This is a genomic window from Methylorubrum suomiense (assembly GCF_022179765.1).
Lineage (GTDB): Bacteria > Pseudomonadota > Alphaproteobacteria > Rhizobiales > Beijerinckiaceae > Methylobacterium > Methylobacterium suomiense.
Map to the genome: position 1 here is coordinate 113,120 of NZ_BPRE01000011.1, position 57,671 is coordinate 170,790.

Here is a 57,671-nt window from a genome sequence, read left to right on the forward strand (position 1 = left end):
ATCGGCCGCGGGGTGCGGCCGGGCGCTTACCAGATCCGCATCGACTCGGTCGATCCGGCGGGCGGCAAGGTGCAGCGGCGCGCCGAGGTCTCCTTCACCTATCCCGAGAGTGCGGCGACCCGAATCGCCACCGCGGAGAAGACGGTGGGCGGCGTCCCCGCCCTGCCCGCACCGAAAACCGCCGCAACTCCGCCTGCCACGCCTCCGGCCGCGGCGACCCAACCGATGACGGGACAATCGGCGGCGAAGCCGGGCGCGAGACCGAATGCGCCTGGGAGCGAGCACGCGATCCCGGCAGGCCGCACGAGTGGTCATGAGCCGGTCGAGGGACAGGCGGGCCCATCGCGGACGTCGTCCGGCCAAGCCTCGCGACAGGATCCCCGCACGCCTGAATCGGCGCCCGAAGCCCGGGCCGCGCCGAGCCTCGCCGGCAATCCGGCTTCGCCCATGGCGCCGCCTACCTCGGCCGGGCCCAACCCTGGTGTGCCCGCATCCGTTGTGCCCTCACCCGGCACGCCCGTGCCGAGGATGCCTACGCCCGGTACGCCTTCGGTGGCGGCCGCCGGCGGTCCGGGCAGCCCGAGCGTCACCGGAGACGGTGCCACCGCCGCCGCTCTGTCGCCGAAGCTGCCCGAGAGCGCGGCACCCGGGGAGGCCCGGCGAACGGCCGATGAGCCCGGCGCCGGCACCGTGTTCGTGCCCGAGATCAGCACCGCACGGATCACCCGCGGCGACAGCCTGTGGCAGATCAGCCGGCGCACCTACGGCAAGGGCAATCGCTACACGGTCATCTACGACGCCAACCAGGAGCAGATCCGCGATCCGGACCTGATCTATCCCGGACAGATCTTCGTTCTGCCGAAGGATGCGCCCGCCGCGGCGGACAACCCCGCACCCAAACGCACCTGAGGGAGCGCATCTGGCCCGGCAGGGCTGCGCAGGGCATCGCCGTTCCCACGGGATGCACGGCGGCGGCGTAAGCCCTATATGCGGACGACGGACGACGCGGGCTGCCTTTCCAGGCTCGGGCCGTCATCATTCCCGCATCCATTCCCGATCCGATCATGGCAACCGCATCCGAGCCGGCGGCGCCGAGCGCGTCCGCGCCGCTCGAACGACCCGGCCTTCTCGAAACATACCGGCGCCTCTGGCCCTATCTCTGGCCGCAGGCCCGTGGCGATCTCCAGCGCCGCATCTTCCTCGCCTTCGGCCTGCTCATGCTGGCCAAGGCCGCCACCATGGTGATGCCCTTCACCTTCAAATGGGCGACCGATGCCCTGGTGGCGGCCACCGGCAAGGATGCGAGCGCCGTCCCCGCCGGGCTCATCTCGGCGCCCTTCCTGTTGATCGGCCTCTACGGCCTGTCCCGGGTCGCCATGGCGGCCATGACGCAGGTGCGCGACGGCTTGTTCGCGAAGGTGGCAATGCATGCGGTGCGGCGGCTCGCCCTGCTCACCTTCGAGCACATGCACCGCCTGTCCCTGCGCTTCCACCTCGAGCGCAAGACCGGCGGTCTCACCCGCGTGCTGGAGCGCGGCCGCAACGGCATCGAGGAATTGTCGCGCCTGATGGTGTTGACGCTGGTGCCGACCATCGTCGAACTCGCCCTCGTGCTCGGGATCCTGGCCTGGGAATTCGACTGGCTCTACTCGGTCGTCGTGGCGACCATGATCGCCGCCTATCTCGGCTTCACCTGGAAGGCGACCGAGTGGCGCATCGGCATCCGCCGCCGGATGAACAACTCCGACACCGACGCCACGACGAAGGCGGTCGATTCGCTCCTCAACTACGAGACCGTGAAGTATTTCGGCGCGGAGGGCCGCGAGACCGCCCGCTACGACGCCTCGATGGCGACGTACGAGAAGGCTTCGACCCAGACCTACGTCTCGCTCGCGGTGCTCAACGCGGGCCAAGCCGTCATCTTCACCATCGGCATGACGGCGGTGATGATCCTGGCCGCGCGCGACATCATGGCCGGTCGCACCACCATCGGCGGCTTCGTGCTGGTCAACACGATGCTGGTGCAGCTCTCCATGCCCCTGAACTTCATGGGCATGATCTATCGGGAGATCAAACAGGCCCTCGTCGATATCGACGACATGTTCCGCATCATCGATCGCAATCCCGAGATCGCCGACCGCCCCGGTGCGCCGGCGCTCGCGGTGCCCGCGGGAATCGTGCGGTTCGAGGACGTGCGCTTCGCCTACAACCCGGAGCGACCGATCCTGCGGGGGGTCTCGTTCGAGGTGCCGGCCGGACGCACGGTCGCCATCGTCGGCCCCTCGGGGGCCGGCAAATCGACGCTGTCGCGGTTGCTGTTCCGCTTCTACGAGCCCCAGAGCGGGCGCATCACCATCGACGGGCAGGACATCGCGACGGTCCGTCAGGATTCGCTGCGGGCGGCCATCGGCATGGTGCCGCAGGACACGGTCCTGTTCAACGACACGATCGGCTACAACATCCGCTACGGTCGTTGGGACGCCAGTGAAACGGAACTGCGCGAGGCGGCGCGCCTCGCTCAGATCGATCGCTTCATCGAGAGCCTGCCGGAGGGCTACGAAACGCCGGTGGGCGAGCGCGGCCTGAAACTATCGGGCGGCGAGAAGCAGCGGGTCGCGATTGCCCGAACCATCCTGAAGGCGCCGCCGATCCTCGTTCTCGACGAGGCGACCTCGGCCCTCGATTCCTTCACCGAACGCGAGATCCAGGCGGCGCTCGACCGCGTCAGCCGCGGCCGCACCACCCTGGTCATCGCCCACCGCCTGTCGACGGTGGTGAATGCCGACGAGATCCTCGTGCTCGACCAGGGCCGGGTCGTCGAGCGGGGCGACCATGCGGGCCTGCTGGCACGGGGGGGCGTCTACGCCGCTCTTTGGGATCGCCAGCGGCAGGCGGATGCGGCGCGCGAGGCGCTGAAGCGTGCCGAGGACGAGCGGGCGCTGTCGGATGCGGCAGCCTCGGAGCCCGCGCCTGTCGGTTGAGACACCCCTGACGAAAAGCCCCGCATCACCCGCGGTTGACGTTCGCCCGGCCCCCTGCCATCGGGCAGGGTGAATTGGCCTCGCCGGAGCCCCATCGGAGCCCATGACCGACCTCATTGAGACCATCCGCCGGACGCTCGTGCCGATCCACAAGGAGGGGTATCCCTTCATCCTGATCGGCATCGTGCTCACCGTCGGCGCCGGCCTCTTCTCGCAGTTCTTCGCCTGGGTGTTCCTGATCCTCACCCTGTGGGTCTGCTACTTCTTCCGCGATCCCGAACGCGTCGTGCCGGTCGGCGAAGGCCTCGTCATCTCGCCGGCCGATGGGCGGGTGAACCTGATCTCGACGGTGCTGCCGCCGCCGGAGCTCGACCTCTCGCACGAGCCGATGCTGCGGATCTCCGTGTTCATGAACGTGTTCGACTGCCACGTGAACCGGGTGCCGGTCAGCGGCAAGATCGGCCAGATCCACTACACGCCGGGCCTGTTCCTCAACGCCGAACTCGACAAGGCGAGCGAGGACAACGAGCGCAACGGCATCGTCATGGAAACGACGCATCGCGGCCAGCCTTTGCGCATCGGCGTGGTGCAGATCGCCGGTCTCGTGGCCCGGCGCATCGTCGGCTTCGTCTCGGCGGGCGAGTCCAAGCAGGTCGGCGAGCGCTTCGGCCTGATCCGCTTCGGATCGCGGGTCGATGTCTATCTCCCGGTCGGCACCAGGGTTCTGGTCGGGCTCGGCCAGAAGGCGGTGGCGGGCGAGACGGTGCTGGCCGATCTCGGCGGCGGCCCGGAGCGCAGCTTCCGTCGGATCTGAGCGCGGTCGAGCCAGCAGAGTCAGAGGCGATATGGACGATCTCTTCCCGCCCTTCGCGCCCGATCCGAACGACCGCCCGAGGCGTTTTCGCCCGGTGCCGTTCCGGATGATCGCGCCGAACATGATCACCCTGCTGGCACTCTGCCTAGGGCTGACCGCCATCCGTCTCGCCTTCGAGGGGCGGTTCGAGCCTGCGGTGCTCGCCGTCGTCGTCGCCGCAGGGCTGGACGGGATCGATGGACGCGTGGCGCGCCTGCTCAAGGGCACGTCCCGCTTCGGGGCGGAGCTCGATTCGCTCGCCGATTTCGTGAATTTCGGCTGCGCCCCGGCACTGATCCTCTACAGCTTCGCCCTGCACAACCTGAAGTCGGTCGGCTGGATCGTGTCGCTGGTCTTCGCCATCGCGATGTGCCTGCGGCTCGCCCGCTTCAACGCGATGCTCGACGATCCCAATCGACCCGAGTGGAAGAAGGACTATTTCGTCGGCATGCCTGCGCCGGCGGGGGCGCTGACCGGCATGCTGCCGCTCTACCTGCATTTCCTCGACGTACCGTTCCCGCAATGGAGCACGGGCCTGATCCTGGCCTACGAGCTCGTCATCGCGCTGCTCGTCGTCTCCACCGTGCCGACCTTCTCGGGCAAGACCTGGGGCAAGCGCGTCCCGCGCGACCTCGTTCTGCCGATCTTCCTCGTGGTCGTGGTGGCGTTCGGCCTCGTCATCTCGTTCCCGTTCGAGGCGCTCGCCGCGGTGAGCCTCGGCTATCTCTGCGTCATCCCCTTCGGCGCCGTGCAGTACCGCAAGCGCCTGCGGCGCGAGGGCGAGGAGACGTTGCCGGCCGAGACGACGTAACGAGCCACCCTCTGCCTCCCAACCAAACTCCTCATCCTGAGGTGGCGGCGCGAAGCGTCGCCCTCGGAGAAGGGCTCCAGAGGCCTCCGCGGGACCTGGGTCCCTCCTTCGAGGCTGCTGCGCAGCACCTCAGGATGAGGACGATGGATTGGATCGGAGCGTCGCCCTACCCTCAGCCCGCCACCGTCCAAGTGGTGGTGCCGTCCTTGTTGTCCTTCACGCTCACACCCATCGCGACCAGGGCATCGCGCACGCGGTCGGAGGCGGCCCAGTCCTTGGCGGCCCGCGCCGCCTTGCGCTCGGCGATCAGCGCCTCGACCGTGGCGACATCGACACCCGCTGCGCTTACCCGGGCCGCCTCGCGCTGAGCCTTGGTTTCCCCCAGAAATCCCATCAGCCCGGCCGCCGCCTTGAGCGCGGAAGCGTCCGTGCCCGCGAGCCGGTGCAGCTCGCCGATCGCGGCCGGAGTGTTGAGGTCGTCGCAGAGCGCGTCGATCACGCCGTCGGAGATCGAATCCGCCGGCGCCGCCTCGCCCGCCGCGTCGTACCAGCGCTCCAGCATGCGGTTGGATTCCTCCAATCCCCGCAGGGTCCAATCGATCGGCTGGCGATAGTGGGTCTTGAGCATGTTGAGGCGCACGACCTCGCCCGGCCAATCGGCGAGCACCTGACCGATGGTGATGAAGTTGCCGAGCGATTTCGACATCTTCTCCCCCTCGACCTGGAGGAAGCCGTTATGAAGCCAGACATTGGCCATCACGCTCGTGCCGAAGCAGCAGCGGGACTGTGCGACCTCGTTCTCATGGTGCGGGAAGATCAGGTCGATGCCGCCCGCATGGATGTCGAAGGTCTCGCCGAGATGCTTCCACGACATCGCCGAGCACTCGATGTGCCAGCCAGGACGGCCGCCCGCCTCGATGCCGCAGGGTGACGGCCAGGACGGCTCGCCCTCCTTCGACGGCTTCCACAGCACGAAATCGAGCGGCGAGCGCTTGTAGGGCGCGACCTCGACCCGGGCGCCGGCCTCCATCTCGTCGAGGGGGCGCTTCGACAGGGCGCCGTAATCGGGCATGGACGGCACGTCGAACAGCACGTGCCCTTCGGCCACGTAGGCGTGACCCGAGCCCACCAAGCCCTCGATCAGGCGGTGCATCTCGCCGATATGGTCGGTCGCCCGCGGCTCGACGAAGCGGAGGCGCTCGCCCGCGACGTTCACATCGTCGGCCATCAGGACGCCAAGGGCGCGGATGTCGGCGTGGAACTGCGCCAGCGTACCGTCGGTGAGTTCCCGGATGGTGATGCCGCGCTCCCGCGCGCGCGCGTTGATCTTGTCGTCTACGTCGGTGACGTTGCGGGCATAGGTGACGTGCGCCGGGCCGTAGAGATGGCGCAGCAGCCGGAACAGCAGGTCGAAGACGATGATCGGCCGGGCGTTACCGATATGGGCCGCGTCGTAGACCGTCGGGCCGCAGGCATACATCCGCACATGCGCCGGATCGATCGGCGTGAAGGCCGCCTTCTCGCGGGTCAGCGTGTTGTAGAGCCGCAACATCGGGGTCATCGAAATGGTCCCGCCGGAACCGTCCGGCCTTCGCGACGGCCACGAGCCGTCCTCGGTTTCTCTTTGCGCTGCAGCGCGTTCGACCGTCCGGCGCGGGTGGCGTCTCAACCGAACGCCGCATTGCCGCCCGAGCCGCTCCAGCTCGCTGTTGCACCGCCGCGACGGTCGCCGGTCGTGCCTTCAGCTAACCCAGAACCGTGAGGAATTCGAGAACGACGGCGCCCCGGCCACGGCTCAACCGACCGTGACCGTGACACGCAAGAGTTTGTTTACCGAGCCGTCCGAACACTCCGCAATCGAGCGAACCCGTCAACAAGGTCTTCACCATGCGCCGTCCGGTCGTCGCCCTCCTCGCCCTCGTCCTGACCACGGCTGCGCATCAGGCCCATGCCGGCGAGGCGGCCCCGGCCCGCGCGCATGTCGAGAAGACTTTCCTGATTCCGGCGGAAGAAGGCTACGGCGTCGGCGAGTGCCTCAGCGGGGGCCCGAGCGAGTGCGGTCAGGTGGTCGCCAATGCGTGGTGCGAGTCGCAGGGCTATGCCAGCGCCGTCAATTACGGTGTCGCCGCCCAGGACGAGTATACCGGAGCGATCCCAGCCGCCCCGATGCCGGCGCCGAACGCGGCCCGTCCGCTGCGCATCACCTGCCAGGACTGATTTGCTCACGCTCTCTCTTCTGTGTCGTCATTCCGGATATGCCTGCAGCGCTCCGGAATAACGACGGATAGGGGTGCTCGGGCTCCTACTTCACGAAGTCCCCGCATTTCGGCGGCGCCTCTGTTCCCCAAGGGGCCAAGGGCACGCTGGAGGTTGAATTCTTCGGCGAGCCCTGCACCACCTTGTCGGAATAGACCATGTAGATCAGCGTGTTGCGCTTGGCGTCGCAGCCCCGCACGATCTGCATCGATTTGAAGATCAGCGACCGCCGTTCGCTGAACACCACCTCGCCCTGCTTGAACTTGTCCTTGAACTGCACTGGCCCGATCTGGCGGCAGGCCAGCGAGATGTCCGAGACGTCCTCGGCGAGGCCCAGCGTCCCCTTGATGCCGCCCTTCTCGGGCTGGGTGTACCAGCAGGCCACACCCGCCACCGTCGGATCGTCGATGCCGTACACGACGAGCTTGTCGTTCGGGGTGAGCGGGCGCCACACCGTCGACTTGTCGAAGATCCGGTCCGGATCGTCCGCCGCCCCGGCGACGCCCGGCAGCGCTGCGGCGGCGAGGCCGGCCGCCACCATCACACGACGGGCATTCCCCATGGTGCCCCTGAGCCACATCATCGACGCAATCCCCTCAAAGCCTGGCCGTAAACACATGGTGTCCCTGTCCCCCGACGGCGAGGGGTATTAACATGTGCGTGAGGCGGTCGGCCGCTTCACGCCGGCCTGGCCGTTTCCGCGACCTCCTGCCCGAGATCCCAGCATCCCCCCATGCCGCTGATCGGAATGCAGCTTCGCCGTGCCCTCTCCGCGCTTGCCGCGGCAACGGCCCTCGTCCTCGCGCAGGCGGCGCCCGCCGCCGCAGGCGACGTCTGGGCGTGCCAGCGCTACAAGACGGAGCTGGCCAATCTCAATGCCAGCGCCTCCACGGCCGCCGCGCTCCAGAGCGAGGTGGCACGGCTTCAGACCTACTACCGCAGCCTGAACTGCGAGGGCGGCCGGTTCCTGTTCTTCGATACCCGACCCCCGCAATGCGGAGCGGTCGAGGCCCGCATCCGCTCGCTCAACGCCACCTATGGCGGCGGCGACGGCGAGGTGGTCGCGGCACGCCGCCGTCAGCTCGTGGCATCCGTATCAAGCGCTTGCAGCGGCGTGATGCCGGAACCTGGTCAGGAAGCGCGCGTCGGCGGCGCTCAGACCGCGCGCGGCGGCGCTCAGGTGATCTGCGTGAAGACCTGCGACGGGTCCTACTTCCCGATGGCCAACCTGCCCGATGGGCGGGAGGGTGCGGACGAGATGTGCCAGGCGTTGTGCCCCGGCACGGAGGCTCTGGCCTACTCGATGCCGCACGGCGACGACGCGCTGAAATACGCCGCGACCCTCAAGGGCAGCCGCGCCTACACGGCGACGCCCACGGCGTTCAAGTTCCGCACCAGCTTCACGCCGAATTGCTCGTGCAAGAAGGAAGGTCAGAGCTGGGCGCAGTCTCTCGCCAAAGCCGAGAGCATGCTGGTCCGGCACAAGGGCGATATCTTCGTCACACCGATGACCGCGGAGCGGCTCTCGCGGGCGCCGAAGGTGCGTCTGACCCTGGTCGGTCGCGCCGACCGGACGGCGGCGACATTGGCCGCCGATGCCGCGAGCCGCGAAGGTGTGGTGGTCCAGCCCGAGGCTGCGGAAGCGACCGGCTCCACCGCTGCCGCCGCAGAGGCTCGCAGCGGCGCGATCCGCGTCATCGTCCCGGGCCTCGTCCCGGTTCCGGTCAACGCCGCAACACCCTGACGAAGGGCGCGTCAAGAGGCGCGCTTGTCTCGCCGAAGGACCCGTCACCGCCCGCCCGACCCGGCGGCCGACGCCAATTCCGACCGATGATTTGACGCTTCGCGACCGGGAACCATATCGGCCCGACAGTGTTCGGAACCGCCGATCGCGTTTCACGAGGCCGTCCTACATGCGGATCACCCGCTCCCTGCTCCTCACCGGCACCATGCTGCCGGCTCTCCTCCTGTCAGACCTGACCTTTGCACGTTCGCTCGGCGAAGCGGCGACGGGACGGATCGAACTCGCGCAGCGGGGCGATCCGGAAGGACCGGGTGGTGGTGGCCGTGGCGGTCCCGGTGGACCCGGCGGTCCGGGTGGCCCAGGGGGGGCGGAGCGCGGTGGGCCGGGCGGACCCGGCGGTCCCGGTGGCGGCCGTGAGCGTCCTGAGCCGCGTGAACGTCCCGAGCCTCGGCAGGCCCAGCCGGAGCGTGCAGCCCCACCGGCCGCCCGCGAACGGCCGGATCGACCTGACCGTCCCGAGCGGCCCGACCGCCCAGAGCGGCCTGACCGCCCCGAACGTCCCACGCCCGCCGAACGTCCGGCGCCTCCGGCTGCGCGGGAGCGGCCGGATCGCCCTGAGCGTCCGGAGCGGCCCGATCGCCCTGCGGCTCCTGCTCGTCCTGATCGTGACACCCCGGATCGTCCCGAACGGCCGACGCCGCCGACGGCGCGTGAGCGTGCACCGACGCCGGACCGCGAGACGCCCGCTCGTCCCGGCCGTGATGCGACCCCGGATACGCCCGCCCGCCCCGGCCGCGACGCGGCGCCGGATCGTCCCGGCCGCGATGCGCCCGCTCGTCCTGATCGCGAAGCACCGGCTCGTGGTGGTCGCGACGCCGATCGCCCCGATGCTCCCGGCCGTCCGGATCGCGACGGCCCGAACCGTCCGGGCCGTGATGCGACCCCGGATACGCCCGCCCGCCCCGGCCGCGATGCCACTCCGGATCGTCCGGGTCCGGGCCGCGACACGCCCGATCGCGACCAGCCGGCTCGCGGTGGGCGCGACGCCGATCGTCCCGAGACGCCACCGAATCAGCGCCCCGGCGTTCCGGGGCGCCCGGTTCAGCCACCCGGCACCCCGCCGAGCGCCGAGCGCCCGGACCAACCCGGAACCAATCCGGCGACGCCGCCGAACCAGCAGCCGGGCGTGCCCGGCCGGCCGGTGGCACCGAACCAGCAGCCCGGCGTTCCGGGTCGCCCGGTTCAGCCGCCCGGTACCCCGCCGAATGCGCAACAACCCGGCCAGCCGCTCCAGCCCGGCGTCGGTACGCCGCCGCCGCCTCCGCCCGGCGCGCCCGGCGCGGTGCAACCCGGTGGGCGCGACGGGCGCCTCGATGATGACCGCCGCGACGGCCGCGATCGTGACGACCGCTTCGGCCGGGACGGGCGCGACCGTGACGACCGGTTCGGTCGCGATGGACGTGACCGGGACGACCGCCTCGGCCGGGATGGACGCGACCGCGATGATCGCTATGGCCGTGACCGCTTCAACGTGCCCGGCACGCCGGCCTACATCCCCGGCGGCTTCCGCGACGACGATTATCGGATCCGCGATTACGAGACGATCCGGCGCGACCGCCGCGAATACGACGTGGACGGTCGGACGTACTATCGTGAGCCGGGCCGCATCATCGTCCGCGACCGCGACGGCTACTTCATCCGTCACGACGAGAACGAGCGGTTCCGGACGATCTACGGTGATCGCGGTTATCGCAGCGAACGCCGGGGCGGCGAGATCTACAGCTACGTCGACAGCCCGGCGGGCGGCCAGATCATCACGGTGGTGGACGATGACGGACGCTTGCTGCGCCGTTCGCGACGCTACGCGGATGGGCGCGAAGTCTTCCTCATCAACAACGCCTATGGCGGCGCCCCGCGTCCGATCTACGAGGATGTCGTCGACCTGCCGCCGCCGGATATCCGTATCCCGCGCGACCGCTACATCGTCGACTACGAGCGGGCCGACGAGCGCACCGTCTATCAGGCACTCTCCGCCCCGCCGGTGGTGCCCGTCGACCGGCGCTACACTCTGGATCAGGTGCGCTACTCGCCGCAGCTGCGCGCCCGGATGCCGAGCGTGGACATCAACACCATCACGTTCGACACCGGCTCGTTCACCGTGACCCCCGATCAGGCTCAGCGCCTGTCGACCATCGCGGCGGCGATCAACCAGGCGGTCAAGGCCAATCCGCAGGAGGTCTTCCTGATCGAGGGCTATACCGATGCGGTCGGCGCGGAAGTCGACAACCTGTCGCTGTCCGATCGTCGCGCCCAATCGGTCGCCGCGGTGCTGACGCAGAACTTTCAGGTGCCGCCGGAGAACCTGACCACCCAGGGCTATGGCGAGCAATATCTGAAGGTGAACACGCAGGAAGCGAACCGCGAGAACCGCCGCGTCACGGTCCGCCGCATCACCCCGCTGCTGCAGCAGCAGGCGGAGGGTCAGCCGCAATCGGCGCCTCCGCAGTGATCGACGGCGGTTGAACCTCTCCCGCCTGCGGGAGAGGTTGACCGGCCACACGGAACGAAGAACGAGCGCTGGTCCCCAAACCAGCGCTCGTTTTTTTTGCCTGCCTTTCGAGGGCCGTCCCCTATACCCTTGTCGGGCCCCCGAATGGGCACAACAACTTGAGGGTATCGGCCGGGCCCTCATCCCTCGGGGCCGATTCCGGACGCTGAGGATCACGTGGAATGTCGAATGCCAGCGACCGGTTGATCGAGGCCGGGACGCCGGCCTTCCGCCGGGCGACGCTCGCTCTGTTCGCCGCCGGATTCTCGACCTTCGCCGTACTCTACGGCGTGCAGCCGCTTCTTCCGGTCTTCGCCGATCAGTTCTCCGTCTCGCCCGCGGAGAGCAGCCTCGCCCTGTCGTTGCCCTGCGCGACACTGGCCATCGCGCTTCTCATCGTCAGTCCCCTGTCCGAGGTGTTCGGCCGCAAGCCGGTGATGACGACCTCGCTGTTCGCCTCCGCACTCCTCACCATCGGCGCGGTGCTGATGCCCGATTGGCACGGTTTCCTGGCGCTGCGCGCACTCACCGGCCTCGCGGCGAGCGGCCTGCCCGCCGTGGCGATGGCCTATCTGAGCGAGGAGATGCACGGGCGCGCCATCGGCCTGTCGATGGGTCTCCTCATCGGCGGCAATGCGCTCGGCGGAATGGTCGGGCGGCTGCTGGCGGGCGTGATCGCGGATCACGCGTCCTGGCGCTGGGGGCTGGGCACCATCGGCGTGCTGGCCCTCTTGGCCGCCGTCGCCTTCCAATTCGGCCTCCCGGCCTCTCAGCGGTTCCAGGCCCACCGGATGCGCTGGCGCGAGGTGCCCGGCACCTTCACCCATCACTTCCGCGATGCCGGGCTCCCCTGGCTGTTTCTGGCGCCGTTCCTGCTCATGGGCGGCTTCGTCTGCGTCTACAACTACATCGGCTTCCGCCTGCTCGATCCGCCCTACTCGCTCAGCCAGACGGCGATCGGCCTGATCTTCATCGTCTATCTCGCCGGAACCGCGAGCTCGACCGTCACCGGGCACGTGGCCGGGATGCTCGGACGCCGCAAGGTGTTGTGGCTGGCGATCCTGCTCGGGCTCGGCGGCATTGCCCTGACGATGGCCGAGAACCTGATCCTCATCATTCTCGGCATCGTCATCGTGACGGTCAGCTTCTTCGGGGCGCATTCGGTGGCGTCGAGCTGGGTCGGGCGACGCGCCTCGAGCGACCGGGCTCAGGCCTCGGCGATCTATCTCTGCATGTATTATCTGGGCTCTTCGCTGCTCGGTACGGCCGGCGGCTGGTTCTTCCTGCATTACGGCTGGGGGGGCGTGGCCGGCTTCTTCGCCAGCCTCTACGTCGCCGCCCTCCTCGTCGCCCTGCGGCTGACCCGTCTGCCGCCACTGCCCCTCTCGTGAGGCCATCATGAGCGCGTCCGACAGCCATGAAACGCAGGTCGACCGCCAGTTTGGAGCGCGGGCCGCCGACTACGTCGCCAGCGCCGTCCACGCTGCGGGGGCCGATCTCGAAGCCCTCGCCGCCCTCTGCCGCGATACTCCGTACGCGACGGTTCTCGATCTCGGCTGCGGCGGCGGCCATGTCGGCTACGCCGTCGCGCCGCATGTCCGTTCGGTGACCGCCCTCGATCTGTCGCAGGCGATGCTCGACGCGGTCGGATCGGAAGCTGCCCGGCGCGGCCTGACCAATCTCGTGACCCGCCGGGCCGCGGCGGAGTCCCTCCCCTTCGCGGATGCGAGCTTCGACTGGGTGCTGACACGCTACAGCGCCCACCACTGGGCCGATGTGCCGGCGGCGCTTCGCGAGGCCCACCGCGTACTCAAGCCCGGCGGACGCCTCGGGATCGTCGATGTGATCCATCCTGGCTCGCCGCTGCTCGACACCCACCTTCAGTCCTGGGAGTTGCTGCGCGACCCATCGCATGTCCGCGATTACGGTCAGGGGGAATGGCGCGTGATGCTGGCAGAGGCCGGCTTCGTGCCGGGCTCGGCCCAAAGCTGGCGCAACCGCATGGAGTTCTCCTCATGGATCGCCCGAATGGGTACGCCGGCCACCAAGGCCGCGATGATCCGAACCCTGCAGGAGGAAGCGCCGGAAGCGGTGCGGGCGCATTACGCGGTCGAGGGGGACGGGAGCTTCACGCTGGACGTGATGATGGTAGTGGCGGAGGTCGATGGAGTTGCTTGAAATTCTCTTTGAGTCACTCCGCACCCGAAGACTTCGATTCGAAGATTGAATGCGTTTTTTGCAATTAAGAGGCCGTCGTCCGGTTATCGCTCATCTCGAAAGGTATATTTTATTGCATCGAAGCTATCGCTGGCGAATGTATAAAACAATCGCAGAGAGGCAGATGTGGTCGGGATGCCATGAAAGACGTTTCCGGGTATATAAATTAAAGTTTCTGGCTTGAGTCGGTATATTTTGCCGTCTACCTCGACATCGGCTTCGCCGGTCAGGCCAAAGTACAATTCGGCTTCCGCATGGCGATGTACAGCCCAGTGTTCCCCGGCCTCGAGCGACATGATGCCGGCGGTGAAAGTGTCGCTGGCCGTCACATCGGAAGACAACAGGGTGCGCCAACGAAAACGTCCTCTGACTGGATCGGCCCATACTTCGTCGGGTCGATCGTTCGGGTCGATGAGGAGTGGTGTAGTCATGGAGGTAGTCTATCGGTCCGAGAGCGACCTTTTATACTGCATATGACGCGTGGTTGGCCAGTTCCAGTCTTCAAGCTCCACGCAGTCGTTCCAGCGCGCGCTCCCGCCCGATCAACGGCAGCAGCGCGGACAGATCGGGCCCATGATCCATGCCCGTCAGCGCCTGTCGCAGCGGCATGAACAGCGCCTTGCCCTTGGCCCCGGTGGCGGCCTTCACGGCGTCGGTCCAGGCTTTCCACGTGGTCGGGCCGAACGGATCGTCCGGCAGCAGGCGGGCCGCCTCGGCGATAAAGGCGGGATCGTGGATCACCGGCGTCACCGGCCCGGTCACCACCTGCCACCATTCGGCCGCGTCGGTCACGCGGGTCAGGTTGGCCCGCACCGCCAGCCAGAACTGTTCCGCACGATCGTCCGGCACCCCCATGGCGGTGAGGCGCTCGCCAGCCTCGGCGACGGGCATATCGTGGACGAGGCGGGCATTGAGGCTGTCCAGTTCGCTCGGGTCGAACCGGGCCGGGGCGCGGGAGAGATGGGCGAGGTCGGTGAGCGTCGCCAGTTCGTCCAGGGAGTCGACCGCCCGCACGGCCTCCGCCGAACCCGTCAGCACCGCGAGCGAGCGCACGGAAGCGGGCTCGTAGCCGGCCTCGCGCAGGCTTCGGAGCGACAGATGGCCGAGGCGCTTCGAGAGCCCCTCCCCCTCGGCGGTGGTGAGGAGATTGTGGTGGCCGAAGACCGGCACGGGCGCACCGAGCGCCTCGAACAGCTGCACCTGCACGCCGGTATTGGTGACATGGTCCTCACCACGGATCACGTGGGTCACGCTGACGTCCGCATCGTCCACGACGGAGGGCAGAGTGTAGAGGTAGCTGCCATCGGCCCGCACGAGGACGGGGTCGGACAGCGAGGCGCAATCAACGTGGCTCTCGCCGCGCACGAGGTCGGTCCAGGCGACCACGCGGTGGTCGAGTAGGAAGCGCCAATGCGGGCGCCGGCCCTCGGCCTCCAGGGCAGCGCGGTCGGCCTCGGTGAGGTTCAGAGCGGCGCGATCGTAGACCGGCGGCTGGCCACGGCCGAGCTGGCGCTTGCGGCGGCGCTCCAACTCCTCGGGCGTCTCGTAGCAGGCATAGAGCCGGCCCGCCTGCTTCAGGCGCTCGGCGGCCGCGTCGTAGAGAGCGGTGCGGTCGCTCTGACGGAAGAACAGGTCCGGCTCGATCCCGAGCCAGGCGAGATCCGTCTCGACGGCCTCCGCGAACTCCTGCTTCGAGCGCTCCCGGTCGGTGTCGTCGAGCCGCAGCAGGAACTTGCCGCCGTGGCGCCGGGCGTAAAGAGCGTTCAGAAGCGCCGGACGGGCATTGCCGATATGCAGGAAGCCCGTCGGCGAGGGGGCGAAGCGGACGAGGGGAGCGGTGGCCATGCCGTCCGTCTACCCAAGTTTTTCGGGCGCTGCACCCGCCCTGCATCGGGAAGACGGTCGCTTCGCGTGAATGGGCGTCGCAAACGATCCTGCTGCCTCAGCATCCCCGACCCGGCACACCACCGATTGGCGCGTCGAGATCGCGGGCGCACCGAACGGCTCTCGTCGGGGCCGCGCCGCATTGTCGGAGGCCTCGTAATGCGGTGACGCATCTCCCCTACGCCGCCTGCCGGGTCGCCTGTCCGACAATCGGGAGCGGATCACGGCCGATCTCGGCGCGGTAGGTCGCGATCAGCTCTGCGGCACCGCGCAGGTGGCCGGGTTCGTCGCGGTAGCTGCCCGTGCCGGTCACCGGAGCGCCCTGCCAGCGGCGTTCGATGGCGGCCCGCTCCGGGGTCGCCCCGAAGCCGTCGAGAAACGCATCGACTGCCATCAGCAGACGGCATGAGGACGGGTGGTCGGCGACGGCGGCGGCATAGGACCAGGGGGCCGGGGCGATGTTGCCGGGCACGATCTCGATCCGTCCGCGCCAGGGACTGTCCGGATGGGTCGACGCCCAGTGCATGATCGGGGCATCGACCGCGAAGGCATCGACGATGCCGTCGGCCAGCGCGTCGTGAATCCGTCCCTGATCGGTCATCGGCACGAGGCTCGCGAGCGTCGCCACCCGGCGCCCCTTGGCGGCGCATGTATCGCCCCAGCGGATGCCGGCGGCGGTAAGCGTGGCGTAGGCGCTCGGATCGTTGATGACGCCGAGCGTCCGACCTTCAAGATCGGACAGGCTGCGGATGCGGGTATCGCCCGCCCGTCGCGCCAGGACGTAGTGCAGGTAGGTGTAGGCCTTCGAATAGGCGACGCCTGGGAAGGCTTCGCTCGGCGGCAGGGCCGACCAGACGATGTCGGCCGGCGCCTCGTTCGGGCTCATCCCGGCTTCCAGCAACTCCGTGCACTGGTCCCACGGGCATTCGACGAAATCGACGGCGACGCCGAGATGGCGGGCAAAGGCCTGAACGTACTCGACATCGAGGCCGAGGAGCGGGCCGCCCTCGCGCTGGCGGAAGGACAGACCCTTGAAGGCCGGTTCGATGGCGACCCGCAGGCGCCCGCGGGCCCGCACCGCGTCGAGCCGGTCAAAGCCGGGCGTCAGGCGGGCCAGGCCGTGGCGTGTCACGTCCGGCGCCGATCCGCTGCCAGCGGCCTCCAACCCCTCGACCGAGAGGTCCAGAGCCCGCCGGACCTTGGTCTCCGTCCGCTCGATGGAGGTCTGCATCGCGCCGAGCGCCTCGCCGATCGAGGCGTTGCTGGCGCTGATCGCGGCGAGTTCGCCCCCGACCCCCCCGAGCAGGGTTTCGATCCGGTCGGCCGTGGCGCGCACGGCCGAGCCGAGGCCGTCGAGCGCCCGGTCGGTCGAGATGCGAAGCGCCTGCAACTCGGCGCGGACATCGGTGAAATCGATGGTGGCGGCGACCTGACGCGCGCTCTCGCGCGTCTGATCGGCGAGTTCGCGCACCTCCGCCGCGACCACGGCGAAGCCGCGCCCGTGCTCACCGGCACGCGCCGCTTCGATGGTGGCGTTGAGCGAGAGCATGCGGATCGTCGCGCCGATGCGGTCGATGGCAGCCGCCGCGCGGGCCGCCTCCGCCGCCTTGGCGTCGATCCGCTCACCGATCCGCCCAATCTCGGCGGTGACGGTGTGCATCGCTTCGGCCACCGCCCCGGTCAACTCCTGGCGCAGCCGCTCGGCGGTGACGGCGGCGGTGTCGCGTCCGACATTGTCGCGCGTGGCGGCCAGCGACCGGTCGACGCCGTGGGTCTGGCGGCGAATCTCACGGGTGAAGTCTCCGGCCTGTCCGCTCGCCCGCAGGGCGTGGCGCAGCAAGAGGCCGACCCCCTCGAACGCTTCGGCGTCCGCCCCGGTCTCCACACTCCGCATCGTCGGCCGACCTCGTCGGGGCGATGGCTGCCCCGACAGCTATGGAAGCGCAGGCAAGGTTAAATTTCTGGAACCGACAGTAAGATTGTTCGGGTATCTTCTGAAAATCCAGTCGAACACCGGAATTTTGCAGATAAATAGAGCATCATGCTGAAAAGCGAGGCAGCGGCGTCCGGTTGCCGCCGTCAGGGTTTCGGCACGGTCTCCGAATGCCCGTAGGCCAGCCCCAGAATCCGTTGACGCAGGGCTTCAGCCCAGACCGGGCGGCTGCCGGCCCCGTCCTCGATCACCACCGTCGCGGTCATACCGGCCACCAGCGTGACCTCCGGCGGCACGCGGTCGATGCGGATGCGCACGGGCACGCGCTGCGCCAGCCGCACCCAGGTATAGACCGGATCGACATTCGGCAGTCCCTGCGTGCTCGGCGCGGCATTGGCCGTGGAGATGCCGAGGGTGAGGCTTTCCACGGTGCCGTGGAGGGGCGTCGCATAGCCCATCAGAGCCATTTCGGCGGCGGCGCCGACGCGGATATGGGCCATCTTCGTCTCCTCGAAGTAGCCGTCGATCCAGAAGGAATCGGTGTCGATCACCCGGGCGTTGGCGGTCCCTGTCGAGGCGAAGTCGCCGACCCGCAGGAGGAGGTTGGTGACGCGTCCGTTCACCGTCGAGCGAACCTGCGTGCGCTCGAGGTTCTTCTTGGCCTGGGCGAGCTGCGATTGCGCGGTCTCCAGGGCAGCCTCGGCGATCTTGGCGGTGCCGGCATATTGCTGCTTCTCCTCCACCGAGGTGGACACGGTGGAGAGCGCGGCCCGGCGGGCGGCCTGTGCCTGCTTGACCTGAAGATCGGCCTCCCGATTCTTGACCTCGGCTTCCGCCGAGGTGACCGAGACTTCGAAATCGAACGGATCGATGACGTAGAGCACGTCGCCGACCTTGACCTCCTGGTTGTCGACGACTTCCAAAGCGACGATCGACCCCGAAACCTGGGGCGCGATATTGGCCACCTGCACCCGCACCCGGCCGTCCCGTGTCCAGGGCGCGGTCACGTAGAACTGCCAGACCAGCCCGGCGGCGATCACGGCGAGGACGAGGATCGCGGCGGTGGCGGCGAGGCGCAGGACTTTGCCGAAGCGCCGACGCCGCCCGGCCCGCGGTTTCTCGGCCGAGCGCGCGGCCTCACGCGCGGCGCGGGGCTCGTCTTCGGGCGCCGCCTCCTCGACATCGGTCCGAGTCTGGTCATCGCTCTTCATAGCAGCACCACGACGAGGGCGAGGACGCAGACATAGATTCCAGCCTCCGCCAGCGGGGGATTGGCCACGAAACGCGCGAAGCGGATGCGGCGGAACAGGACGCGAAGCGCCACGAGAATCGCGAAGGCGACCAACGCGTCGAGGACGAAGGGCGAGACCAGAATGCCGCCGATGGTCAGGTCGTGATGCATGCCACCAAACTAGTTGCCCCACCGGTGAAATGAAGCGAGCAACGAGAGGCAGGCAGCATCACACGTGCTCGGACGATCTCGGCCCCGTCCGGATGCTGTCACCCGATTGAGCGGAAGCATCGATCCGCAAATTACACCTCTGACGATCCGGCCACCCTCGCGCCAGAGCCGGTAATGGCGAGAAGATCACGATTTAGCGCATCGCCCGCCAACGCGGACGATCGGGGCGCCATCCCATGACACAGTCACATCAGATCTGGCATGACGTCCATCCTGGCTGGTTCTCCAAGCCGTCGCCTGTCTGCGCAATGCGCTGACAGGCGTCCGCGCTCTTACATCCGGTATTTGCGGGGTGCCCTGCCTCTTGGCGCGAACTGCGCGGCGGTTTGACTGGCTTATCTCACCCACGCTCTTCATCCTGAGGCGCCGCGTGAGCGGCTCGAAGGCGGGGTCCAGAACGCTGAGCGATCTCTGGAACCCTTCTTCGAGACTTCGCTTTGCTCCGCACCGTGGGATGAAGGTGAGGATCAAAAAAAACAGCATCGCAATGGCTCGGTCTCGTTGAGCCGAGTCAAACAGCCGCTGAATTATCCCATCAGAAGCGCGTCGTGCCGCGGATGCCGATGGCTCGGCCCTCACCGATCGTCGCGCCCGTCAGAGTCTGGTCGATGCCGGTCAGGTACCGCCTGTCCAGCAAATTACGGGCGAAGAGGGTTATGGTACCCCGCTTCGTTTCATAGCCAATTTGTGCATTGAGCAAGAAAAACGAGTTGATGAATCGACTGCGCGTATTCATGAGATCTCCTGCGCTGTAGAATCCATCGGTGTATGAAGCATCGGTACTGACAAAGATGCCGGAATGATGCCGCCATGTCGCACCTGCGGCGAGAGTGACGGCGGGTGCTTCCGGAAACTGCTTACCCTGGAGATTTCCTACGGTCGTCAGAGCTTTTTCAAACTTGGTTCGAAGGAGGCCGATCGAGGAGAACAGCGTCAGCTCCTCGATCGGGCGAAAGCGCGTCTCAATCTCCGCACCGTACGCGTGGGATTGGCCCCCGTTCTGGGTGATGGTTTGTCCAGGGAAGCTTGGATTGTATGTCAAGATCTGCTGATTTGTGTAATCATAATAAAAGGCGTTAGCGTTCACATTCAGACGGTTGTCGAGCCAATTCGAGCGATAGGCGAGCTCGTAGGACCAAAGTGTCTCAGGCGCGATTTTGTTAATGACGGTGCTGCCGGCAACGGCTTCGGAGAACCCGGAACGAAAGCCCTCGGTTGCCGTGGCCGCTATGGTCTGCTGAGGTGACAGATCATAGGCGACGCCAAATTTCGGGAGGAAGACAGAGTTTTTAACAGATGACGATTCGTCCAAAGAGCCATAAGCTGCGCGCGGTATGCAATTAAGCATCATGCATGTTCCAATATTGATCATCGTCTCCGCTTCGTTGATCGCTTTCCCACGATATGTGCCCGAAACTTCCTCTTGGAGGATCCGCCCTCCGCCGATCAGCGTCCATTGATCGAGGAAACGATATCGAAGATCAGCATAGGCGGCGATCGATGTGGTCATGTTTTTCGCTGCCAGTTCCTGCACACTGGCGTTCGGTATGCCGTAGGGTGCCAGCGAGCTGGTCGTGAAAAGAGATGTAATGTCGTTGGTATAGCGTCCGGCGAAGACACCAACGACACCGGAGATCGCAGATCCGGGAGGATCGAAATTCAGCCGCAGATCTTGAGCAATGTCCTGACCCTCACGGGTATCCCTGCGCTCGAAGACAGATTTAGGGGGCGACGCAATGTCCAGGTGAGTGTGGGATAGCGTCGATAAGGATGTCACAATCCATCCTGGAGCTAAATCATAGGATATTTCTGCTGTGAAATTGTCGACGCGTGTATCCCGATACTCGGCGGAATAACCGATAGTCGGATTGAACCGGCGGGCGAAGAAATTCGGCCCGGTTACGAAGTTCCATCCGGGCTTGTCATGGGTATGACTAACACTGAACAGGGCAGTCAATCCGGGCAGTGCTTCTGGCTTGACTAGGAGTTTTCCTCTGATCTGTTCAAGTTCATCCCTGGCAAGATCGGCTACGGACGGCTCCGTATAGTGGATATTCTTTGTCTCACGCAAAACCTGCCCTGATACACGGACGGCAACTTGATCCGGTATGATCGGCGATGAGATCGCGAAGGCGCCTGCTCGTAACGATTGTGTGCCGGCGAAGCCGTCGACGATGATTTCGGGCGTCCATGTCGGATCCTTGGTCTTGATAAGCACGCTGCCGCCGAGGGAGTTCCGGCCCTGCAGCGTCGATTGTGGGCCGCGCAACACCTCGATCTGTTCGACGTCCCAAAGCCCGCGGCTGCCTCTGCGCATGGCCTCCACATTCTGGGCGGCGCCATCGATGATGACCGAGATGATCGGCGCGGCGCGACTCGGTGATGTGACGCCCTCTGCATTCAAACTCCGAATGGCGAAGCTGCTGTTCCCGGCTCCGGTCGGGAACGATCGGACATTGGCGAGCCGATTATAGGCACCGCTCACATCATAGGTATTGTAGTCTTTGAGGTCCTGATCGGTGACGACGCCGACGCTGGAATACGTGCGGAAGGTATCACGCGCGAACTTCTCACCTTGGACCGTGATCATGTCGAGGGTCACACCATCATCCGATGCAGGGCCGGCAGCGGCGATCGTGGTGGGGCGCTGGATGGCAACTGTCGATGCACCGGTGAAACGGTAGGTCAAATTGGTTTGGCGCAATAAGCGGGCGAGCGCCTGCGATGCCGGCATCCGGCCGACCACTGCGGGGGAGGTCAGATTGCCTCCGACCGCGCCGTCACCCACGACATCAATGTTGGTCACGCGCGAGAACGTTGTGATCGCTTGAGCGAGCGGTTGCGCGGGTATGGAGAAATCAAGTGAGGGAATGTCGGCATCGTTCTGGCTCCCCGAGGGAGCAGCTTGGGCCAGCGCACCGTGCCCGAAGCTACCGGCCAAGGCCGTTGACACGAGCAGCGAGACGATAGGTCGGGCGACGCGGCAGATCCCAGAGTGATGTGTCGACTGAACGTTGATGGCTGCGGTCGTCATTGCGTTCGAAGGCCCCCGGACCGTAGCGCCGGCATCTTCCGTGCGGCGTGGTCCTGGAGTCAGACAATCGAGCGCCGTCGATTTCTGAGGGCCGAGAAAAAAATCAGCTCGGTGCGAAGAGCAGCACCGTTTTGAATGGGCCATCGACCACGCGCAGGGGAATGGCTTGCGCGAGTTGCGACATGACGCCATCCAAACGATGCAGGTTCGCAATGAGCGTGACGGGTCGTGCGGCCAGGGCGCTGCTCATCAGAATGACGCGACCCTTTCGCCAGCGATTCAGCGTCTTGACCACAAGACCGAGAGGGGCTCGCGTGAAAACGAGACGTCCCTCGCGCCAAGCGAGATCGGCACGTGTCTCCGAGGGATGTGGATCTCCCATCATATCGACCTGATAGTCGATGGCCGTACCGGCAGTCAGCCGCGTCGTACGCTTATCGTGGAGCACTTCGACGCCATGTTCGGTCACGATGACGGTGGCGCGGTCGTCGTGCAGAGCGACTCCGAACGCCGTACCGAGGGCTGTGATCTGGCCGCGGCCGGCCGCCACGATGAAGGGACGCTGCGCATCCGGCGCGACGTTGAAGAATGCGTCTCCCTCATGCAGCTGCAATCTTCGCCGTTGTGTCGAATAGTCGAGGGACAAGGCAGATTTCGCGGCAAGGTCTACGGTCGATCCATCGGGCAGGGCGATGCTTCGACGCTCTCCGATGCCCGTATGAAAATCGGCGGTGGGATAATCGTTCAAAGACATCCAGCCAGCCAAGCCGAGACCAGCCCCCACGGCCGCCTTCCCGATGGTGCGTCTGCTGACCAGGGGGCGCACCCGCTGTGGTTTGGATAGGGACATCCCCATGGCTCCGTCCCACAAGCGGCCGACCTCGGCGTAGGCCACTGCGTGACGTTCGTCGCTCGTGAGCCAAGATTGAAGGGCGGCACGGTCCGCTTCCAAGGGGACGCCGTCGTTCATCTTGAGATACCAGAAGGCAGCTCGCTCAACGATCCTGGCGCGATCGTCGTCAATATCCATATCGTTCTGGGAGCGTTTCATGGGAGTTGTCAGGCAGTTCGGTACGATGTTCGCCGGACTAAGCGGACAAACGCTTCCATATCAGCCCATCACTCGCGGGCAGCGTCCAGTTGCAGCTGCATGCGTACCAAGATGCGCACCATATGACTGAACGCGGTCTTGCTTGAAATTCTTAGACGCTGGCCGATGGCTTCGTAAGTCAGGCCGTCAATCCGGGAGAGAATAAAAATCCTACGTTGCATGTCCGGTAGATCGTCTAAGACTTCGCAGATCAACGCCAGTTCCTGCCGGGAGAGAACGATGCGCTCGGGTGACGGCGCATCGTCCGGCAGGTTGGCCAAACTCGTGTCGGCATTGTCCGTGAAGGACAGGATCGATTCACGCCGATTATGGTTGATCGCAAGATTGGCAGCCGTACGGAACAAGTAAGCCCGTCCATCGGTGATCTGATGAGTTTTGACCGTCAAAAGTGCCAGAAATGCATCTTGCGTCAGATCTGCCGCCATCGCCGGTGAGGCGACGCGTCGGCGCAGGAAGCGCATCAGTTCCTTAGAGTGACTGCGGAAGAGACTTTGTACGTCCCACATCGTCTCCGGCTCAATACATGAATATCGTATTGCGGCATCAATATTTTATGTCGCTTCTTATAGAGTTATTGGATCTGTCGCAACGATAGAAAATCAGATTTATTCCAATTAAGAGATTCGCAGCGACATATATAGTCGCAGTATATTGGTTTGAGTGACGTGATGGAAGATCTACGCGCAATGCGTATCCTTGCGCATGAGGAGCAGTAACTATCAATTATCCTGATTTGTCGTATCAAACGATGTATGAATTCCCGGATCGAGATTTGTAAACAACGAAGATATCGCGCGAGTGCTTCGGGCGGTGATACTTACGCATGAGCAGTCGCCATGGGTCAGAAGTCTTCCCTCCTTCGTGACCCAGGCCTAACCGCCGACTTCGGTGCCCGGCAGCGAGAGGCGCCGGAAGAAGCGTCCGTGGCGTCGGATCACGCGCGAGGCCATGGCGAGATCGGTGGCCGCGCGGGCCAGCATCAGGCGGACATCGCGGGATTGGCCGCCCGCGGCCCGGATCAGGCTCGTAGCGGCGCTGTCGAGCGCGTCGCAGCGACCGGTGGCGAGTGCCTCGCGGGCCCGGCCGACCCGTTCGGTCAAGTCGCCGACATGGCGCAACTGGCGGAGCTGCGCGTGCGCGCGGGCGGCGGCGGCCTCCAACTGCGCAACGGCGAAGGCGTGATGCAGGCTCGCCCGGCGCACTGCGCCGCTGCCGGAGTTCCAGGCCGAGAATTGGAACAGCCGGTCGGCATTCAGGCTGGTGCGGGTGGTGGCGTCGCCCCCCTCCCCGGTCAGCGCCTCGGCGAGATCGCGCCGGGCCTCTTCGAGGGCGAAGGCCCGGTGCTGCGAGGCCGAGATCGGCAGGACGAGGCGCACCGTCAGGAACAGGATGATGGCCGCGATCACGACGAGCAGCGCATTCATCAGGAAGGTCTGCGGGTCGTAGCTCTGCGGGTTTTCCGGCGAGATCAGGACGGGGGTGAAGACCAGGGTGATGAAGCCCACCGTGAAGGTCGGCGGGTTAAGCGACAGGAAGCAGGCCAGGAACACCACCGGCGCCATAGCGATGGCGAGCAGCGGGAAGCCCTGGCTCCCGTTAAGGAAGACGAACAGGATCGTGCCGGCGCAGAGCGCGGCGAGCGGCATCCCGATCAGGACGCCGAGCGCGAATTTCCGCGGGTCGGGCGTCACCGAGGACAGCGCGCAGGTTGCCGCCACCTGCACCAGGGCGAAGGAGGTCTGGGGCAATCCGGCCAGAATGAAGAAGCCCGCCGTCACACCGAAGGCGATGGCGACGCGAAGGGCCGCGCGCAACGCCACCTGAAAGTCGCGATGCGTCGGCAGCGCCACGTTCCGCAGCGGCCGGTGCCCATCGCCGAGCGCCCGCAGGCCGTCTTCCGCGAAGGTCGCTGCGTTGGCGACATCGAGGGCCCGCTGCAACGCCATCACCTCGTCGATGGAGCGCTCGCCGCTGCGGAGAGCTTCGTCGACGAGATCCCGCAGACGGTCGCCATCGCGTTCCAGATCGGCCGCCGAGCGTCTGTCCGAGACCGTGCGCAGGGCCAGTGCATGGGCCTCGCGCACGATTCCCTGCGGTTGCGGGATGCGGGCCATGGCGGCGGCCAGCGCCCGGCTCGCCGCTGCCAGCACGTAGAGCGCGGCGATGGCGCTCCGCGCCCCCGCCGCCCGGTTCACGCCGTCGTCGAGTTCGCCCGCGATGGCGCTGGCATCCGCCCGCATCGGCGCGATCCGGCCGATCAGTGCCGCCGTCCGCTCCGGCCCGGGATCGCCATGGGTCAGCGCCTCGCGGGCGAATGCTCGGACCGTGGAGAAGGCCTCGGCCAAGCGGGGATTCAGGGCGTGCCACGTGCTCGGCGAGGCGAGGGCATCGTTGATGAAGGTGATCGCCACGATCGCCACCGCGATGGCGGCGATGCGCCCCACGGCGGCGTCGAACGTGGTCTGCGGCGCATCGATATGGGCGACGGCGATGATCGCCACGGTATAGCCGGAGAGCATCGCCCCGTAGGCCCGGGTGTCCTGAAGGAACTGGGCGACGAAGACACAGAGCCCCAGCCACAGCGCGAACCCGACGAGAAGAAGCACCCGGTCCTGCGCGAAGAGGGACATCAGGACGATGGCGACCACGCCGCCGACGAGCGTGCCGAGAAAACGATAGAACGCCTTCGACAGGGCCTGTCCGCGCTTCGGCTGGGCCAGGATCGCCACGCCGACGGCGGCCGAGGACGCGCTGTCGAGCTGGAGCCAGAAGGCGGCGTAGAGCGCGAGCATCATGGCGATCCAGATACGCAGCGCGAAGGCCCAGGCCGCCGGCTTCGGAACCCATCGGTCGAGCGCATCGACGAGACGCGCGCCGATGCCCGTTGCGCCGGCCTCCGCCCGGCTCATGGTCGCGGTCCATTCAGGAGGGTGGCGTCGCGAGCGAGCCCGGCCACCCGCGTCTGCCAGAGGCAGAGCAACGGCGCGACGCCGAGCTCGAGGACCAGGGCTGCCAGCATCGTCACCGAAGGCAGTCCGGTCAGCGCAAGGCCGAGGAGCCGGGCGAGGCCGCCGAGAACGACGACCAGGGTCAGAAACCGGAACAGGGTGGTCTTGTCTTCGATCCCCGGCACACAGGTGAGGAACAGGAATCCGATGCCGGTGAGCAGGCCGGACAAATAGCGGAAATCGCTGTCTGCCGAGACGTTCACCGCCGGGTTGGTGCCGATGCCGTCGATCCCAAACAGCACACCGTAGAGTCCGGCGGCGATCGGCAGGATCGCGGCGATCGCCACCGTGCGTTGGAGGGTGCGGCGCTCACGCTGCATGGTGTCGAGGCTCCCGGCTCGGACCGAACGGGCTCCCAACCCGGACGAATCGACTCCGGTTCACGCGCGACGGCCCCGCACGGGCGTCAGGCCGTCTTCTCCTTCAGGCGCTTGACGCACTTGCTGTAATATTGCGGCCATTTCGGCCCCTGTGCGGTCTTCTCGGCGGCCGTGAGGCCCCGCCACTCGGAGCCGCATTTCTTCTGGCGCTCGCGGGCGGCCGATTGTGCCACGCTCGGCTCCTTCGTCTCCTTCGCGGCCTCCTTGGCGGCCGAAGCGGCGGGCGCGGCCTGCGAAAGGACCGGCGTCAGCAGGAGCGGCGCGGCGAGCGCGACCGCGGCGAGGAGACGAAAGAGCATGGGGGACGACTCCGGTGGGCCGAGCCGGCGATCCCGCGGCCCGCGGGGCGCATCTCAGCCGTATTCAAGTTGAAAGAGCAAGCGCCCGCCCGGCTTGCTACGGCTCCATCGCTGCGCACTCGTTGCGTTAAGCGTGGCCGGAGCGCTTGAGCCCCGAGCCCGAACCGCGCTACGTCCTTCGGAATGGACGGGCATGGGCTCGTCGCGCGCCTCCCGACGCATCGGAAGGGAGGCCGCAATCCGGGATGCCAGCATGGCGGTGACGACGGCGCAGCCGATCGAGGTCCACACCTGGAGCACCCCGAACGGGTGGAAGATCCCGATCATGCTGGAGGAATGCGGCCTCCCCTACCGCATCGTGCCGGTCAATATCGGCAAGGGCGAGCAGATGGCGCCGGACTTCCTAGCGATCTCGCCCAACAACAAGATTCCGGCGATCGTCGATCCCGAAGGACCGGGCGGACAGCCGATCTCGGTCTTCGAGTCCGGGGCGATCCTACAATATCTCGGGCGGAAGACCGGCTGCCTCTATCCCACCGATGAGCGGGCCCGGGTCGCTGTGGACGAATGGCTGTTCTGGCAGGTCGGCGGCCTCGGACCGATGCTGGGGCAGGCCCACCATTTCCGCATCTACGCGCAGGAGAAGATTCCCTACGCCGTCGATCGCTTCACCGAAGAATCACGGCGTCTCTACGGCGTGCTCGACCGGCGCCTCGCGGGTCGCGACTATCTCGCCGACGCCTACTCGATCGCCGACATCGCCTGCCTGACTTGGGTGAAGTTCCACGAGAAGCAGGGTGTGGCGCTCGATACGTTGCCGAACGTCCGTCGTTGGCGCGATGCGTTGCTCAAGCGCCCGGCGGTGCAGCGGGGCTTCTCGGCAATTTGAAGCGCGATCCGCGAGAAGTGGGCGCCGGTTCAGCAAGTGAATGCGCGGCTCGGTGGTCGCGACAGCCGCCGGCCACGGATGCCATCGACCCGGATACCGAGTTCGGGCCGGCCGGTTTGGCGGTGCCGGCGGGCCGGCGCCTCTGCCGGGGGAAGACATCGCGCCGGCCCGTCGGTCTGCCCCGCTTTGGGGGGAGCAGCGGGGTCAGGGCGATATCCTGCGACGCAATTGATGCTGGAATGTTTCTCCTCTCCGAACCGTTGAGCAAAGTCCGGCGCTCGTCGGTTCCCTCCCCGTGTCTCGCTGAAGAGAGAGCGCTTTCGGGAGGATATGATGCGCCGATCATCGACGTTGGTCGCGGCCGGCCTCATCGGCTTGACCCTCGGCCCCGCCTTCGCCGAGCCGGACAAGGCCGCGGTGTTCGACTTCCAGTTCGCCCGCAATAGCCCGACCGAGCCGGACGAAGCGGAGCGGGCACGCCTGCGCCGGACAAGCGACACCCTGCGCACGTTGCTCGCCGAAAGCGGACGTTACCGCATCGTCTCGACCGATCCGGTTCGTGAGGACGTCAAGAAGAGCTCCGACCTGCGCGCCTGCAATGGCTGCGCCGACGATTTCGCCCGGAAGCTCGGCGCGGACGCGGCCATCACCGGCGAAGTTCAGAAGGTCTCGAACCTGATCCTCAACATCAACGTCTACGTGAAGCCGCTGAAGGAGGGTGCGCCCGAGCAGGCCTATAGTGTCGATCTGCGCGGCAACACCGACGAGTCCTTCGACCGGGGCATTCGCTACCTCGTGAAGAACCGCATGCTCGACGGTCGCTAGCGTTTCCGTTGAGCCCCGTTGGCCGTCGGACGCCGCATAAAAAGTTCGGCCTCCTAAGTCGTTGCCGGATCGACCGTTTGATCGATCTGTATCTTAGGGAGCACAATCATAAGAGCTTGGCCGCGCTTTTTCCGTCTTGACGCGCGATCAATACGGTCGCAACCTCCTTAGGTGCTTCGCGAGAGCAAGCATATCGGCCAAGAAACGGCGCTGTCCGCGCGCGGTTGCTTGGTGAAAGCTGGAGGAGACAGGGATGACTCCACCGCAGCAGGTAGCCGCTGTGACGGCCCGGGATTGAGTTCGGTCCCGGACTGAGCGGCCCACGACGAGCACCGGACGGAAGCGACTCCCTAGGGGCGCAGAAGCGGCCGACACGGCACGTCTTCGAACACGCATCAGCCCCACCTGCGGAGCGCTTCCGCCGCGGTTCGTCTTCCAATCGCGGTTTTCGTTTCGCCGTGCCGGCCCGAAGGGCCCGCGCGGTTCTCGTCGTGGAAAATGGCCCGACGGACGGTCCGCGCCGCGGGGCGCGGATCGCCGGGCCCGCGATCACCGTCCCGCCAGCAGCGGCGACCAAGTCGGGTCGGAGGCGTAGCTCGGGGTCGGCACCGGCTGCTCGACCTTGCCGGTGATGTCGACCATGTAGAGCTTGCCGCCGCCCTGGCCGCCGGGGTCGCGGAAGAACATCACGTATTGCCCGTTGGGCGCGAAGGTCGGGCTCTCGTTGTGGAAGCCTTCGGTGAGCACCCGCTCGCCCGACCCGTCGGGCTTCATCACGCAGATGGCGAAGCCGCCCTTGCGCTGGCGCGTGAAGGCGATGAGGTCGCCCCGCGGCGACCACGCCGGCTGCGAGGCCGAGCCCTCGCCGAACGAGATGCGGCGCGGATTCGAGCCGTCGGCGCCCATCACGTAGATCTGCTGCGAGCCGCCGCGATCCGATTCGAACACGATCTGGCTGCCGTCGGGCGAATAGGTGGGCGAGGTGTCGATGGCCAGCCCCTGCGTGATCGGCTTCTGCGCCTTCGAGGCCAGATCGACGGTGACGATGTCGGCATTGCCACCCTGCTGCACGCTCATCACAAGGCGGCGCCCGTCCGGCGAGAAGCGCGGGCTGGCGCTCATGGACGCGAAATTGCCGACCGTCTGGCGCTGGCCGGTTTCGAGGTCGATCATTTGCACCTTGGGCTGCTGGCCGGTCGCCTGGGTCATGAAGGCGATGTCCTGGCCGGCGGGCGAGTAGCGCGGCGCCACCACGGCGACATCGCCGCCACCGGTCAGCGCCCGGACATTGGCGCCGTCCTGGTCCATCACCATCAGCCGTTTGCGGCGGTTCTCCTTCGGCCCCGACTCGTCGACGAAGGCGACCCGGCTGTCGAACCAGGGGCCGAGGCCGGTGATCTTGGTGTAGACCGCGTCGGAGACGAGGTGACCGGTGCGGCGCGCATTGGCGACGTCGGTCCCGTATTGCTGGCCGGCCATCTGCTGGCCCGAGGCCACGTCCCAGAGACGGAAGGCGACGGTGAGTCGTCCCGAACCGTCGCGCCCGACCCGACCGGTGACCAGCGCTTGGACCCCGGCGCCCTTCCAGGCCTCGAAGTTCGGGGCGGCGTCGAAGCTCGGCGACTCGGGGAAACGGGCTTTCTCCAACGGTGTGAAATAGCCCGAGCGGCGCAGGTTGTTCGTGATGACGCTCGCCACCAGCGTGCCGAGGCTCGCGTCGCCCGCGAAATCCGCCACCGCGATCGGCATCGGCTGAAAGGCGCCGCTGCCAATGCGGAGCTGGAGCTGGGCATGGGCCGGCGTCGCGGCGGGCAGCGCCAGGGCGAGAACGCCGAGGGCCGCCGAGAGCGCCGGCAGGAGGGCGCGCCGGGTGAAGGCTGTTCCAGGCATGGGAAGTCGTCCGGAGGCTCGCTGGGAAACGGAAGGCGCCGAACCCGTCGGATCAGACGGGGGAGAACTCGAACTCGGCGTTGATGGCTTTCCAGTCGTTGTAATAGGGCGCGTACTGGGCCGGGATCTTGTAGGGCGCGCAACGCCGCACCGCGCGCAACGCGGCCTGGGCGATCGACTGGTCGACGGCGTTGGCGCCGCCGCGCATGATCCGCGGCTCGTTGGTGAGCGAGCCATCGGGGTTCAGGCGGATGTCGAGCATCGGCAGAACCACGCCCTGCGCCGCGCCGGGCGGCGCCGAGTAGCACCGCTCGATCTGCTGCTGCAGCATGCCGACGAGGGCATCGCGGAGCGACGGCGACAGCTTCTGCGAGGTGCCGCTCGCCGCGCCCAAAGAGGCGGTGCGCTGCACTTCGCGACCGGTCGAGCCGGTCGATTGCGAGGCCGCGTGCGAGGCCAGCGTCTGGCGGATATCGCCCGCATTGAACTTGTTGGCGAGTTCGGCCTGCTGGCGCGCCTTGGCCTCTGCGTCGGCCTTCGCTCTTGCGTCCGCCACCGCTTTCGCCCTGGCTTTCGCAGCCGCCTCGGCCTTGGCCTTGGCATCGGCCTCCGCCTTCGCCGCGGCGTCCGCCTTGGCCTTGGCATCGGCGAGCTGCTTCTGATGCTCGGCCTCGCGGGCCTTGGCTTCCGCCTCGGCCTTCGCCTGCGCTTCGGCTTTGGCCTGGGCTTCAGCCTTCGCTTCGGCCCTGGCCTTCGCGTCGGCCTTGGCCTTGGCCTCGGCCTTCGCTTCAGCCTTGGCTTTCGCTTCCGCCTTCGCGGCAGCTTCCGCCTCGGCCTGCTCGCGCTCGATCAGTTTCTGCAATTCCTCGCGCTTCTCGGCCTCGGCCTTGGCGGCGGCCTTGGCCGCTTCCGCCTTGGCCGCTGCGTCGGCCTTGGCGCGAGCTTCCGCCTTGGCCTTCGCCTCCGCCGCCTTGGCGGCTTCGGCTTTGGCCGCCTCGGCCTTGGCGGCGGCGGCCTTGGCGGCGGCCGCTTCGGCCTCCTCCTTCACCGGATCGGCGGTGTCGGCACGCAGGGGAATCGCATCGACGGAGGCGACCTTCATGTCCGCGGTCCGGGTCGGCGCGGCGGGCGCATCGACCTTCGCGTTCTCCGGTTCGCGCTCCTCGATCTTCTCCGAGACCCGCTCGGCACGATTGGGCGTGTTCTCCGGCTTCTCGGCGTCGCGCTGCCCGCGCGTCATCTGCGAGAATTCCTGCTCGGTCATCACCTCGACCGGCACGCCTTCCTGGGCGTCGGGCAGGGCCGGGGCGGCCACCGCGAACAGGGCGACGCCCAGCACCGCGGCATGGGCGGCGCCGGAGATCCAGACGCCCGGTTCCTTCCGGTCGAAGTCTTTCAGGGGCCAGCGCAGAGCCACGGGTCCGCGAACTCCCTTAATTGTCGGGCTCGGTGACGAGGGCGACCTTCTTGAAGCCGCCGCCGGTCACGATCGCCATCACCTGCGCGACGCGGCCGTAATCGACCCGCTTGTCGCCGCGCACGAACACGCGGTCCTCGGTGCCGGATTTCGCCGACTGCATCAGCTGGGGCACGATATCGTCGTCGCGCAGCTCCGCCTCGCCGAGATAGACCTCGCCGGTACGGCGGATCGAGAGGGTGATCGGCTTGACGTCGGAATTGAGGGGGCTCGCCTTCGATTGCGGCAGATCGAGGGGAACCCCGACGGTCATCATCGGCGCGGCCACCATGAAGACGATGAGCAGCACCAGCACGACGTCGATGAACGGCGTCATGTTGATTTCGTTGATGGCGCCGGCTCCGCGCCGTCCGCGACGGCGGCGCTTGCTGCCACCCTTCGCCGCGCCGTGCGTCATGGACATGGGATCGGTTCCTGTCGTCGGACGAGATCAGGCGGCGAGCGACATGCGCTCGTCGATCTGGCGGGACAGGATCGCCGAGAACTCGTCGGCGAAGCCCTCGAGCCGCGATTGCGACTTGGCGACCGAGGCCTGGAGCTTGTTGTAGGCGAGCACCGCCGGGATCGCCGCGAACAGCCCGATGGCGGTGGCGAACAGTGCCTCGGCAATACCCGGCGCCACGACGGCGAGAGAGGTGTTCTTGGAGGCCGCGATCGAGGTAAAGGCCGTCATGATGCCCCACACCGTTCCGAACAGGCCGATATATGGACCGGCCGAACCGATCGAGGCGAGGAACAGCAGCCGCGAATCGAGCCGCTCGACTTCGCGCTGGATCGTCACGTCGAGCACCTTGTCGATTCGCTGGGACAAGGAATGGATCTGGCGGCCCGATCCTTCGAAGGAGCGCTTCCATTCCCGCATCGCGGCCACGAACAGGGCGCCGAGGCCGGTCGGCTGGCGGTCGTTGAACGAGCGGTAGAGTTCCTCCAGCGAGCGACCCGACCAGAACGCCTCCTCGAAGGCGTCCATCTCGGCCTCGACCCGCCGGAACAGCAGCGTCTTGTCGACGATGATCGACCAGCACCAGATCGAGGCGCCGAGCAGCCCCACCATCACGATCTTGACGACGAAATGGGCCTGCCAGAACAGGCCGAACAGGCTCATGTCCACGGCGGGGGCGGCCTGCATGGCATCGGCTGGAGTCATGAGATCCCTCGCGTCGTCAGGGCTGCGCCGCTGCGCGCCGATGAGCCCGACCGATCCGTTAAGCGATGATGATTGAGATCACTCGTGAATCTGTCGAAAGTAAGGGTTGCGTCGCGCCCCGATCAGGGTTCGACGGCTCCCCTTCGCAAGGGACGTTTAAGCACCCGTCAGGGTTAACGATCGGTTGCGATGGTGCGGTGCGTTCGCGAAAGCGCAGCGCGCAACCCGTCCGGCAGCCGGATCGCCCGGCCGTCGCGGACGCAGGCGACGACGACCTCGGCGCGCACCAGCACCTCCTCGCCGCGGCGCACCTCCTGCGCGAGATGCATGGACGCTCCGCGCAATTCGCTCGACCACGTCACCACGTCGATCAGGTCGTCCATCCGGGCGGGCTTAAGGAAGTCGAGGCTCATCTTGCGAACGACGAAGACGATCCCGGCGCCCTCCTGATGCATCGCCGACTGGTCACCGGCGAGGCTGCGCAGGAGTTCGGTGCGTCCGCGCTCCATGAAGCGCAGGTAGCTCGCATGGTAGACGAAACCGGAGAAGTCGGTGTCCTCGTAATAGACGCGCAGCGGTAGGCGGTGGCTGCCGTCGGCGAGGGTGCCGGTCAGGGTCATGGGCTCACGCAACGGACTTCGGGGATCGGGGCCATGTTTCGATCGGCCATGAAGCCCCACTGTAGTTCAAGAACCGATCGCCCGCCGCTCTGCCCCAACCCCTACGCCCCAAGGTGCCGCGGGGCGGCCTCGAAGAAGGGGGCCGGCGGATCGCGCGAGCCCTGAAGGTCCTCCTGCCAGGCTTCGCTTCGCTCGCATCTCAGATGAGGGGGATGGGCAAACCTATCGGTCGGACGGCGAATGATCTGAAAAGTATTCCACAAACGGCGAAGGCCGCCCCCGAGGGGCGGCCCTGCCGTCATCCGCATGTGTAAAGGAATCAGCCGCCGATGCGGCCGGCCAGCGAGGCGGACTGGGCGTGCTCGTTGGCGATGTAGGGCAGCGCCTCGTTGGCGAAGGTGCGGCCGGCGGCGCTGTCGCCGTTGCGGGCATAGCTGTCGTACAGAGCAAGCGTCCGGGCGTCCGAGCGGGCCTGCTGCTCGACATAGGTGCGATCGAACTCGCGGGCCGTGCGGGCGGCCTTCAGACGCTCCAGACGATTCTGGCCGTTCGGGCCGATGGCGACGCGGCGGCCGGGCTCGGCCGGGCTGTTGTCGATGAGGCCGACGCCGCCCAGGACGCCGCCGACGATGCCGGTGCCGATATTGGCCGCAATCGTGACCGGGGCGAGGACGAGGCCGACCGGGTTGTCGAGGCGGGTCTGGATCCCCTGGTTGTCCGGCACGACGCGGCCGGTGGCGCTCAGCGAGGTCCCCTCGGGCAGGAGGGCCTTGGTGGTGGCCTCACGCTCCGTCAGCACCCGATTGGCATAGCTGCGCACGCGCGGATTGCGGGAACGCTCGAGGGCGATGCGGCTGGCCTCGATGCTGGTGGCGTCCGAGCGCAGGGCCTCGGCGCGGAATTCCGGGGTCGAGGTAGCGGCAGATCCGATCGGCGCGTCCGTGCCGATGCGCAGCGGCAGGGCATCCTGCGCCAGGGCGGGCATGGCAAGGGCGGCGACGGACAGACCGAGTGCGGCCAGGACGGTCGTCTTCATGGCGGTGTCTTCCTTCGAAGATTGTTGTTCGATGGTCGTTTGCCGGCGCTCTCGAAGGAGCGTGGTCGCGCCGAGAACAGCCGTGAATCCTGCGCGTTCCGCATACGCACGAACCTGTGAACACAGGATCATCGGATCACAGGATCGGTAATGTCACGCTTCTATGTGCGTAAAAATTGTTGCTGATCAGTGATTTATTGGCGCTTGCGGGGAGACCGCGAAAACCGAACAATGTTGGATGCCGTCGTTCCGGTTGTTCTCGACTCCCATGAGAATTGCGTATGACGCATGGCTTGCATGGTCATTCGGCTCCGAGGTCGACGACGACGATCTCCGGAGGCATGCCGAGCCGAACGGGGGCGATACTCATGCCGAGGCCGCCCGAGACGATGAGATCGGCCTGCTCGCGCACATGCCCGTAGGCGAATCGCGCGCCGTATCGGGAGGGCACGATCGGGGACCAACCGAACAGGCGCATCTGCCCGCCGTGGGTATGACCCGAAAGAGTGAGCGCGATCCGCGGCGGCACCTGCGGAAAGATGTCGGGCTCGTGCGCCAGCAGGATTGCGGGCGCTCCGTCCGGTATCTGCGCCAGGGTCGCCGGAAGATCGTCGTGGCCGATGCGGGCATGTTTGAAGCGCTTGCGCCCAGGCAAGAGCGCCAGCTGATCGCCCAAACCCGCAAGCCAGACCGTGTGGCCGCGCACTAAGAGCGGCAACGCCTCGTTCTCCAGGACGCGGATGCCGTTCTGGGTCAGGGCGGTGCCCGCGATCGTCGGACCGCCACCGCGGCGTTGGGCCGTGCGATCCTCCCACCAATCGTGGTTGCCGAGGATCGCGTAGGTGCCGAGCGGCGCCGAGAGCCTCCCGAGGGCGGGCGCCCATTCGGCCGCATCCACGTAGCGGGTGACCAGATTCATGCCCGACACGTAATCGCCGAGCAGCACGATGACGTCGCCGCCGAGGGCGTTCGCCGTGGCGACGATCCCCTCGATCCGTGAGACCGGCATCCACGGCTCGCAGGCATGGAGATCGGCCAGGGCGACGATGCGGAGGGACAAACCCGAGGGCCAGGGGCCGAGCGGGCGCAGCCGGTAGCGCGTCACGACGAGACGCGCCGGTTCGATGCCGATTCCGTAGGCGGCGGTTCCGAGACCCGCGAGCGCGACGCCGCCGAGGCCGGTCAGCACCCTGCGCCGGGTGACGTGAACCGCCGCGCCGGTGAAGACGGCCGGGTCAGGCGTCCGGGTCGTCGTCACCGGCAAACAGACCGAACTGCGTGCTCGGGTCGCGCCGGGGTTCGGCAAAGCCCATGTGGCGGAAGGCATGCGGCGTCAGCACCCGCCCCCGCGGGGTCCGCTGCACGAAGCCCTTCTGGATCAGGTAGGGCTCGATGATGTCCTCGATGGCATCCCGCGGCTCCGAGAGCGCCGCCGCGATGGTTTCGATCCCCACCGGACCGCCACCGAACGAGGCGGCGATCAGGGTCAGGTACTTGCGATCCATCACGTCGAGGCCGACGGGATCGACGTCCAGCATCTGCAGGGCCCGGTCGGCGATCTCGCGGGTCACCGTCGGCGCGTCCTCGACGATGGCGAAGTCGCGCACCCGGCGCAGCAGGCGCCCGGCGATGCGCGGCGTGCCCCGCGCTCGCTTGGCGATCTCGTTGGCTCCCGCCTCCGACATGCCGAGGCCGAGCACCCGCGCCCCGCGGCGCACGATCAGCTCCAATTCATCGATCTCGTAGAATTCGAGCCGGATCGGGATGCCGAACCGGTCGCGCAACGGCGTCGTCAGCAGGCCGGCGCGGGTGGTGGCGCCGACGAGCGTGAACTTCGGCAACTCGATCTTGACGGAGCGGGCGGCCGGGCCCTCGCCGATGATGAGATCGAGCTGGTAATCCTCCATCGCCGGATAGAGGATCTCCTCCACCGCCGGGTTGAGGCGGTGGATTTCGTCGATGAAAAGCACGTCGCGCTCTTCGAGGTTGGTCAGCTGCGCGGCGAGGTCGCCGGCCTTGGCGATGACCGGCCCCGAAGTCGAGCGGAAGTTCACGCCGAGTTCGCGCGCGACGATCTGGGCGAGCGTGGTCTTGCCCAGCCCCGGCGGGCCGACGAACAGCACGTGGTCGAGGGCCTGACCCGTCTTCTTCGCGGCTTCGATGAAGATCTGCATGTTGGCGCGCGCCGCCCGCTGTCCGATGAACTCGGACAGGCTCAAGGGACGGATCGACTGGTCGACATCGTCCGGCCGGCGCTCCGGCGTCAGCAGGGTTTTCTCGGAAGGTCGGGCTTTGCTCACGGGGGTCTCGCGGGGCGGCCGGCCCCTGCGGTTTTGCACATCCCGCGCCCAGGCACCACCGCGGCGCGACCGCTCAGGAGCAGGCGCCCCGAATCGACGGAGCGTCTCGGCACAATCCGCTCCGGGACCGGGCAGGGAGATGGTAACCATCGCCGCGGACAATCGGCGCGTGACCCCGACGAGATCCGCGATGCCGCACGTTCCCTCCGCCCCGCGCGGCCCGTCCGCCCCGCGGGGTTCGTCCTGCGCGCCGCAAGGCCGCCGCCGCGCCCGCCTGCTCGGCAGCACCGGCGCCGCCCTGGCCCTGATCCTCGCCGCCCCGCTGCGGGCGGAGCCCGTCGCCGAACGCACGGATGCCCGGATCAATCTGCGCATCGAGCCGCGGGTCGAGGGCAAGGCCGAGGCGAAGCCGGAACTCAAGGCGGATTCCAAGGCGGAGACCCATGCGGACTTGAAGCCCGAGCCGAAAGCGGAACTGAAGCCGGACCCGAAGCCCACCACCGACAAGGCGGAAGTTGGAGCCGCCGAGGCCGCACCGACGCCCGCGAAGAAGGTGTCGCGGGAGCTACCGCCCACCGTCTATGCCCGCGTCTCGGAGGATCCGCTGCCGACCTACACGGCGCAGACCTTCATGGACACGATGCGCGCCGCCGAGCGCTACCAGATCTACGCCGAAGCGGGTGGCTGGAAGACGCTGCCGGGCGATTTCGCGCCGAAGCCCGGTGACAGCCACGCGGCAATCCCCTCATTGCGCCATCATCTGACGCTGACCGGCGATCTGCCCGCCGATGCCCCGCCCTCCGACCGCTACGACCCGCCGCTGGTGGCCGCGGTGAAGGCGTTCCAGGCCCGCCACGGCCTGCCGGATTCCGGCATCCTCGGGCGTTTGACCCTCAACGCGCTGAACGTGCCGGCCGATATCCGCCAGCGGCAGCTGCGAGCCTCGGCGCAGCGGCTGATGGGCTCGACCTTCCCGTTCGGCGAGCGCTACGTGGCGGTCAACATCCCCTCGGCCGCCGTCGAGGCAGTGGAGAATGGGAGCGTGACGCGCCGCTACGTCGCGGTGGTCGGCAAGACCGACAAGCAGACGCCCACCGTCGAGACCCGCATCACCGACGTGAACCTCAACCCGACCTGGACGCTGCCGATCTCGGTGATTAAGAACGAGATCATCCCGACGATGCGCAAGAATCCGGGCTATCTCGCCAAGAACCGCATCCGCATCCTTGGGCCGGGCGGCGTCGAGGTCGATCCGACGAAGATCGATTGGTCGACCGAGAAGGCCGCCAACTACACGCTGCGCCAGGATTCCGGACTGGATAATTCCCTCGGCCAAGTCCGGATCGACATGCCGAACCGCTACGCGGTCTACATGCACGACACCCCGTCGAAATCGCTGTTCGCGGGCTCGGGGCGGTTCCACTCGCATGGCTGCGTGCGGGTCGGGCAGGTGAAGGAATTCGCTGCTTGGCTGCTCCAGGGCACGGAAGGGCCGAACGGGCCGGGCTCGGTCTGGGGGCCGATCGAGATCGAGACCGGCATCGCCCTCGGGGAACGCCGGGACATCAAGCTGGTGAAGCCGACGCCGGTCGCCTTCGTCTACCTGACCGGCTACGCCACGTCGGACGGGCGGGTTCATTTCCGCGACGACATCTACGGGTTGGACACGCCCGCCGCGCCCGGTGCCGCGGTGCCCGACGTCGCTACCACCGGCTCGTTGTCGCCGCGCGCGACCCCGGTTCCGCGCAAGCCCGAGATCGCCGCACCGCGCCCCGCGCCTGTGACCGCCAAGCCGGAAACGGCGCGACCGGCCCCGTCACCCGCTTCGGCAGCGCCGGCCCCGGTCGGTTCCGCCCCGAAGCCGCAGGCGCGCCGGAGCGCGCCCCCGGTGGAGCGGGCGCCCACCGAGCCCGGATTGATGCCGCCGGGCCTCGTCGGAGGGCGGACCTGATCGACGCCTTTCGCGTCTGCGACGCGGCGTCCCGCCCACAGCGAAGCTGCCATGCGTGCCGGAACAATTGGCCTAAATCCTCATTCTGCCCGATAAGCGTCGGCGCCCTTCATTGCCGGACGCATTTTTGTAAGCAGTCTAAGGATTTTACCAATGGCTAAAGCCAAGATTCGCGTTGCCAGCGATCGGCTCAATACGCCGACCGACCTCAACCCCGAGGACGTGACGAAGATTTCCCACGGCCTGACCGTGCTGCTGTCCGATCTCTTCGCGCTCTACATCAAGACCAAGAACTTCCACTGGCACGTCAGCGGCCCGAATTTTCGGGACTACCACCTGCTCCTCGACGAGCAGTCTCAGCAGATTTTCGCGATCATCGATGCGGTCGGTGAGCGGGCCCGCAAGATCGGCGGCACCACCCTGCGTTCCCTCGGCCAGGCCGAGCAGCTCAAGCGCGTCACCGACAACAACGCCGAGTATGTCAGCCCGCTGGAGATGCTCAAGGAGCTGCGCGACGACAACAAGGCGCTGACCGCCAACATGCGCGAACTGCACAGCGTCACGGACGAGGCCAACGATGTCTCGACCACGAGCCTGCTGGAGGAGTGGATCGACCAGTCCGAGGAGCGGACGTGGTTCCTCTACGAGTCGACCCGCGAGGCGACCGAGAGCGGTCACTGAACGCTCAGTCGGCCTTCCTGTATCGTCCTCTTGGTAGCGCGGGGGATGCGCGCCAACCGGCAGGCAGAATCGTCGGATCGGGTTCGTTCAGAGCCCGGCCGGATGATCAGAGGATGGAAGGTGCCCGCTAGGCTGCGGTGCCGCAGGCCGTATTGGCCTAGCAGGTTCTAGCTGTCAGCCGACCCATACCGCCGTCGATTCGCAAGGATCGGCGGCTTTTTCGTCGAAAACGTCCGACAGGGTCATGCGAACGGACGAGCGGCCGGCGTCGGTCGGGACCTGTCGTCTCCAGGTTAAAGGCTCGGCACCGTCCGTCCGTCGTAACGGGTCCCGCACAATTGGATGTGGCCCAGTTCGCGTGCCGGCGAGCCCGTCAGGATCCACCGATCTCGCCCACCCGCAGCCTCACCTTGATGAGGCCCGGCTCGTCCGGCGCCGGATGCTCCTCGAATCCGAGATGCTGGCAGACCGCGCGCATGGCCTTGTTCTCGGAGAGAACGTCGCCCTCGACGCAGGCGATGCCCTCCGCACCGGCCCAGTCGATCATCATCCGCATCAGGGCGATGCCGAGCCCGGTGCCCTTGATGTCGGAGCGCACGAGGATCGCGAACTCGCCCGTATCGTGATTGGCGTTGGCATGCAGACGAACCGCCCCGAGCATGCGCCGGGATTCGTCCGCTCCCTCCTCCGTCGCCACGAAGGCGATGGCGCGCGAATAGTCGAGCTGGGTCAGCCGGGCGAGGAAGACGTGGCTAAAATCGCGCACGGGGGCGAAGAAGCGCAGGCGCACATCCTCCGGATCGACCTGTTCGAAGAAGGCGCGGAACATGTCCTCGTCCTCCGGTCGCACCGGGCGAACCAAGATGCGGCGATCACCCGCCATCATCCGCCGCTCCCACTCGGCCGGATAGGGGCGGATCGCGAAGCGCGGATGCCAGTTGCCGCGGCGGCGATCGGGTCCGGTCTCGACCTCGACCCGCACCCGCGCGTCGAGGGCGACGACGCCGTCGGCATCCGCGAGCAGGGGATTGATATCGAGCTCGCGCACCGCCGGCAGATCGGCGGCAAGCTGAGCCAGCTTGACGAGGGTCAGCGCGATGGCATCGGTGTCGGCCGCCGGGACATCGCGATAGGCGACGAGGCGACGGGCGACGCGGGTGCGGCCGATGAGTTCGCCCGCGAGGGCGAGGTCCAGGGGCGGCAGGGCAAGCGCCCGATCGTCGATGACCTCGACGGCCGTTCCGCCGCGCCCGAACACTACGACCGGACCGAAGACCGGATCCTCCGCGAGCCCGGCGATGAGCTCGCGTGCCTGGGCCCGGCGCACCGTCGGCTGCACGGCGAAACCGGCGATGCGCGCGTCGGGCCGCATCACCCGCACGCGGGCGATCATCGCGGCGGCGGCCTCGCGCACATCGGCCTCCGAGGTCAGGCCGAGCCGCACACCCCCGACCTCCGACTTATGCACCACGTCCGGCGAGACCAGCTTGAGCGCCACGGTGCTGCCGGCGGCGATGAGCGGCCACGCCGCCGCGGCCGCCCCATCGGGATCGGGGGCCAGGGTGCTCGGCACCGATTCGATGCGATAGGCGGCGAGCAGCGCCGCCACGGCGTTGGGATCGAGCCAGCTTCGACCCTCGGCAAGGGCTTGCTCCACCACGGCGCGGGCGGTCGCCACATCCGGGGAGAAGTCCCGCGGCAGTGAATCGGGCGTACGCATCAGGTCGTCCTGCGCCTCGCGATAGCGCACGAGATGCAGGAAGCCGTCGACCGCGTCGGCATCGGTGGCGAAGAGCGGGATCTTGGCCCTGCCGTAGATCGCGCGGATCTCCTCGTCCTCGCCGATCGAGACGGCGAAGACCGGTTTACGCCGCCCGGCCGCCCGCCCCATGGCGACCGTATCGGTCACGGCCTTGGCGACGTCGCGGGCGCCGGCCCGAGCGGTCGGAACGTGGATCGCCAGCAGGGCGTCGCTGCCCCGGTCCGCGAGGAGCGGTTCGAGGGCGCGGGCGAAATCGCGCGGCACCGCATCGATACCGAGATCGAGCGGGTTCGCTTGCCCGCCATGCCGCACCGGCTCCAGCGCGGCGAGGGTTTCGTCGGACGGCGCGCACAGGGCGCCGCCGCGATCGGCGAGACCGTCGGCGGCGAGCGCCCCGATGCCGCGCCCGTTCGAGACGATCATCAGGCGTTGCCCCGGAAACGGGCGCTGGCGCCCCAGCGTCTCGACCGCCGAGAACATGGCGTCGAGCCCGTCGACGGTGAGGATGCCGGCCCGGCGGAACGCGGCCTCGTAGACGGCGCCGGGCCGTGCCAGCGCGCCGGTATGGGTCTTGGGGGCGTGGTCGAGCCCGTCGTGTCGGCCCGTGCGCAGGACCACGACGGGCTTGGCCCGGGCGGCCGCGCGGGCGGCGCTCAGGAATTTCCGCGCATCGGCGACGTGGTGGAGGGACAGAATGATCGCCCGGGTGCGGTAGTCCTCGGCGAAATGGTCGAGACAATCGGCGACGTCGACATCGGCGGACCGCCCGAGGGTCATCACCGCCGAGAAGCCGACGCCGCGCCGGCCGGCCCATTCGGCGATGGCCGAGGCGACGGTGCCGGATTGCGAGATCAGAGCCAGGTCGCCGGGGGCCGGCGGGCGGGCCAGGAGGGTGGCGTTGAGGTGGTGTGCCGGGACGCTCAGACCCACGCTGTCCGGCCCGATCAGCCGCAACCCGTGGCGCCGGGCGGAGGCGCGGGCGGCGCCCAGCGGTGCCGCTTCGCCATGGCCGAGATGGGCCGAGAGCACCACCGCCGCCGCCGCACCCGCGCGGCCCGCCTCCTCGACGATGTCCGGCACCGCCCAGGGGGGCGTCGCGATCATCACGAGGTCGGGGGGCGTTGGCAGGTCGGCGATCCGGGAGACGCAAGCGAGCCCGTCGACGCTGGCCTCGCGGGGATGGACCGGAACGATCTCGCCCGAGAAACCGCCGGCCCGCAGGCCGTCGATGATGGCGCGGCCGACCGAGCCGGGCCGGTCTCCGGCGCCCACGACGGCGATCCGGCGCGGGGCGAGCAAGGCGCCGAATCGATAGGTGCTCATCGCTCGCCGGAAAGATGCCTCAGTCGGTCAGGCGTTACACCATCCGGCCGGGCCTGGGCACCGGGCCCGGCTCGTGACCTGCCAGCGTCAGACCGCGTGGCGGGGCGGCAGCACAAGGGTGTCATGGCGCTTGAACACTTTGGGCCAACGCTCGCGATCGGCCAGGGCGCGCGCCTCCTGCAAAGAGATTCCCCGCGCTTCGGCCAAGTCCGACAGGCTCATCCATGCGTTTTGCATCGACACGCAACCCTGAATATTTGTTATGCGGGAGGCTATCCATGGCCGACCTAACGGCACCTGAATGGCGTGAGCCCGGTGAGGGGCGGTTCCCGGCACCGTTAACCGCGAGCAAAAGGAATCGTTCGTGGCCCCCTTCGCGACCCGCCAAGCCATCGTCGAGGCCATGCGCAGCCTTCTCAGCCTCGGTCTCAGCCAGGGCACGTCCGGCAACGTTTCGGTCCGCTGGGGCGATGGGTTGCTCGTGACCCCATCCGGCATCCCGGCCGAGCAGTTGAGCCCCGATGACCTCGTCGAGATGGATATGGACGGGCATTACGATCACCCGCTCGCCCCCTCCTCCGAATGGCGCTTTCACCGCGACATCCTCGCGGCCCGGCCGGAGATCGGCGCGGTGGTGCATGCTCACCCACCCTACGCCACGGCCTTCGCGATCTGCGGGCGCGAGATTCCGGCGGTGCATTACATGATCGCCATGGCGGGCGGGCCGAACATTCGCTGTGCCCCCTACGCGCCCTACGGCACCCAGGCTCTCTCGGAACACGCGCTCCGGGCCCTCGACCGACGCAGCGCCTGCCTGCTCGCCAACCATGGCATGATCGCCACCGGGCCGAACCTCGCCAAGGCCCTGTGGCTCGCCGTCGAGGTCGAGGCTCTGTGTCGCCAATACGCTCTGGCGTTGCAGGTCGGCACCCCGGTGGTGCTTCCGGATGCCGAAGTCACCGAGACCGTCGAGCGCTTCAAATCCTACGGACCGCGCGACAAGGCGGGCCATTAGCGCGTCGCCGACAACGAAGCGCGAGCAGGACCGGCGGTGCGAGGGCAATTTCTGACGCACCGAATCCGCTTACGGAAACTGTTTCCGCCGACGCATGCATCATGACACCCATAGCGGTCGCGGCCGTGAGGCTTGTCAGACTACCTCAGGTAGTTTGACTTACCCGATGCGTCCCTGGCCACCACGCGGTGAAACACGGCTCCCCTTTGCTCCGGAAAGCACCGTCGCGAGACATCCCCCGCGTTGGACACCGCCTCGGGATAAGCTTCGCTTCGTCCGAACCGCCGGATCCGCCGGAGCGCGACCGAATCCAGTGTCATGCCGCCCGACGTTGGCCGCGCTGGACGAGGCTGCGTCGCGAACGCTGATCGCTCCACTCGGCCAGGCGTCCGAGCCATGCCGGGCGCTCCACAGCTGAGCTGTTCGCGACGCAACGCAGCGCCCCCAAAACCGATACGCCAGTTCTTGCCCAGCTGGGGCGCATCATCTTTGTTTCTCCGACGATGCCTCCTCGCGCCGAGATCCGCTCGCGATCCGCTTCTTCGTACCGAGCTGGCCAGATTACAACTGTTGTAAACTAAGTGGCCATTCTCTGAGGCTTGTCAGAGAGACCGTAGATTGTGCGGATGGGCACGCTGCACTCGGTTTGTAACAAATGATAGAAATCGGTCTTGCGCATTTTCCAGCGTAGCGTTAAATCCCTCTCGGTTCACTGTAGTGACTTCGCTTCGGTCTCAGGTCGTTTCGTCATGATGACGGCGGCCAGTGACTGTCTTCGTCCGTATCGTAGGAGGTTGTTTAGAATGTCTCTCGAAGAAGCCGTTGGCGAGGGTTACATTCCACTGACCGTCGACATCGTTTCGGCGTTCGTTGGGCATAATTCCCTGGCAGCCGGGGAGCTTCCCGGACTGATCGCTGCGGTCCACGGCACGCTCTCCGGCCTGACCAGCCGCGCCGCCGAGCCGAAGGTGCAGCCACTGACTCCGGCCGTGCCGATCAAGCGCTCGATCCAGCCCGACTTCCTCGTCTGCCTGGAGGACGGCAAGAAGTTCAAATCGCTGAAGCGCCACCTGCGCACGCGCTACAATCTCTCGCCGGACGAGTATCGCGCCCGCTGGAACCTGCCCGACGACTACCCGATGGTTGCGCCGAGCTACGCGCAGACCCGGTCCGAATTGGCCCGGACCATGGGGCTCGGCCAGCAGCGCCGCAAATGGCCGGCGAAGAACAAGCCGGAAGCCGTGGCCGCGGTCTGAGCCGCGCCCGCGGGGATTGTCCACAGGGGATCGGGCTGCGCGCAGCCCGCCCCCACGCACCTGCCCGACCCGTTAGAGGTCGGGCAACGCCTGCCTGGAACAGTCGCGACCCCAGCCGGTATCTCCGGCCCTCGAGGAGTTGCAATGTCCGGCCGGTCGCCCACCGCCGTTCGCCTATTCTGGACGTTCGTCGCCGGCTCGACGGTTGCCTTCTGGTACGGGCCTCCCGCCCTCGCTGCGACCGGCGCGGCCTCGCTCGCGATCCTGCTGCATCGCCTGGACCGCCCAAGGCGGTTTCGCGCCTTCGTGCGCCGTGTCAGCCAGCGTCATGCCGAGACCCTGGCTCTGCGCCGGCGCCAGGAATGCTTCGTCGACGCTTACGGCAACACCATCGAGGATGGTTGGCTCCGGGAGCGTGAATACTTCATCGAGCGCACCCTTCTTCCGCAGATCGAGACCCGCGGCTTCGCCGAGGATGCCGAAACCCGCTACGAGGTGATGGCCGAGATCGTCGAGCGCGTCGCCCGCCGATACGCCCTTCCCGACGATGATGGCAGCCCCGAGGACGGCATCGCCTACGAACGATTCTGTGCCCGTTTGCTGCAAGAATCGGGATGGCGCGCACGCCCGACGCAGGCGAGCGGTGATCAGGGCTGCGATGTGATCGCCGAGCGCGACGGACTGCGCCTCGTGGTCCAGTGCAAGCGCTACGGTCGCCCGGTGGGCAACGCCGCGGTGCAGGAAATTGCCGCCGCCGCTCTGCACTGGTCCGCCGATAGGGCGGCGGTGGTCTCGAATGCCGGGTTCACACCGGCTGCTCGCAAGCTCGCTGGCACGACGGGTGTGCTCCTGCTCCATCACGACGACCTCCCCGATCTCGCGACGCAGCTCCCGCGGGAGGGCCGGCGCCTCCTGCCCGTCGGTGGACGGTGAGGCGCTACTCGGCGGGGATGGGCCGCGCGGATGGCCGCGGGGCCGCCTTGCGGCGCACCGAGACGCGGGCGGCCCGCTTGCGCCACCAGATCACGACGCCGGTCACTGAGAGCATCGCCACCACGAGCCCCATCAGCGAGATCAGGATGCGTCCGGGCAGGCCGAGGATGCGGCCGGAATGGACCGGGAACTGCGCCTGCACGAAGAGGTCGGCGGCGGTGCCGATCCAGGGCTGACGGTCGCCGATCACCTTGGCGTCGGCCCCGTCGAAATAGACCGCCGCCGGTCCGACGCCGGCGGCACCGTGATCGTCGCCGGGCTGGAAGTAGCGCGCGGTGTAGAAGCCCTGGAACGGATTGTAGGCCAGCGCTCCGACCGGCTCGGACCAGCCCCGACGCTGCCCCTCCGCCTGGGCCGCCTCGAGAATGTCGGCGAACGAGGCGCTCGGTTCGATCGGCTTCAGCGGCGAAACCATCGGTCGGGTAAAGGAGGGGTCCGGCGTCACCCGCGAGATGCTCGACATCAGCGGCAGGAACACCTCGCGATAGAGGTTGAGCGAGAATGCCGTGAAGGCGAGCAGGAACAGCAGGGCGAAGGTCCACAGGCTCGCGGCCCGATGAAGATCGAAGTTGATCCGGTAGGCGCTGCCGGAGGTCTTGACCTTCCAGGCGGGCTTCCACCGCTTCCACCAATCCCGGCCGGATGGGCGAGGGCTCGCCGCACGGTCCGGTTTGGCGGCCTTGCGCACCGGCAGCGTCAGATAGAAGCCGACGAAACCATCGATCGTCCAGACGATGGCGACGATTCCCATCAGCCAGACGCCCCAGCGGTCCTCGCCCCACATCGCGGGCAGATGCAGGGAGAAATGCAGCTTGTACAGGAACGAGATCAGGGTCTCACGGGTGATCGGCCAAGCCTGGCCCCATTCCCGCCGGCCGATCTCGGCGCCGCTCACCGGATCGAGGAAGACCTGATTGTAGCCCAGGACGGCCAATTGACCGGTCGCGGGATCGACCCGCGGCATCACGAACAGATCCAGCGCCTCGCCCGGTTCGGCCGCGGTGTTGAAGTAGACCACCCTCGCTCTCGTTTCCCGCGCCTCGAACTGCCGGACAAGGTCGAGCGAGGAAATCGCGGTCCCACGGCTCGCGACTTCGTGGAGATGCGGATTCAGCCAATCGTCGAGTTCGTGGTCCCACGAGATCACCGCGCCGGTGAGGCCCGCGACGAAAAGAAAGGCCGCCACCGTCAGGCCGGCCCATCGGTGAAGCAGGACGAAAACCGAACGCGCCATCGATCCCCGAAATCCGATCCTAACAGGACCTTCTGTCAACCATGTGCCCCTGTCCCGGGCACCTCCCCTGAACGAAGGAGTTGCAGAAGCCTTGCTCCCTCGTCCACACGTTGGACGAATCGGGAGCGCCGAGATTTAGCGTGGCTGACGCCGTCACGGAAGCCGGTTCGGGATCAGCGTCCGATTCGATCGTCCGTGAAGATCCAGTAAAGGCCGGGCACGGGTGCAGCCAGTGACTTAACACCCCCTTAAACCCGCCGCATTTAGGCTGCCGAACGGAGGCGGAACCGATGCGCTGCGAGGCGCGACGGCGGCCGAGATGGAACGGAAGCGGGTAGCGGTCCTGCGGGATTGCCGGCCCCACATGGATCGCATGGCGAAGACAGCCGGACGCAGACCGCGCAGCGAACCGAGCTTCGACATCCCGGAGGGGAGCGATCCCGCACGCCTCGATGTGCGCCTGTCGCGCGGGGACCGCTCGGCGGGCGGCGCGGCACAGCGAGGCGGCGCGAAGGCGGCGCCCCGCGGGGCCTCACGGAAACGCGCCTCGGGCGGCGGCGGCAAGCCACCCCGGCGGCGGCGATCCTGGCTCGGCCGAATCGTTCACGGCGTCGTCGTGCTCGGCATCTGGGGCGTGATCGCACTGGCCGGCCTCATCGCCTACCACGCCTCGCAGCTTCCCCCGATCGACCAGTTGGCGGTGCCGAAGCGCCCGCCCAACATCGCGATCCTGGCGAGCGACGGCTCCCTGCTCGCCAATCGCGGCGAGACCGGTGGGCGCGTCGTCTCGATCAAGGAATTGCCGCCCTACCTGCCGCGCGCCTTCGTGGCGATCGAGGACCGGCGTTTCTACGACCATTTCGGCGTCGATCCGGTCGGCATCGCCCGCGCCGTCGCCCAGAATCTGACCCGGCGCGGCCTCGCGCAGGGCGGCTCGACGCTGACCCAGCAACTCGCCAAGAACCTGTTCCTCACGCCGGAGCGGTCGGCCTCGCGAAAGATCCAGGAGGCGATCCTCGCACTGTGGCTGGAGCACAAATACACGAAGGACGAGATCCTCGAACTCTATCTCAACCGGGTCTATTTCGGTGCCGGCGCCTACGGCGTCGAGGCGGCGGCGCAGCGCTATTTCGGCAAGCCTGCCAAGAACGTGACGCTGGCGGAGGCCGCCATGCTCGGCGGACTCGTCCAGGCACCCTCGCGGCTCGCCCCGAACCGCAACCTCAAGGCGGCGCAGGCGCGGGCGGCCCATGTCCTCGCCGCGATGGAGGATCTCGGTTTCGCGAAGGCCCCCGACGTGAAGGTGGCCCTGGCCCAGCCGGCGCGGCCCGCCTCCACCCGGGGCGGCGGATCGCCGAACTACGTTGCCGACCTCGTCATGGACGTCCTCGACGACTTCCTTCCGAAATTCGACGACGACATCGTCGTCTCCACCACGGTGGATGCCGGCCTCCAAAGCGTGGGCGAGCGTGCGCTGACCGACGAGCTGAACGCCAAGGGCGCTCGCTACAACGTTGCGCAGGGCGCGCTCGTCTCGATGCGGCCGGACGGCGCGATCCGCGCGCTGATCGGCGGCCGCGACTATGCCCAGAGCCAGTTCAACCGCGCCACGACCGCCAAGCGGCAGCCCGGCTCGTCGTTCAAGCCCTTCGTCTACTTGGCGGCGATCGAGCGCGGGCTGACGCCCGACACCGTGCGCGACGACGCGCCGATCCGTATCGGCAACTGGGCGCCGGAGAACTATTCCCACAGCTATAGCGGCGCGGTGACCCTGCGGGAGGCGCTGGCGCAATCCCTCAACACCGTCGCCGTCCGTCTCGGCCAGGAAGTCGGCCCGAAGGCGGTGGTGCAGACCGCACAGCGCCTCGGCATCGCCTCGCCGCTCCAAGCCAACGGGTCGATCGCGCTCGGCACCTCGGAAGTCACGCCGCTGGAAATGGTCGGCGCCTATTGCGCCTTCGCCAATGGCGGCACCGGCGTGATTCCCTACGTCATCGCCAGCATCAAGTCGGCGAACGGCAAGATGCTGTACAAGCGTGGCGAAGGCGGCCTCGGCCGGGTCATCGATCCCAACGCCGTCGGCATGATGAACGCCATGATGCACGACGTCTTCGCCATCGGCACGGCCAAGAAAGCCGACATCCCGGGCTGGGAACTCGCCGGCAAGACCGGCACCAGCCAGGATTTCCGCGATGCGTGGTTCATCGGTTACTCGGCCACTCTCGTGACCGGTGTCTGGCTCGGCAACGATGACGGCGAGCCGACCAAGAAGGCCTCCGGCGGCAGCCTGCCTGCCGAGATCTGGAAGACCTACATGACGACGGCGCTGAAGGCCGACAAGCCGGTGGGGCTGCCCGGTCTCAATCGCTGGCGCGCCCGGCCTCAGGTGGCGAATGCGGGCGAGCGCGAGGGCGGTCCCGGCGGGCTGATCGGCGTCCTCCTCGGAGAGCCGGACCGCACCGCTTCCGTGCCGCCGCCGCCGCGTTCCGTGCCCGGCGGTCGTGGGCAGGGTCCGAGCCAGGACGATCGCAACTTCCTCGAGAAGCTGTTCGGGCTCGGCGAGTAGGCGCTGATCGTCCAAAACTTCCCGGTTGGGCGGGACATTCATCCCCGTACCACGCCATCGCGGGGTTCGGTTCGCGGGGGCGCGGTGGCTTGCCACATTCGCGCCATGTTGCGGGCATGAGCCTTGGATGAGACGGGAGCGCGCCGCCGCCTCCCAGCTCGTGAAGGAGCCCCCGTGTCCTCCCCCTTGCCCGACCGTCGTGCCGCTGGCCCCTGGGCCGGTGCGTACAGGCCGGGCGTGCCCCTCGCCGGACGCCGGAGCCGCCCCTGATGCTGCCGCACCATCGCTGGTTCTGGTTCCTGATCCTGCTCGCCACCGGCGGGGCGGGTCTCCTCTACAACGTGATCTTCGCGGGGGGCGCGAGCCCGGCGGCGGGCTTCACCTACGGCCTCTGCGTCGGCATCGCCGCCCTGGCCTTCGATCGCGGGGTGCTGCTCGCGGGTTTGCAGGCGCGCATCCGCCGCCTCCCCGCCGGGTTCTACGTGGTGGCGGCCGAGCTGTCCTACGTGGCGATGATCGTGGCCGGCAACGCGCTCGGCGGTCTCGTCGTCTGGCTGCTCGGGCTTACCCAGGATCCGCTGGTGGAGGCGGTGCGCACGACCCCGCGGGTGCTCGCCTACGCGCTGGCCGTCTCGGCGCTTCTCGTCTTCGTCATCCGCATGCGCGACCTCATCGGCGGCGAGGTCTTCATCAACTTCCTCGTCGGCCGCTATCACCGCCCGGTGGAGGAGGAGCGCATCTTCCTGTTCCTCGACGTCGTCGGCTCCACCGCCTTCGCCGAGACCCACGGTGACCTGCGGGCACAGGAATATCTCAGCGCGGTCTTCGCCACCCTCGCCGAACCGGTGCGCCGCTTCCACGGGTCGGTCGACGATTACATCGGCGACCTCGCCATGATCACGTGGCCGATGGAGCGGGGGCTGAAGGACGCGCGCTGCGTCGCCTGCCTGTTCGCCGTGCGCGACCGCATCGAAGCCGACGCCGCCGCCTGGGAGGCCCGCTTCGGCACCGTGCCGCGGCTGCGCGCGGGGCTCCATGGCGGCCCGGTGGTGACGGCGGAAGTCGGGGTCGACCGGCACAAGATCGCCTATTTCGGGGATGCCGTGAACGTCGTCGCCCGAACCGAATCCCTATGTCGCCCCCTCGGCGTCGACACGCTGATCTCCGAGGATCTGCTCGCGCGGCTGCCGCGCCTGCCCAAAGACATCACCGCACGCGGTCTCGGCAGCCATGCCCTGAGGGGGCGAGGCCGGCGCCTCTCGGTCGCGACCCTGGAACGGGCGGTTGCCCTGCCCACTCAAGACACGCGCGCCCTCGCCCGGCCCCGCGAGGCCGCCGGCTGAACGAGCCACTTCGGCCGGTCGATCGATCGATCGGTCGAGGCCGGATCGTTCGGAATGGCGGCCAGGCGCGGCGATCCGATCTCCCACCGGCCGAAATCCCTTTCGACCGATACGGCGAGTACCTCAGGCCGCCCCTACCATTCCCATTCGGCGCCGACCCCCACCGCCGTCCGCCCATCGCTCCCGGCCTCGCCGTTGAGCTTGATCCGGCGGGTGACGTCGTAGTTGATCGTCGCGGCAGTGTCGGCGGGCTTGGCACCGGCCTTCACGCCGACGCTGATGCGGTCGTTGATGTAGCGCGAGGCGCCGACCGCCGGTCCGCCGCTCGCCCCCGTCGAGACATCGAGACTGTCGAGCCCCAGGCTCTTTCGGGCGGATTCGAACACGTCCGGCCCGCCCGCACCGCCGGAGAGCTGCGCCACGGCCTGGGCCAGTTGCAGAGCCTGGAACGGCGAGAGGCCGCCCGCCGCCTTCTTGAACAGGATGCGCGAGAGCACCTCGTCCTGAGGCAGGCTCGGATCCGAGGAGAGGGCGAAGACCGGCTGTGAGGCCGGGCCGTTCACCGCGACGCGGGCGGTGACGTCGCCGGCCTTGGTCTCGGCGATGAAGTCCAGATCGGGTTGCGCGAGATCGCCCGCAAAGGTGATCCGGCCGCGAGTGAAGTCGAGCCGCTGGCCGATCAGGCTCAGGCGTCCGCGACGCATCTCGAAATCGCCGTTGGCGCGCGGAGCGCGGGAGGAGCCGGTGACGCGCAGTTCGCCGCCGAGTTCGGCGTCGATGCCGCGTCCGCGGACGAAGATGCGGTTCGGCGCATTCACGGTCACGTCCAGGCTGGCATCGAAGGGCGCGGTCGTCTTCTTGCGGCTGAGGGCCGCGATCTGTGCCTTGCGCTCGCCGCGCTGCGCGAGGCGCTCACGCACCGCCGGCGGGGTGTTGACGTGCCGGATGCCGGGCAGAGGCTGCACGGTGGCGGGAAGGCGATCGGGCACGGACACGTCGATCGAGACGACGTCGACCCGTCCCGAGATCTTCGGTGTCCGGGCGAGCGGGCCGGACAGCGCGAGGTTGAGGCTCGTCACCGCCGTCATCAGGGGGCTCGACACCAGTTCGGCCCGGTCTGCCGTGATCCGGAGCGCGCCGGGGAAGCCGGAGGCGGGTTCGACCGCGACCCGGCCGTCGATGGCGATGCGCCCGCCATTGCGGGTGGCGGCGGTGAGCCGCTCGATCTGGATCGCGTCGCCGCGACCGGTGATGCGGCCTTGAATGTCGGTGAGGCGGATGCCGTTCAGTGGATCGGTCAGGCTGCCGCCCGACAAGGTCGCCGAACCCTCGACACGGGGCGCCGCGAGGGAGCCGGTGACGCCCGCATCCAAGGCCACACGGCCAGCCACGCGCTGGCCGCCGGTGCTGAGAAGAGAATTCGCGAGGGCAGCGTCGAGGGTGCCGCGCGCCTTCAGATTGAGTGCGCCGCCCGCCTCCACGGGGATCGCGCCGGCCACGGTGACCTCGGCGCCACGGCCGGCGGAGATGCGCCCGTCGATGCTGGCAGCGCCGTCGGACAGCGTCCCGCTCGCCCGCGCATCGATCGGTGGCAGGCCGGCCCTGCGGGTCTCCGGCGTCACGAGCTTCGCGACGCTGAGGGCGTAGCGGCCCTCGGGGCGGGAAGCGGTGCCCTGCAGATCCGCCTCACCGTCCACCGTGCCGGACAACGCTAGGCTCGGGGAGGCGATGCGGGCGAGCGCGAGTGGAAGGGCGCGAATGCCGAATTTGAGATCGAGGGATTCGCCGGCCCGTCCCTGGACACTGACCCGGCCGGAGCCGGCGGCGATCACAAGATTCTCGATCAGCGCCGAGCCGTCGTCGAGGGTGATCGCGGCGGGACCGGCCAAAGCAAGGCGGTCGCTGCCGCGCTGGGCCGAGAAGCGGACGATCTCGATGCGGGTGCGCTCCGCCGGAAGAAGCCGGGCCGCGCCGTCGAGGGCGAAGCCGCGGGCCTGGGCGGTGAGGACGAGGTCGCTTGCCTGGCTCGTGCCCGTGGCGGTGAGCCGCACCGTGTCGATCGTCTGCCCAGCGGCAACGACCCGGTCGAGGCTCGCCCGGCCGTCGAGGGCGGGATGCGCCCGCAGATCGCGTCCGACCAGATCGGCATCGAGCTTCGCGAGGCCGAAATGGTCGTAGCGGAGATGCGCGCCGGTCGCCCGGATCGTGGCGTCCTGCCTTCCGCCGTCGCGGGTCAGCGTCACCGCGGCATCGAGCGACCCGCCCATCTGCCCGAGCGCCAGCGCCGAGAGATCGGCGAGGTCGCCCGCTCGGACGGTCAGGGCGCCCTCACTGAGCAGGGAGCGGGGATCCACCACCGCGCGGCCGTCGATGGCCACCGAGCCGAGGGCGAAGGCAAGACGGTCGAGGGCGTAATCGGTCTTCGAGGGGCGCGCGATATGCGCGTCGGCCTTGAGCGCCTTGCCGGCGACATCGCCGGTGAGCCGCAGGGTGCCGTCGAGGGCGCCGGTCAGATCGGAGAGCGTCGCGTCGAGCCGGAGGTCCCGGATCGGCTTTCCGTCCGCGCGGGCATCGGGGGCACGGAGCGCGGCGGTGAGGTCGGGTTTCCGCAGCGAGCCGGTGAGACGGGCATCGGCGCTCGCGGCGCCGGCCAAACGCTCATCGAAGGCCGAGAGGTCTTTGAGGTCGAGGCGGCCGGTCACGTCGGCGCTTCGCGCGGTCGCCTGCCCCTGGAGCGTGGCGACGAGTTCCGCGCCCTCGAACAGCAGGCGGTCGAAGCCGTATCCGTCGTAGGTCTGAAAGACACGGCCCCTGAGGGTGGGCGTCCGTCCGACCAGGCGGTCCGCGATCTCGTGGCCGAGCACCAAGCCACCGCCGCGCAGGTCGAGATCGGCAGCGAGCGCCTTGCGGGCCGGATCGCCGCTCACCGTCGCCTTCGCCTCGAGATGTCCGGCCAGCGTCCGGCCGGCGACGCCGGAGAAGGCACCGATATCGGCAAGCGCCACCTGCAGCGTGCCCGCCAGCGTGTTCTGCCCGACCCTGCCGACATAGGAGAGGCGAGCGGTGTCGGCGTCGAGGGTGAGGTCGGCGACATCCACGACCCCGTCCGATCCCGCATCCGCCCGCAGCGTGAGCTTCGCCCGCTCGCCAACGGCCCGGCGCAGGGCCGGATCGGCCAGGGAGAGACCCTCCATGGTGCCGTCGGCGCGGATCGCAAAGCGACGGGCTGCGGCGGTGCCGTTCGGCTCGACGAAGAGCAGGGCCTCGACGCGGTCGAGGGACGACGCGCTGGTACGCAGGCCCGATGCCTGCAGGGCCCCCTTCACCTGCGGCGCGGCGAGCGGCCCCTTCAGGCTGCCGTCGAAGATCAGCGTCCGCAACTCGGTCTCGGCCGCCTTGGTCACGCCGTCCTCGGTCGGCAATGCCCGAGCCTCGACGCGAAAATCGGCGACGCGGTCGGCGCCGAGACTGCCCCCGATGCCGAGGCGGGCGGTACGCGAGGTCAGATCCAGCCGGTCGATGCGGAAGGCGCCGGAATCGGAGAACGCCATGCCGCCGTCGAGCTTGGTCGTCCCGGAGAAGATCGCGGCCAGGGGGCCCGGCACGAGGCCCTCGATCCGTGAGGCGAGGTCGAGGCTCAGCCGCCGATCCGTGCCGATGCGCGAAAGCCGGGCTCCGCCCTTGGCACCGATGTCGGGGCCGGCGTCAAAGTCGAGCCTTGCATTGAAGGCGTCGAGCGTGCCGCGCCCTTCGAGGTTGAAGACGATGGGCGGCGTTCCGGGAAGGTTCGCCGCCTTGGACAGGAGCCCGCCTTCGGGTTCCGTCAGCGCCGCCTTCACTTCCAGCTTCTCGCCCTTCGGCACGAACAGGAGCCGGGCATCGAACAGGCCGGCGGCGTCGAGGCGCCGGGCCACCACGGCGAGGTCGAGGCCCTCGGACGGGTTACCGAGCTTGACCTTGCCATCGGCCGAGAGCCGCGCGGGCTGCCCGGCGATGCCCTCGCCGAGAAGCAGTTCGGCGAGTTTGAACGCTTTGATCTCCACCTTGACCGGGAGATCGGGCAGCAGGGAGCCGTCCGGCGGCTCGGCCTCGGCGGGCGGCGGACCGGACACCGGCTTGCGCAGGATTTCGAGCCGACCGATTTCGAGGCTATCCACCTCCAGCCGTCCCGACAAAAGGGCGAGGCGGCGCCATGCGAGGCGGGCGCGGTCGAGCTTCAGCCAGGGACCGTCGGCATCGCTGATAACGACATCGCGGATGGTCGCATCCGAGGACAGAGCGCCGTCGACGGCGCCGATCGAGACCTGGGAAGCGTCGCTCGACAGGGCCTTCGAGAGGATGCCGCCCAGGACGGTCTTCTCACCGTCGGCAGCGCGCAGGAAATCGGTTGGCGTCAGGGCGGCGGCAAGGAGCAGGACCAGCGCGGCGAGTGCCGCGAAGGCCCCTCGTTCCTTTCCGCCGAGGCTTCTGCTCGCGCCGCGGGCACCCTCCCCCGCAAATTGGGAAGAGTTCTGGCCGCATGCCCTGCCAAGAAATCCCATTCAGAAAGCCTGTCCGAGACTGATGTACAGGGCGACCGGACGCTCGTGGTATCCCTTGATCCGGTCGAGCGGGAAGGCGACGTCCACGCGGATCGGGCCGATGCCGGTATAGTACCGGAGCCCGAGGCCGACCGCCTTGCGGATACGCTCATCAAAATCCGGCAGGGTCGAGGCGAAGGCGGTCCCGGCATCGAAGAACGGGACGATGCCGATGGTATCGGTCACCTTGATGCGCGCTTCGATCGAGGCTTCCAACAGGCTGCGTCCACCGATCGGCAGGTTGAACGGTCCGCGTGGCCCCAGGGTGCGGAAGGCGAAGCCGCGCACCGAGCCGCCACCGCCCGCGAAGAAGCGGAAATTGTCGGGGATCTCGTCGAGGCGGGCGCCGGAGACCGAGCCGAAGCCGAGGCGTCCGGCCAGAATGTAATTCGCGTCCTCGTCGAGCGCGTAATAGGTCGAGCCCTGCGCCTTCGCGACGAAGATGCCCGGATCCGAGCCGAGGAAGCCTGGATAGGGCGCGGCCGAGGCTTGGAAGCGGAAACCCTGCGTCGGGTCGAGCAAATTGTCGGTCGAATCGTAGGTGACCGAGACCGGCACGCCGATGAGCCGGTAATTCACAGTGCCGAGCGCGTCCTTCGAGCGGCCGACCTGCCCGTCGACCCCGATCTGCGCCGAGAACGTGTCGGAGAAGCGATGGCGGACGGCCACCGAGGCGCCCGCGGCATCGACGAAGTAGCTCTGCTGGACTTCGCGGGTCACGAAGGCATTGGCGAGCAGGTCGTTGCGGCTGCCCCAGAGTGCCGGCTTGACGAACGTCGCCGAGAGGCGCCCGCCCAGACCCGTGGTGTCGATGCCGGCCGCCTTGCGCTGTTGGGCGAACGGATCGTAGCCGAGGCCGAGATAATAGATATCGGCGTCGAGCCTCAGGGTCTCCGCGCCGCCGAAGAGGTTGCGGTTGGCGTAATAGGCGCGGATTCCCGGCCCATCGACGGTGGAGTACCGGGCCGAGACCCCGATGAGATTGCGCTCGCGCTCGCTGACCTCGACGAAGATCGGCAGATTGCCTTGCGGGTCGAGACTTTCGCCCTCACGCACGCGGATCGCGCCGAGCCCCTCGATGCGAGCGACCGAACGCCGGATGTCGGCCACGGCCTTCGGCGAGTAGGGATCGCCCGGTTCGGTATAGATGAAGGAGCGGATGACGGAGGGGTCGATCCCCTCCGGCGCGCTCACGGCCACCTCGCCGAGGCCCGCCTTCGGTCCCGGATCGATGGTGAAGGTCACGTCCATGACGTGGGCGGCGTCGTCCACCACCGGATCGCGGGAGACCGCCTTGGCGAAGGGATGGCCCAGCGCCCGGAAGCGGTCGACGATCCTGGCCTCGCGGGCCAGCACGGTGGCCGAGCGAGCCGGCACGTCGTCGCCGGGGCGAACGAAGCGCTCGGGCAGCAGTTCGGCCGGGAAGGGCCGCCCCCGTGGGTCGAGGGCGCGCACGGATCGTACGGTGTAGGCGGGGCCGAGGTCGACAGCGATCTTGACCGGCACCAATGCTCGGGCGCGCGAGCCCTCCGCGGCGCGGGCGGCGGCGGCCAACGAGGCATCGCCCGTCACCGGGACGCCGTCGATCCGGATCGAGACGGTGCCCTGATAATAGCCGTATCCGGATAGGACGTCGGTGAGCCGCCGCAGGTCCGCTTCGGCCCGACGCACCAAGCCTTCCCCGTCCGGCGGAGCTTCCTGACGCAGACGGTACAGGGTCGAGGTGTCCTGCAGGGCGGTCAGGACATCGGAATCGTCGGTCCCGGTGATGCGCACGCTGTAGGGCAGAGCCGACGGTGTCGGTGTGGGGGGCTCCTCTTCCGAGCCGAACAGGCCGAACAGATCAAACGCGGCGGCGGGCTGCGGCAAGCCTGCCGCCATCACGGCCGAGAGGAAGACGCCACCGATGACGGGTGAACGCAGCGAGCCATACTTCCGGACGGTCATACGATCGGGTGGGTCCGTGCTCACTGGCCGAAGGCGATGCCTCCATTCAAGCATCGAAGGGTAAACTACCTGTCGACGCCAGCCAGGGCTACCCGGTCACGCCGACCGTGCCGCTGCCTCAAGCAATGGTGAGCGCGCGGTCCACCTTGTCCCCTACTCGTCGTCCTCGATCAGGGTGATCTGGGGCGGCAGCGGCAGGGTGATCGTGCAGCGCAGTCCGGTCCGCTCGTAGGCGAGGTCAGTTTCGGCCTTCAACTCGTAGCGCAGGCTTCGCTCCAGCACCTCCGAGCCGAACCCGCGCCGCGGCGGCTCCGC

Annotated in this window: 45 protein-coding genes (2 of these 45 running past the window's edge); 18 read left to right on the forward strand and 27 right to left on the reverse strand. The window is 67.8% G+C overall.

Going from position 1 to position 57,671, the window contains the following annotated elements; all coding sequences use genetic code 11:
- The 4 genes from MFF26_RS17695 to MFF26_RS17710 form a co-directional block, all read left to right on the forward strand.
- Nucleotides 1-909: the 3' end of a LysM peptidoglycan-binding domain-containing protein gene (locus MFF26_RS17695; protein WP_137827172.1), read on the forward strand. It extends 972 nt beyond the left edge of the window; 909 of the gene's 1,881 nt are visible here — the last part of the coding sequence; the start codon falls outside the window, past its left edge; the stop codon is at nucleotides 907-909.
- 155 nt (nucleotides 910-1,064) lie between these two features.
- Nucleotides 1,065-2,981, forward strand: coding sequence for an ABCB family ABC transporter ATP-binding protein/permease (locus tag MFF26_RS17700; protein ID WP_137827173.1), 1,917 nt, complete (start codon nucleotides 1,065-1,067; stop codon nucleotides 2,979-2,981).
- Nucleotides 2,982-3,084: 103 nt separating this feature from the next.
- Nucleotides 3,085-3,795 (forward strand): phosphatidylserine decarboxylase, encoded by a 711-nt coding sequence (locus MFF26_RS17705; protein ID WP_137827174.1) that lies wholly within the window; start codon nucleotides 3,085-3,087, stop codon nucleotides 3,793-3,795.
- Nucleotides 3,796-3,826: 31 nt separating this feature from the next.
- Nucleotides 3,827-4,645: a CDP-alcohol phosphatidyltransferase family protein gene (locus MFF26_RS17710; RefSeq protein ID WP_137827175.1), complete on the forward strand. Its 819-nt coding sequence runs from the start codon at nucleotides 3,827-3,829 to the stop codon at nucleotides 4,643-4,645.
- Between the two features lie 172 nt (nucleotides 4,646-4,817).
- Here MFF26_RS17710 and cysS read toward each other — a convergent pair whose 3' ends face one another.
- Entirely contained in the window at nucleotides 4,818-6,206 is a 1,389-nt protein-coding gene (gene cysS / locus MFF26_RS17715; RefSeq protein ID WP_137827176.1) for a cysteine--tRNA ligase, read from the reverse strand.
- Between the two features lie 326 nt (nucleotides 6,207-6,532).
- Here cysS and MFF26_RS17720 point away from each other — a divergent pair, with 326 nt between their 5' ends.
- Nucleotides 6,533-6,862 (forward strand): hypothetical protein, encoded by a 330-nt coding sequence (locus MFF26_RS17720; RefSeq protein WP_137827177.1) that lies wholly within the window; start codon nucleotides 6,533-6,535, stop codon nucleotides 6,860-6,862.
- Nucleotides 6,863-6,947: 85 nt separating this feature from the next.
- Here the strand turns inward: MFF26_RS17720 and MFF26_RS17725 are convergent, their stop codons facing one another.
- The gene (locus MFF26_RS17725) at nucleotides 6,948-7,442 is read right to left on the reverse strand and encodes a CreA family protein (protein ID WP_373324493.1); all 495 of its coding nucleotides are present in this window, start codon (nucleotides 7,440-7,442) and stop codon (nucleotides 6,948-6,950) included.
- A 192-nt stretch (nucleotides 7,443-7,634) separates the two neighbouring features.
- Between MFF26_RS17725 and MFF26_RS17730 the strand changes: the two genes are divergently transcribed.
- The 4 genes from MFF26_RS17730 to MFF26_RS17745 all read left to right on the forward strand — a co-directional run bounded on the left by MFF26_RS17730 (nucleotide 7,635) and on the right by MFF26_RS17745 (nucleotide 13,371).
- Nucleotides 7,635-8,645 carry a DUF2865 domain-containing protein gene (locus tag MFF26_RS17730; protein ID WP_137827179.1) on the forward strand — a complete coding sequence of 337 codons (1,011 nt, stop codon included), beginning with the start codon at nucleotides 7,635-7,637 and terminating at the stop codon, nucleotides 8,643-8,645.
- A gap of 169 nt (nucleotides 8,646-8,814) precedes the next feature.
- Nucleotides 8,815-11,154 (forward strand): OmpA family protein, encoded by a 2,340-nt coding sequence (locus MFF26_RS17735; RefSeq protein WP_238308263.1) that lies wholly within the window; start codon nucleotides 8,815-8,817, stop codon nucleotides 11,152-11,154.
- Between the two features lie 221 nt (nucleotides 11,155-11,375).
- Nucleotides 11,376-12,584, forward strand: a complete 1,209-nt coding sequence (locus tag MFF26_RS17740; RefSeq protein ID WP_238308264.1) for an MFS transporter — start codon at nucleotides 11,376-11,378, stop codon at nucleotides 12,582-12,584.
- A gap of 7 nt (nucleotides 12,585-12,591) precedes the next feature.
- Nucleotides 12,592-13,371 (forward strand): class I SAM-dependent methyltransferase, encoded by a 780-nt coding sequence (locus MFF26_RS17745; RefSeq protein WP_238308265.1) that lies wholly within the window; start codon nucleotides 12,592-12,594, stop codon nucleotides 13,369-13,371.
- 83 nt (nucleotides 13,372-13,454) lie between these two features.
- Here the strand turns inward: MFF26_RS17745 and MFF26_RS17750 are convergent, their stop codons facing one another.
- The 11 genes from MFF26_RS17750 to MFF26_RS17800 form a co-directional block, all read right to left on the reverse strand.
- Complete coding sequence (locus MFF26_RS17750; RefSeq protein ID WP_137827183.1) at nucleotides 13,455-13,841, reverse strand: cupin domain-containing protein; 387 nt, start codon at nucleotides 13,839-13,841, stop codon at nucleotides 13,455-13,457.
- 70 nt (nucleotides 13,842-13,911) lie between these two features.
- Entirely contained in the window at nucleotides 13,912-15,255 is a 1,344-nt protein-coding gene (gltX, locus tag MFF26_RS17755) for a glutamate--tRNA ligase (protein ID WP_137827184.1), read from the reverse strand.
- Between the two features lie 217 nt (nucleotides 15,256-15,472).
- Nucleotides 15,473-17,188: a methyl-accepting chemotaxis protein gene (locus tag MFF26_RS17760; RefSeq protein ID WP_137827185.1), complete on the reverse strand. Its 1,716-nt coding sequence runs from the start codon at nucleotides 17,186-17,188 to the stop codon at nucleotides 15,473-15,475.
- A 185-nt stretch (nucleotides 17,189-17,373) separates the two neighbouring features.
- The gene (locus tag MFF26_RS17765; protein ID WP_238308266.1) at nucleotides 17,374-18,438 is read right to left on the reverse strand and encodes an HlyD family secretion protein; all 1,065 of its coding nucleotides are present in this window, start codon (nucleotides 18,436-18,438) and stop codon (nucleotides 17,374-17,376) included.
- Nucleotides 18,435-18,629, reverse strand: coding sequence for a DUF1656 domain-containing protein (locus MFF26_RS17770; RefSeq protein ID WP_137827187.1), 195 nt, complete (start codon nucleotides 18,627-18,629; stop codon nucleotides 18,435-18,437). The genes MFF26_RS17765 and MFF26_RS17770 overlap by 4 nt, the downstream gene beginning before the upstream one ends.
- A gap of 595 nt (nucleotides 18,630-19,224) precedes the next feature.
- Nucleotides 19,225-21,723, reverse strand: a complete 2,499-nt coding sequence (locus MFF26_RS17775) for a TonB-dependent receptor (protein WP_238308267.1) — start codon at nucleotides 21,721-21,723, stop codon at nucleotides 19,225-19,227.
- Nucleotides 21,724-21,826: 103 nt separating this feature from the next.
- Nucleotides 21,827-22,774, reverse strand: a complete 948-nt coding sequence (locus MFF26_RS17780) for a FecR family protein (protein ID WP_137827189.1) — start codon at nucleotides 22,772-22,774, stop codon at nucleotides 21,827-21,829.
- A gap of 68 nt (nucleotides 22,775-22,842) precedes the next feature.
- Nucleotides 22,843-23,340 carry an RNA polymerase sigma factor gene (locus MFF26_RS17785; RefSeq protein WP_137827190.1) on the reverse strand — a complete coding sequence of 166 codons (498 nt, stop codon included), beginning with the start codon at nucleotides 23,338-23,340 and terminating at the stop codon, nucleotides 22,843-22,845.
- Nucleotides 23,341-23,706: 366 nt separating this feature from the next.
- Nucleotides 23,707-25,743: an FUSC family protein gene (locus tag MFF26_RS17790; RefSeq protein WP_137827191.1), complete on the reverse strand. Its 2,037-nt coding sequence runs from the start codon at nucleotides 25,741-25,743 to the stop codon at nucleotides 23,707-23,709.
- A complete protein-coding gene (locus MFF26_RS17795; protein ID WP_137827192.1) occupies nucleotides 25,740-26,162 on the reverse strand; it encodes a DUF4345 domain-containing protein in 423 nt (140 codons plus the stop codon). The genes MFF26_RS17790 and MFF26_RS17795 overlap by 4 nt, the downstream gene beginning before the upstream one ends.
- Before the next feature lie 86 nt (nucleotides 26,163-26,248).
- On the reverse strand, nucleotides 26,249-26,521 hold the full coding sequence (locus tag MFF26_RS17800; protein WP_137827193.1) for a hypothetical protein: 273 nt from the start codon (nucleotides 26,519-26,521) through the stop codon (nucleotides 26,249-26,251).
- A gap of 253 nt (nucleotides 26,522-26,774) precedes the next feature.
- Here MFF26_RS17800 and MFF26_RS17805 point away from each other — a divergent pair, with 253 nt between their 5' ends.
- Both MFF26_RS17805 and MFF26_RS17810 read left to right on the forward strand, forming a co-directional pair.
- The gene (locus tag MFF26_RS17805; protein WP_137827194.1) at nucleotides 26,775-27,410 is read left to right on the forward strand and encodes a glutathione S-transferase family protein; all 636 of its coding nucleotides are present in this window, start codon (nucleotides 26,775-26,777) and stop codon (nucleotides 27,408-27,410) included.
- Between the two features lie 333 nt (nucleotides 27,411-27,743).
- Nucleotides 27,744-28,235, forward strand: a complete 492-nt coding sequence (locus MFF26_RS17810) for a DUF3280 domain-containing protein (RefSeq protein WP_171015357.1) — start codon at nucleotides 27,744-27,746, stop codon at nucleotides 28,233-28,235.
- Nucleotides 28,236-28,784: 549 nt separating this feature from the next.
- Here the strand turns inward: MFF26_RS17810 and tolB are convergent.
- From tolB to ruvB, 8 genes are all read right to left on the reverse strand, one after another.
- On the reverse strand, nucleotides 28,785-30,125 hold the full coding sequence (gene tolB, locus MFF26_RS17815; protein ID WP_137827196.1) for a Tol-Pal system beta propeller repeat protein TolB: 1,341 nt from the start codon (nucleotides 30,123-30,125) through the stop codon (nucleotides 28,785-28,787).
- A 52-nt stretch (nucleotides 30,126-30,177) separates the two neighbouring features.
- The gene (gene tolA / locus MFF26_RS17820) at nucleotides 30,178-31,542 is read right to left on the reverse strand and encodes a cell envelope integrity protein TolA (protein WP_137827197.1); all 1,365 of its coding nucleotides are present in this window, start codon (nucleotides 31,540-31,542) and stop codon (nucleotides 30,178-30,180) included.
- Nucleotides 31,543-31,558: 16 nt separating this feature from the next.
- On the reverse strand, nucleotides 31,559-32,005 hold the full coding sequence (locus MFF26_RS17825; protein WP_137827198.1) for an ExbD/TolR family protein: 447 nt from the start codon (nucleotides 32,003-32,005) through the stop codon (nucleotides 31,559-31,561).
- A 27-nt stretch (nucleotides 32,006-32,032) separates the two neighbouring features.
- Nucleotides 32,033-32,749, reverse strand: coding sequence for a protein TolQ (gene tolQ / locus MFF26_RS17830; RefSeq protein ID WP_137827199.1), 717 nt, complete (start codon nucleotides 32,747-32,749; stop codon nucleotides 32,033-32,035).
- A gap of 173 nt (nucleotides 32,750-32,922) precedes the next feature.
- Nucleotides 32,923-33,369 (reverse strand): tol-pal system-associated acyl-CoA thioesterase, encoded by a 447-nt coding sequence (gene ybgC / locus MFF26_RS17835; RefSeq protein ID WP_137827412.1) that lies wholly within the window; start codon nucleotides 33,367-33,369, stop codon nucleotides 32,923-32,925.
- Between the two features lie 319 nt (nucleotides 33,370-33,688).
- Nucleotides 33,689-34,405, reverse strand: a complete 717-nt coding sequence (locus MFF26_RS17840) for a DUF4142 domain-containing protein (RefSeq protein ID WP_137827200.1) — start codon at nucleotides 34,403-34,405, stop codon at nucleotides 33,689-33,691.
- A gap of 301 nt (nucleotides 34,406-34,706) precedes the next feature.
- Nucleotides 34,707-35,663 carry a metallophosphoesterase gene (locus MFF26_RS17845; RefSeq protein WP_238308269.1) on the reverse strand — a complete coding sequence of 319 codons (957 nt, stop codon included), beginning with the start codon at nucleotides 35,661-35,663 and terminating at the stop codon, nucleotides 34,707-34,709.
- Nucleotides 35,641-36,705 (reverse strand): Holliday junction branch migration DNA helicase RuvB, encoded by a 1,065-nt coding sequence (gene ruvB / locus MFF26_RS17850; RefSeq protein ID WP_137827202.1) that lies wholly within the window; start codon nucleotides 36,703-36,705, stop codon nucleotides 35,641-35,643. Before ruvB ends, MFF26_RS17845 begins: the two co-directional genes overlap by 23 nt.
- 190 nt (nucleotides 36,706-36,895) lie before the next feature.
- Between ruvB and MFF26_RS17855 the strand changes: the two genes are divergently transcribed.
- Both MFF26_RS17855 and MFF26_RS17860 read left to right on the forward strand, forming a co-directional pair.
- The gene (locus tag MFF26_RS17855; RefSeq protein WP_137827203.1) at nucleotides 36,896-38,656 is read left to right on the forward strand and encodes a L,D-transpeptidase family protein; all 1,761 of its coding nucleotides are present in this window, start codon (nucleotides 36,896-36,898) and stop codon (nucleotides 38,654-38,656) included.
- Between the two features lie 153 nt (nucleotides 38,657-38,809).
- Entirely contained in the window at nucleotides 38,810-39,337 is a 528-nt protein-coding gene (locus MFF26_RS17860; protein WP_137827204.1) for a Dps family protein, read from the forward strand.
- Between the two features lie 373 nt (nucleotides 39,338-39,710).
- On the opposite strand, the gene MFF26_RS17865 is transcribed toward MFF26_RS17860, so the two are convergent.
- Nucleotides 39,711-42,422 (reverse strand): bifunctional acetate--CoA ligase family protein/GNAT family N-acetyltransferase, encoded by a 2,712-nt coding sequence (locus MFF26_RS17865; RefSeq protein WP_238308270.1) that lies wholly within the window; start codon nucleotides 42,420-42,422, stop codon nucleotides 39,711-39,713.
- 87 nt (nucleotides 42,423-42,509) lie between these two features.
- Entirely contained in the window at nucleotides 42,510-42,644 is a 135-nt protein-coding gene (locus tag MFF26_RS26495) for a hypothetical protein (RefSeq protein WP_281405151.1), read from the reverse strand.
- A gap of 142 nt (nucleotides 42,645-42,786) precedes the next feature.
- On the opposite strand from MFF26_RS26495, the gene MFF26_RS17870 reads away from it, so the two are divergent.
- From MFF26_RS17870 to MFF26_RS17880, 3 genes are all read left to right on the forward strand, one after another.
- Complete coding sequence (locus MFF26_RS17870) at nucleotides 42,787-43,437, forward strand: class II aldolase/adducin family protein (protein WP_137827206.1); 651 nt, start codon at nucleotides 42,787-42,789, stop codon at nucleotides 43,435-43,437.
- 803 nt (nucleotides 43,438-44,240) lie between these two features.
- Nucleotides 44,241-44,693 (forward strand): Ros/MucR family transcriptional regulator, encoded by a 453-nt coding sequence (locus MFF26_RS17875; protein WP_238308271.1) that lies wholly within the window; start codon nucleotides 44,241-44,243, stop codon nucleotides 44,691-44,693.
- Between the two features lie 144 nt (nucleotides 44,694-44,837).
- Nucleotides 44,838-45,626 carry a restriction endonuclease gene (locus MFF26_RS17880; protein WP_137827208.1) on the forward strand — a complete coding sequence of 263 codons (789 nt, stop codon included), beginning with the start codon at nucleotides 44,838-44,840 and terminating at the stop codon, nucleotides 45,624-45,626.
- Nucleotides 45,627-45,630: 4 nt separating this feature from the next.
- Here MFF26_RS17880 and MFF26_RS17885 read toward each other — a convergent pair whose 3' ends face one another.
- Nucleotides 45,631-46,920 (reverse strand): PepSY-associated TM helix domain-containing protein, encoded by a 1,290-nt coding sequence (locus MFF26_RS17885; RefSeq protein ID WP_137827209.1) that lies wholly within the window; start codon nucleotides 46,918-46,920, stop codon nucleotides 45,631-45,633.
- 373 nt (nucleotides 46,921-47,293) lie between these two features.
- On the opposite strand from MFF26_RS17885, the gene MFF26_RS17890 reads away from it, so the two are divergent.
- Complete coding sequence (locus MFF26_RS17890) at nucleotides 47,294-49,486, forward strand: transglycosylase domain-containing protein (protein ID WP_238308272.1); 2,193 nt, start codon at nucleotides 47,294-47,296, stop codon at nucleotides 49,484-49,486.
- Nucleotides 49,487-49,755: 269 nt separating this feature from the next.
- Complete coding sequence (locus MFF26_RS17895) at nucleotides 49,756-50,829, forward strand: adenylate/guanylate cyclase domain-containing protein (protein ID WP_137827211.1); 1,074 nt, start codon at nucleotides 49,756-49,758, stop codon at nucleotides 50,827-50,829.
- Nucleotides 50,830-50,963: 134 nt separating this feature from the next.
- Here MFF26_RS17895 and MFF26_RS17900 read toward each other — a convergent pair whose 3' ends face one another.
- The 3 genes from MFF26_RS17900 to MFF26_RS17910 form a co-directional block, all read right to left on the reverse strand.
- The gene (locus MFF26_RS17900) at nucleotides 50,964-55,370 is read right to left on the reverse strand and encodes a translocation/assembly module TamB domain-containing protein (RefSeq protein ID WP_137827212.1); all 4,407 of its coding nucleotides are present in this window, start codon (nucleotides 55,368-55,370) and stop codon (nucleotides 50,964-50,966) included.
- Nucleotides 55,371-57,356 (reverse strand): autotransporter assembly complex protein TamA, encoded by a 1,986-nt coding sequence (locus MFF26_RS17905; RefSeq protein ID WP_137827213.1) that lies wholly within the window; start codon nucleotides 57,354-57,356, stop codon nucleotides 55,371-55,373. It abuts the gene before it with no gap.
- A gap of 153 nt (nucleotides 57,357-57,509) precedes the next feature.
- Nucleotides 57,510-57,671, reverse strand: the 3' end of a protein-coding gene (locus tag MFF26_RS17910) for an HWE histidine kinase domain-containing protein (protein WP_137827214.1). 531 nt of this gene lie beyond the right edge of the window; only the last 162 of its 693 coding nucleotides appear in the window; its start codon lies beyond the right edge, outside the window; it ends in the stop codon at nucleotides 57,510-57,512.

What these genes read in the sequence shown, in the direction of transcription:
- MFF26_RS17700 (WP_137827173.1), top strand. Translation starts at nt 1,065, where the DNA reads ATGGCAACCGCATCCGAGCCGGCGGCGCCGAGCGCGTCCGCGCCGCTC.
- MFF26_RS17705 (WP_137827174.1), top strand. Translation starts at nt 3,085, where the DNA reads ATGACCGACCTCATTGAGACCATCCGCCGGACGCTCGTGCCGATCCAC.
- MFF26_RS17710 (WP_137827175.1), top strand. Translation starts at nt 3,827, where the DNA reads ATGGACGATCTCTTCCCGCCCTTCGCGCCCGATCCGAACGACCGCCCG.
- cysS (WP_137827176.1), bottom strand. Translation starts at nt 6,206, where the DNA reads ATGACCCCGATGTTGCGGCTCTACAACACGCTGACCCGCGAGAAGGCG.
- MFF26_RS17720 (WP_137827177.1), top strand. Translation starts at nt 6,533, where the DNA reads ATGCGCCGTCCGGTCGTCGCCCTCCTCGCCCTCGTCCTGACCACGGCT.
- MFF26_RS17725 (WP_373324493.1), bottom strand. Translation starts at nt 7,442, where the DNA reads ATGGTGGCGGCCGGCCTCGCCGCCGCAGCGCTGCCGGGCGTCGCCGGG.
- MFF26_RS17730 (WP_137827179.1), top strand. Translation starts at nt 7,635, where the DNA reads ATGCCGCTGATCGGAATGCAGCTTCGCCGTGCCCTCTCCGCGCTTGCC.
- MFF26_RS17735 (WP_238308263.1), top strand. Translation starts at nt 8,815, where the DNA reads ATGCGGATCACCCGCTCCCTGCTCCTCACCGGCACCATGCTGCCGGCT.
- MFF26_RS17740 (WP_238308264.1), top strand. Translation starts at nt 11,376, where the DNA reads ATGTCGAATGCCAGCGACCGGTTGATCGAGGCCGGGACGCCGGCCTTC.
- MFF26_RS17745 (WP_238308265.1), top strand. Translation starts at nt 12,592, where the DNA reads ATGAGCGCGTCCGACAGCCATGAAACGCAGGTCGACCGCCAGTTTGGA.
- MFF26_RS17750 (WP_137827183.1), bottom strand. Translation starts at nt 13,841, where the DNA reads ATGACTACACCACTCCTCATCGACCCGAACGATCGACCCGACGAAGTA.
- gltX (WP_137827184.1), bottom strand. Translation starts at nt 15,255, where the DNA reads ATGGCCACCGCTCCCCTCGTCCGCTTCGCCCCCTCGCCGACGGGCTTC.
- MFF26_RS17760 (WP_137827185.1), bottom strand. Translation starts at nt 17,188, where the DNA reads ATGCGGAGTGTGGAGACCGGGGCGGACGCCGAAGCGTTCGAGGGGGTC.
- MFF26_RS17765 (WP_238308266.1), bottom strand. Translation starts at nt 18,438, where the DNA reads ATGAAGAGCGATGACCAGACTCGGACCGATGTCGAGGAGGCGGCGCCC.
- MFF26_RS17770 (WP_137827187.1), bottom strand. Translation starts at nt 18,629, where the DNA reads ATGCATCACGACCTGACCATCGGCGGCATTCTGGTCTCGCCCTTCGTC.
- MFF26_RS17775 (WP_238308267.1), bottom strand. Translation starts at nt 21,723, where the DNA reads ATGACGACCGCAGCCATCAACGTTCAGTCGACACATCACTCTGGGATC.
- MFF26_RS17780 (WP_137827189.1), bottom strand. Translation starts at nt 22,774, where the DNA reads ATGAAACGCTCCCAGAACGATATGGATATTGACGACGATCGCGCCAGG.
- MFF26_RS17785 (WP_137827190.1), bottom strand. Translation starts at nt 23,340, where the DNA reads ATGTGGGACGTACAAAGTCTCTTCCGCAGTCACTCTAAGGAACTGATG.
- MFF26_RS17790 (WP_137827191.1), bottom strand. Translation starts at nt 25,743, where the DNA reads ATGAGCCGGGCGGAGGCCGGCGCAACGGGCATCGGCGCGCGTCTCGTC.
- MFF26_RS17795 (WP_137827192.1), bottom strand. Translation starts at nt 26,162, where the DNA reads ATGCAGCGTGAGCGCCGCACCCTCCAACGCACGGTGGCGATCGCCGCG.
- MFF26_RS17800 (WP_137827193.1), bottom strand. Translation starts at nt 26,521, where the DNA reads ATGCTCTTTCGTCTCCTCGCCGCGGTCGCGCTCGCCGCGCCGCTCCTG.
- MFF26_RS17805 (WP_137827194.1), top strand. Translation starts at nt 26,775, where the DNA reads ATGGCGGTGACGACGGCGCAGCCGATCGAGGTCCACACCTGGAGCACC.
- MFF26_RS17810 (WP_171015357.1), top strand. Translation starts at nt 27,744, where the DNA reads ATGCGCCGATCATCGACGTTGGTCGCGGCCGGCCTCATCGGCTTGACC.
- tolB (WP_137827196.1), bottom strand. Translation starts at nt 30,125, where the DNA reads ATGCCTGGAACAGCCTTCACCCGGCGCGCCCTCCTGCCGGCGCTCTCG.
- MFF26_RS17825 (WP_137827198.1), bottom strand. Translation starts at nt 32,005, where the DNA reads ATGTCCATGACGCACGGCGCGGCGAAGGGTGGCAGCAAGCGCCGCCGT.
- tolQ (WP_137827199.1), bottom strand. Translation starts at nt 32,749, where the DNA reads ATGACTCCAGCCGATGCCATGCAGGCCGCCCCCGCCGTGGACATGAGC.
- ybgC (WP_137827412.1), bottom strand. Translation starts at nt 33,369, where the DNA reads ATGACCCTGACCGGCACCCTCGCCGACGGCAGCCACCGCCTACCGCTG.
- MFF26_RS17840 (WP_137827200.1), bottom strand. Translation starts at nt 34,405, where the DNA reads ATGAAGACGACCGTCCTGGCCGCACTCGGTCTGTCCGTCGCCGCCCTT.
- MFF26_RS17855 (WP_137827203.1), top strand. Translation starts at nt 36,896, where the DNA reads ATGCCGCACGTTCCCTCCGCCCCGCGCGGCCCGTCCGCCCCGCGGGGT.
- MFF26_RS17860 (WP_137827204.1), top strand. Translation starts at nt 38,810, where the DNA reads ATGGCTAAAGCCAAGATTCGCGTTGCCAGCGATCGGCTCAATACGCCG.
- MFF26_RS17865 (WP_238308270.1), bottom strand. Translation starts at nt 42,422, where the DNA reads ATGAGCACCTATCGATTCGGCGCCTTGCTCGCCCCGCGCCGGATCGCC.
- MFF26_RS26495 (WP_281405151.1), bottom strand. Translation starts at nt 42,644, where the DNA reads ATGAGCCTGTCGGACTTGGCCGAAGCGCGGGGAATCTCTTTGCAGGAG.
- MFF26_RS17875 (WP_238308271.1), top strand. Translation starts at nt 44,241, where the DNA reads ATGTCTCTCGAAGAAGCCGTTGGCGAGGGTTACATTCCACTGACCGTC.
- MFF26_RS17880 (WP_137827208.1), top strand. Translation starts at nt 44,838, where the DNA reads ATGTCCGGCCGGTCGCCCACCGCCGTTCGCCTATTCTGGACGTTCGTC.
- MFF26_RS17885 (WP_137827209.1), bottom strand. Translation starts at nt 46,920, where the DNA reads ATGGCGCGTTCGGTTTTCGTCCTGCTTCACCGATGGGCCGGCCTGACG.
- MFF26_RS17890 (WP_238308272.1), top strand. Translation starts at nt 47,294, where the DNA reads ATGGCGAAGACAGCCGGACGCAGACCGCGCAGCGAACCGAGCTTCGAC.
- MFF26_RS17895 (WP_137827211.1), top strand. Translation starts at nt 49,756, where the DNA reads ATGCTGCCGCACCATCGCTGGTTCTGGTTCCTGATCCTGCTCGCCACC.
- MFF26_RS17900 (WP_137827212.1), bottom strand. Translation starts at nt 55,370, where the DNA reads ATGGGATTTCTTGGCAGGGCATGCGGCCAGAACTCTTCCCAATTTGCG.
- MFF26_RS17905 (WP_137827213.1), bottom strand. Translation starts at nt 57,356, where the DNA reads ATGACCGTCCGGAAGTATGGCTCGCTGCGTTCACCCGTCATCGGTGGC.